This is a genomic window from Pseudomonas sp. RC10, assembly GCF_038397775.1.
Classification (GTDB): Bacteria; Pseudomonadota; Gammaproteobacteria; order Pseudomonadales; family Pseudomonadaceae; genus Aquipseudomonas; species Aquipseudomonas bambusae.
In genome coordinates, this window is sequence record NZ_CP151650.1 from 1,819,856 (window position 1) to 1,874,469 (window position 54,614).

Genomic DNA, 54,614 nt, shown 5'->3' on the forward strand with positions numbered 1-54,614 from the left:
AGTTCAACGCCTTCATCATGCAGAAACTCGAAGCGGCCGGCATTCCGACCCAGTTCGACAAACTGCTGGCCGACAACGAAGTGCTGGTCAAGAAGCTCGACATGATCCCGGTCGAATGCGTCGTGCGTAACTACGCCGCTGGCAGCCTGGTCAAGCGCCTGGGCGTCGAAGAGGGCATCAAGCTCAATCCGTACACCTTCGAACTGTTCCTGAAGGACGACGCCAAGGGCGACCCGTTCATCAACGAATCCCACGTCGTCGCGTTCGGTTGGGGCACCGCTGAACAGCTGGCGCGCATGAAAGAACTGTCCCTCAAGGTCAACGACGTCCTGAGCAAACTGTTCGACGACGCAGGCCTGCTGCTGGTCGACTTCAAACTCGAATTCGGCGTGTTCAGCGACGGCTCCATCGTCCTTGGCGACGAATTCAGCCCCGACGGCTGCCGCCTGTGGGACAAAGACACCAAGAAGAAAATGGACAAGGACCGCTTCCGCCAGGGCCTCGGTGACGTCATCGAAGCCTACGAAGAAGTCGCCCACCGCCTCGGCGTCCCGCTCTAAAGCGGAAACGCCGCAAGCGACTGAAAAAACGCGAAAATTTTGAAAAAAAGGTTCGCGTTTTTTTAACAAGCTGTTATGATGCGCGCCGTTGGAGAGATGCCGGAGTGGCCGAACGGGACGGATTCGAAATCCGTTGTACTGGCGACAGTACCTAGGGTTCAAATCCCTATCTCTCCGCCATTACAAATGAAAGCCCCTGAAGTTATGCTTCAGGGGCTTTTTTGTTTTTCTGGAATGGACTCATGACAGACGACGTACTGATCAGCAAAACAGCGACGATCACTCGCTGCGTTGCCAGAGCGCGAGAAGAATACGACAAGGACCCCTCGACATTTCTTCTCGACCCCTCCCGCCATGATGCAGCGATTCTGAACATCCTGAGGGCATGTGCAGCAGCTTTGGATATAGGTCATCACCTCATCCGTAGAGAGACGCTGGGAGTCCCTCAAAGCGCTCAGGATGTGTTTGAGTTGCTTTGCAGGGGAGGGTGGTTGGAGGCTTCATTGCTGAAAACCATGAAGAACATGGTCGGCTACCGGAATATCGCCGTTCACGAGTCCCAGACGCTCCAGCTGCCCATCGCTGTGGCAATCATCACGCAGCACCTAGACGATTTCGTCCGTTTCAGTTCGTTTGTATTGACGCGAGATGCGGTCTGTGGACCTGAAAGGGACAACACTCAAAAAAAATGCGCCCAACCGGGCGCATTTTTTTATGGCTTACTCATCCCAAGGACGATCGCCGTTCTCATCCTTGACGCGGGTCGGTAAACCCATCACATCAAGGGCTTTCAGAAATGCCTTGGCAGGCAATTCCTCGACGTTGACCATGCGCTTCACGTCCCATTCGCCGCGGGCGACGAGGAGGGCGGCGGCGACGGGTGGGACACCTGCGGTGTAGGAGATGCCCTGGCTGTCGGTTTCGGCGAAGGCGTCTTCGTGGTCGGCGACGTTGTAGATGAACACTTCGCGCGCCTTGCCGTCCTTGGTGCCTTTGACCAGGTCGCCGATGCAGGTCTTGCCGGTGTAACCCGGTGCCAGCGAGGCGGGGTCCGGCAGTACGGCCTTAACCACTTTCAGCGGAACGATTTCGACGCCTTCAGCGGTTTTGACCGGCTGTTCGGACAGCAGGCCAAGGTTTTTCAGGACGGTGAATACATTGATGTAATGGGCGCCGAAGCTCATCCAGAACCGCACGTTGGGCACTTCGAGATTTTTCGAAATCGAGTGCACTTCATCGTGGCCGGTGAGGTAGAGATCTTGAGCGCCGACGACGGGCAGGTCGTCCGTACGTTTGACTTCGAACATGGTGTTGCTGGTCCACTGGCTGTTCTGCCAGCTCCACACCTGTCCGGTGAATTCGCGGAAGTTGATTTCCGGGTCGAAATTGGTGGCAAAGTATTTGCCATGTGAGCCGGCATTGACGTCGAGGATGTCGATCGAATCAATGCGGTCGAAATAGTCTTGCTGCGCCAGGGCCGCGTAGGCGTTGACCACGCCCGGGTCGAAGCCGATGCCGAGGATGGCGGTGATGTTTTTCTGTTGGCACTCTTCGAGGTGTTTCCACTCGTAGTTGCCGTACCAGGGCGGCGTTTCGCACACTTTGCCCGGCTCTTCGTGGATCGCAGTGTCCAGATAAGCCACGCCGGTGTCGATGCAGGCACGCAGGACAGACATGTTGAGGAATGAGGAACCGACGTTGATCACGATCTGCGATTCGGTTTCCAGAATCAGCGATTTGGTCGCTTCGATGTCCAGCGCGTTCAGGGCGTAGGCCTTGATCTCCGCAGGCTGCTTGAGGCTGCCTTTGGCGTTCACGCTGTCGATGATGGCCTGGCACTTGGAGATGTTACGCGACGCGATAGCAATACGACCGAGTTCGTCGTTGTGCTGCGCGCACTTGTGGGCCACCACCTTGGCGACACCTCCCGCACCAATGATAAGAACGTTCTTCTTCAATTTATTTCTCTCTCCTTTCTGTCAGCTCAGGAAAGGCTGGACAGATAATCGTCAAAACCAAACTCACGAACCACTTCAACTGTACCGTCGAGTTGTTTCACTGCGATGGATGGCATTTTCAGGCCGTTGAACCAGTTCTTTTTGACCATGGTGTAACCCGCTGCGTCCACGAAGGACAGCCGATCGCCGATGGTCAGCGGACGATCGAATTGGTATTCGCCAAAGATGTCGCCTGCCAGGCAGGATTTACCGCACACCATGTAGGTGTGGTCGCCTTCGCTCGGGGCCAGCTTGGCGTCGAGGCGATAGATCAGCAGATCGAGCATGTGCGCTTCGATGGAGCTGTCGACCACGGCCAGATTTTTGCCGTTGTAGAGGGTGTCGAGCACGGTCACTTCCAGCGAGGCGCTTTGGGTGATCGCCGCTTCGCCCGGTTCCAGGTACACCTGCACGCCGTATTTCTGCGAGAACGCTTTCAGGCGTGCGCAGAATGCGTCGAGTGGGTAGCCTTCGCCGGTGAAATGAATGCCGCCGCCGAGGCTGACCCATTCCACTTTGTGCAGCAGATGGCCGAAACGTTCTTCGATGGTCGACAGCATCTGGTCAAACAGGCCGAAGTCGCCGTTCTCGCAGTTGTTGTGGAACATGAAGCCGGTGATCTGCTCGATGACTTTTTCGATCTTCTCCGGGTCCCATTCGCCGAGACGGCTGAACGGACGCGCCGGGTCGGCGAGCAGGTAATCGGAGCTGCTGACTTGCGGGTTCACGCGCAGGCCGCGCACCTTCTCGGCGCAGGCAGGGGCGTGGCGCTCTAGCTGGCTGATGGAGTTGAAGATGATCTTGTCGCAGTTGGCGAGCATCTCTTCGATCTCGTCATCTGCCCAGGCGACGCTGTAGGCGTGGGTCTCGCCTTCGAACTTCTGACGGCCCAGCTTCAGCTCATAAAGAGAAGAGGAGGTGGTCCCGTCCATGTACTGCTGCATCAGGTCGAACACCGACCAGGTCGCGAAACACTTGAGTGCCAGCAGGGCTTTCGCACCGGATTGCTCGCGCATGTACGCGATTTTTTCCATGTTGCGCAGCAGCTTTTCTTTGTCGATGAGGTAGTACGGCGTTTTGATCATTTCGTGGCCTCCAGCAATGCCAGCCGAAAAAGGACGGGGATTGTGCCTTCACTCGAAAGGGATCGAAAGGGTGAAACCGTTTTTTTGCCGCTTTATGCGACGTTCGTGACCGAATTCCGGCTCTCTTGAAATATTTTGTGTTCAGTTGAGCAGGCATCAACGGTCTGTCAGCTGTGCCGCACACTGCCGGATAACCATGACAATTGAGGCATGGGTCTCTGTCAAAGCGCAGAAAACTCTTTTAAGATTTGCGCTGAATACGTATGCAATCAGCCCTGCAACAAATCCTGCCGGAGACAAGACTGTGGCAAATGAATACGAAACGTTGGGCATGCCGTCCTTTCGGCTGGACGGCAAAGTTGCTTTGATCACCGGCGCTGGCACAGGCATTGGTGCCGGAACCGCGCTGGCGTTCAGCGCTGCGGGTGCTGAGCTGGTCTTGGTGGCCCGGACCCAGAGCAATCTTGATCAGGTCGCCGAGGTCATCCGCGGTAGGGGTGGGAAGGTCACGACGGTGGTGTGCGACGTCACCGACCGCGCCGCGATTCGCGCGGTGATCAACGCGCTTCCCAAGCTGGACATTCTGGTGAATAACGCCGGGACCAACTTCCCTGAGCCGATGCTGGACGTTACCGACGAGCACCTGGATACGGTGATCGATCTCAACGTCCGTGCCTGCTTCGTCACCGCCCAGGCCGCCGTGCGCAAGATGTTGGAGAACACCGGGCCGGACACCGGCGTAATCATCAATATTTCTTCGCAAATGGGCCATGTCGGTTCGCCCAACCGCACGGTGTATTGCATGACCAAGCATGCGGTGGAAGGGCTGACCAAGGCCATGGCCGTCGAGCTGGCGGACCGTGGCATTCGGGTGAACACGCTGTGCCCGACGTTCGTGGACACGCCGATGGTGCGCAAGATCGTCGACACCCCCGAGAAGGAAGCGTTTCTGGTCTCGAAGATTCCCATGGGGCACATGGCGAAGATGGAAGACGTGATCGGCGCGGCGCTGTACCTCGCCGGGCCGTCGGCACGAATGGTCACCGGCACGTCCCTGAAAGTGGACGGCGGCTGGACAGCGCAATGACCGGTGAGCCACCCCTCATTTGAAAGAGGGGTGGCGATAACCTCAGTCGCGCTCGAACGTCCGCCGCTGGGCGCTGAATGCCATGAGCGCGCGATCACGCCACGCCCGCCGCGTTTCAAGCTGATCGTGTGCCAGAAACTCGCGGCGCTGGGCTTCGATGTTCGCGATCAGCTCAGGGCTCCACTCCCGTTCATGGGTGCGCGAATCGGCGATGCCGCGATAGAGCGGTCCCAGTCGTTGCGCATAATCCGCCACGCCGCCGACGGCGTTCAGGTCAATCGTTTCGAATGGGCCCATGAACGACCACCGCCAGCCGAGGCCGTCGCGCACCGTCTTGTCGATGTCCTCGCAACTCGCAACACCATCCTCCACCAACGCCCAAGCTTCCCGCAGTAGCACCGCTTGAAGGCGATTGAGCACGAAGCCGTCGACCTCCTTGCGCACGTGCACCACGCTCTGGCCCACGGCATCCATCAGCGCGGCCGTGAACGCGACGACCTCAGGCGCGGTTTCCGGGGAGGGCACGATTTCCACCACGGGCACCAGGTACGGCGGGTTGACGGGGTGGGCGATCACGACCCTCGGCGTGATGTTCAAACCCAAGGCAAATGCTGAAGCAGGAATGCCTGACGTCGAGCTGCCGATGATCAGGTCTGGCGCGGCCACGGCCTCCAGTTCGAGCATCAGGGCGCGTTTGACGTCGGTGCGTTCGAGTATCGATTCCTGCACGTAGACCGCGCCTTCAACGGCGTGGGCCAGGCTGTCGCAAACGGTCAGCCGCGCCAGGATCGCGTCGGCCGGTTCGCTCAGCAAACCGTGGGCCGTGAGGTCGCCGATCTGCTGTTCGATCAGCGGCACGGCGGCGTTGGAAATCGCCGGGTTGGCGTCGTAGATCCGTACCGCCAATCCGGCCCGGGCGAAGAGCAGCGCCCAGCCGGAACCGACCAGACCGGCCCCGACGATGGCGACGGGACGGCCTTGGGTCAGGGTTTCAAGTTCATGCTTCATTGTTCACCTTTGACAGCTGTTGGTCGCCCAGGCAGATCTCCGTGACCTGCAGGCCCTGAGGCGTCAGGCGGGACGGGTAGACATCCTTGAGGCGTTCTTCATGGATCGGGATCAAGCGTTTGAAGTCCTGATCGACGACGTTGAGCATCGCGACGGTGGCCATCACCAGATTTTCCTGGCTCCCTGACGCCAGGCCCACCGGCGTAATCGCCAGCTCGCCGCGTACTTCGCCGTTGCCGATTTCAGCGTTTTTGAGGAAGTTGTCGTAGCTGTAGACCAGGTCACCGGCCAGCACGTAAGAATCTTGGGATTCACGGGCCAGGTCGTTACGCACATGCACCCACATCGAGGCGAACGTGTGGCTGTCGTAGGCGACGTATAAGTCAATGCCTGGCAGGAAGTCGGCCATGTCGCCATCCACGCAGCGCAAGCGCCCGTCCTTGGCGAGGGTGACGGCGCGCAGCACGTCAGACGGATCGGTGGCGATCATCATCCAGTGCTGATGGCCTTGCGGGAGTGACATTACCCAGATCCACTTCGCCAGCTCTTTTTCCTGAATGTAGAAGGTCGCATTGGGGAAGGCATCGGTGTTGCCAAGGTGGTCGAAGTGCGCGTGGGTGAGGATCACCGTGTCCACTTCCTCCGGCGTCACGCCGCATTGAGCGAGGACTTCAGTGGGCGAGTGCCAGTTACCGACGCCGAATTTCTTTTCAAGGTAGGCGCCGTAATCCTTACTGTTGTAGCCGACGTCGATCATGATCGTGCGGCCATGGCCTTTGATCAGCACGTAGCAGTAGGGCAGTTTGCGCGTACCTTGGTTGTGCGCACCGAAGATGATGCCACTGACCGGATAAAGCTCGACGGCGCTGTATTCGAGCACCCAGATGGAATAAGCATTGCCTGGCATAAGTCACCTGTTGTTTTTATGGGGTGAACGGAAGAGGTTGCTCAGCGTTACTCAAGGCTTGCAGCGGAATGCAGCAGGCGCAGCCGTCTGCGAAGTCCACGGTTTGAAGGCGGGTTTCCGGGTCGGCGGCGCACCGAAGCATCGAACACGCTGCCTCCAGCGCCTTGACCATGCGTGGGATTTCGTCGCGCAATTGTTCGGGGCTGTTGACGGTTCGGCGCAAGGAGCGGGCGATGTCGTCCACGTGGGCGGCAGCCTTCGACAGATGCCGGTAGTGTTCGGTCGCCATGGCGGGCGGGTGAATTGTTAGCAGGCTGCAACGGCAGTCCTCGATCTGCTCCAGCGGCGTGGACGCCAGGTTGTAATACGCTTCGAAGCAGCTTCGCGCCTGGCCCAGAATCAGCAGCCCGCCCAACTGGCCGATGATGCCGTTGAGCTGGTCGAAGTACGGGCGAATCTGCGCGCAGTAGGCCACCCATTCATCCAGCCGAATGCCGATGCCGATGGCGTCCGAGTTGCTGCGCTCGGCGTCTTTGTAGGCGTGTCGAGCGAGGCCGAAACGGGTCGAGTTGAGCGTCAATGTCATGTGTTCCCTCCCATGGCCCGAGCCCAAAGGCTCAGGCACGCATGCGTTCACTGCGCGTCGAACGCCTTGGTTTTGGTCAGGTGATACAGCCCTTGCGGCGCGTCGCATTTGGCGCAGTTGATGCCCGGCTCATTGGCGGCGGCGCGTGCGGCGTCTTCAGGCAACGGCTGAATGGTCGCGCCCGGCGTAGGAATCCCGTCGGTGGCGGACTGCAAGGAAATCTCCGGCAGCAACGTTTGGTCGAACACTTCGGTCACGAACGAATCCGGCACCTTGCCTTCGGCCAGCGCGTTGCATTCGAGGGTCACTTTGTCGCCCTTGCACACGGTCACTTTGTCGGCCGGCACCCAGGGCAGCGCGTACTCGATGTTGTGGACTTTCATCTCACGTTTGCCTTGCAGCTGTTCCATCATCAGCTTGAACGCGAGGCCGGCTGCCGCAGGTGGCGAACCGGACGACACGCCGCGCAGCCCTTTGGCTTGATAGTCGGGATTGGCCAGGCCAAGGCGGAAGCCGTTGGAGTTTTCACCGGTCATCGGCACCAACTTGTGATTGGCCGCGAGCAGCGCTTTGAGCGCGCCGTTCTCGCCCGCCTGCGCCCAGATGCCTTCGACGTCCGGGTGCGCGGCGAGGGCCTTGGCGGTTTCCTGTTGGGTGGTGCGGTCGTCCCAATAGCCGTAATACTCGGCGACGATCTGAATGCCGGGGTATTTCTTGAACACGCTCATTGCGCCGTCGTAGTGACGCTTGTCCACCGAGTTGCCGGGCACGCCACGGCTCAGGAAAATCTTGCCCTTGCCATGCAGTTCGTTGACCAGTGCCTGAGCGGTGTTTTCGCCGAAACCGGCGGTGATGTAGCTGACGTTGTACGCACACGGCTCGGTGACCGTGGCGTCATACATGTAGAAGAGGGTGCCTTTTTCACAGCCGCGTTTGACCGTTCGGTTCAGCGCGGTGGGGGAGACCGGGAAGCTCACCACGCCATCGGCGCCTGCCGCGATCATGCTCTCGTAGGCCGAGATTTGCGCCTGCACGTCGGTGCCCGAAATGACCTCGCGCAGCTCGACCATTTTGTCGTACGGCGGGGTCTTGGCCAGCGCCTTCACCAGGTTCGCCGCTTCGGATTGCCAGGCGTTGCCGCTGTAGCTGAGGCTCAGGTAAATAATGTAATGATCCTTCACCGCCGCGTTCGCCGTCATCGGCATCGCTCCGAGCATCAACGGAGCGATCACCCCGGCGAGCAGCGCCGTCATTTTGCCGCGCAGCCGGGACACCTTGAATTCACGTGCTCTCTTCATTTTCATCCGCCTTTTGGTTGTTGTTAGCCGTTATGAAATTCGGTGAAGGTCGTTCAGGTCTTGCGTTTGGAGTGCCTCAGCGAGCGCAGCCAGTCCATCGCACCTTCGTGCTGGAGCAGAATGGCCAAGAGGATGATTGCCCCGGAAATGACCGTCCTCCAGCCTTGGGAAAACCCGAGGCTGGAGATGATCATGTCCAGGATGGTGAGCAGCAGGGCACCGGCCAGGGTGCCGACGAAACTGCCGCGACCGCCGCTGATGGACGATCCGCCGATCACCACGGCCGCCACGGAGGGCAATAGATACGGGTCGCCCATGCGCAACGTCGCGCCGTTGGAATACCCCACCAGCAGCATGCCGGTGATGCCTGCGAGCACGGCGCACAACGCGTACGTCATGACCGTAAGGCGCAAGGTGTGCAGCCCGGCGAAACGTGCGGCGGTCGGGTTGGAGCCAAGCGCGTAAAGCCGGGTGCCAAAGCGGGTGCGCGATTGCACGATGAAGGCGATCACGGCGCCGACGACCGTGAACAGCACGATCACCGGAATCCCCGCCACACGACCGCTCATGAGCCAGGTGAAGGCCTTAGGCGATACGCCGTTGGGCGAACCACCCGTGGCGCCGAGGCAGAGGCTGTACACGATGATCCCCATCGCCAGGGTCATGATGAACGCCGGGACCTTGAACACGCCGATGCCCAGCCCGTTGACGACCCCGACCACCGCACAGACGCCCAGCACCGCGCAGGTTTTGAGTACACCGCCGTCAGCACCGACCCACACCGCCGTCAGAATGCCGCCCAAGGTGATGACCGAAGGAATGGACAAATCGAGCCCGCCAATCAGCACCACCAGGCCTTGTCCAAAGGCAACCACCACCAGAAACGAGCAGAGGATCAGGATCGTCTCCAGTTGCTGGTAACCGCCTGCGTTGGGGTTGATCCATTTCGCCGCCAGCAGTGCCAGCACGCACAGCATGAAAACGCCGACGATGTTCAGGGTTTCACGGGAGACCCGCGAGGACTTGCGATAGTCGGTGGCGACGTCGTTCACGGGGGCTGCCTGTCGGGTGTCAGTCGATTCGATTCGTGCGCTGGTCATGTCACGTCCTCCGCAGGTTGAACCATTCGCCGGCGTTCATCAGGCTGACTGCGACGATCATGACGATGCCCTGCAGCAGGCCGATGTAGAACGACTGCACGCCGATGGAGAACAGCAGCTTCTGCAACAACATCAAGCTCGCCGCGCCGATGATGCTGCCGGTGAGCCCGCCCATGCCGCCGCGAAACGACGTGCCGCCCAACGCGATGGCGGCGAAGGTCAGGAGCAACAGCGTGTTGCCTGCATTCGGGTTGCCGGTCGCGGTTTGCGCAGACAGCATGTAGCCGCTCAGGCCATAGAGGGCGCCTGCGATGACGAAGGCCAGGCAGCGCGTGCGTTGCACCTGAATGCCGGACAGCGCGGCGGCATGCTCGTCCTGGCCAACGGCGTACAGTGCGACGCCGAAATTGGTCTTGCGTAACAGGGCCCACAGTGCGACGACGGCCAGCAGCACCAGCCCGGACACCGGAATGCCGCCGACGGTGTCGGTCAACGTTTCGCTCAGCCATTCCGCGACGGAGCCACCGGGTGCGTCGAGAATCACCAGCGCCAGACCGCCGGTCATGATCATCGTCGCCAACGTCACGGCGATGGACTGAAAGCGGCCGTAGGCGACCAGCACACCGTTCACCAAACCGACCAGCGCGCCGATGCCAAGGGCGATTCCGAGGCTGACCAACGCGCCCGTCGCGTCTTCCAGCGGGTAGCTCGCCAGAATCACATTGACCAGCGAGATCACCCCCGCGACCGACAAATCGAACCCTTTCAGCAGCACGATCAGCGTGCCGCCCGCGGCGGCAATCGCAAGCGGCGAAGCGTTGTTCACCAGATCGCTGAACGCGGACACACTCAATGCGCTGCGCTCCACGCTGGCGTAGGCCACGAACAGCACGACATACAGCAGCGCCGCCGTGCCAGCGCCGCTTTTGGAAAAACGTTTGAGGCGGGAAGACAGTGTGCTCATGCCGCTTCTCCTTCGCCGTGTCGGCGGTGCCCTGTCGCGGCGGCGACCAGACGGGTCTCCTCAATGGCCTCGCCTTCGAGTTCGGCCGCGATCCGGCCCTCGTAGATCACCAGACAGCGATCACTCAAGCGCACCAGCTCGGCCAGTTCGGAAGAGTAAAGAAGCACCGCGCCCCCTTTGCGCGCGAAATCTTCGATGGCCAGATAAAGGGCCTGTTTGGTGCCGACATCGACGCCCCTTGTCGGGTCGAACAGCAGCAGCGTGTTGGCCCCGGTCAGCAGCACCCGTCCCAGCAGGGCTTTCTGCTGATTGCCACCGGACAGCTCGTTGATGCGGAAATCCAGATAGCGCTCTTGAAGATCGACCTGACCGGCCACGTGAGTCGCCAGTTGACGTTCGCTTTTGCGCGACACCAGCCCCATCCAGCCGATGCGATCCAGCGCCGATACCGCCATGTTTGAGCGCACGGCCAAGTCGGCGAAGATGCCTTGGGTCTTGCGCTCTTCGGGCAACAGCGCGACCTGAATGCCCGCCGCGAGGGCATCGGACGGGGAGCTGATCGTGGCGGGCTTGCCGTCGACCTTGATCTCTCCTGCGCGCTTGGGAATCAGGCCGTACAAGGCGTGAAAAAGGTCGCATTGACCCTGTCCGTCGAGACCGGCCACGCCGACGATTTGACCGGGGTAAAGCTTGAGATTGAGGTGCTTGACCATCCCGGCATCCAGCCCGGCGACCTCAAGTCTCGGTCTCTGCCGTGAAGCTTCTGACGCGCTCAGGCTGGCGTTCCTGGCCGTGGCGGCCATGCGCTGGCCGACCATCATTTCGAAGATCTTCGCGTCGTCGGTGTGTTGAAGGTCGGTGGTGCCAATGCTGCACCCGCTGCGCAACACCGTGGCCCGGCTGCACAACTGGCGAATTTCGTTGAGGCGGTGGGAGATATACAGGACGGCGGTGCCCTTGGCGGTTTCCTTGCGGATCAGGTCGAACAGCCAGTCGGTGGAGGGCAGCACGGCGGTCGGTTCGTCGAGGATCAGCAGGGAAGGGCGGTGACTCAGGGCTCTGACGATCTCCAGCCGCTGTCGATCGGCCAAAGACAATTCGCTGACCAGCAGGGTCGGGTCCAGCTCGCCAAGCCCGAACGCGGTCAATGTGTCGAGGGCCGCCTGGGTGTTTCGTGACCTGGAGTTCAAACCTGCCCAACCTTTGCGCTGCTTGGGCAAGGCGAGGTTTTCTGCGACGGTCAGGTTGGAGAGCAGGCTGAGTTCCTGAAAGGCCGTGGTCACGCCGTTGGCGCGGGCCTGCAGAATGGAGCGGGGCGCGTAGGGGCGGGCGTCGAACTGCATCGTCCCCTGATTCGGCGTCACGACGCCGGTGAGTATCTTCACCAGCGTGGACTTGCCCGCGCCGTTTTCGCCGAGCAGCGCGTGCACCTCGCCCGGATAGATCTGAAAACTGACGCCGCCGAGGGCGTGGGTCGGTCCGTAAGACTTGCACAGGCCTTCGACCTGCAATATCGGATTCTGAGGGTGTTCGGACGCCTGCATCGCCATCACCTGCTGTTTTTTTTTATTGTTCTATCCGGACAGCGCCCGACCGCTGAAGTCAGCGGGTTCGCGCTGTGGTGGTCTGCGTCGCAATCCGGATTGCAAGGGGTTTGCATACGCATGCATCGGAGTCTAGGAGCAACCTCTCGAAGTGGTCAAGAATATTCGGACGCATTGGCGGCCGATCAGTGTTCAGGGTTCCTGACAAGGGTTTCACTGGGCAACTGCCATCGTGCTGCGCCATCATTTGGTCATCGTTCAAGCGACAAAATGTCGCAATTGCGCCGAGACGAGTAAGATAGGCACCCTGATTTTTCATCTCCCCCCATTTTTCGGACGGAACCTGCGTCGAGCGTCGTGAAAAACCGACCTCCGGGGTTTCCTTTCGAGCCCGTATTGACAGAGCAAATAGAGAAAAGGCGATTACTGATGACCAAGACCTCGCGACCTTTGTATATCTCCTACGCTGGCCCGTCGTTGCTGGAGATGCCACTCCTCAACAAGGGCAGCGCGTTCACGCCGCAAGAGCGTGTGGATTTCAACCTCATCGGCCTGCTGCCGCAAAACGTTGAAACCATCGAAGAACAGTCGACCCGCGCCTACAGCCAATACCAGCAGTGCGCCAGCGATCTCGACAAGCACATTTACCTGCGGTCGATCCAGGACAACAACGAAACCCTGTTCTTCCGCCTGCTGGACTCGCATCTGGAAGAGATGCTGCCAATCATCTACACCCCGACCGTGGGTCAGGCGTGTCAGGAATTCTCCAAGATTTACCGCACTCACCGCGGTCTGTTCATTTCCTACCCGGATCGCGACCGCATCGACGACATCCTGCGCAGCGCGACGAAAGACCGCATCAAGATCATCGTGGTCACCGACAGCGAGCGCATTCTCGGCTTGGGTGACCAGGGCATCGGCGGCATGGGCATCCCGATTGGCAAGCTTTCGCTTTACACCGCGTGTGGCGGCGTCAGCCCGGCGTACACCCTGCCGATCGTGCTGGACGTGGGCACCAACAATCAGGAACTGCTGGACGACCCGATGTACATGGGCTGGCGCAACAAGCGCGTGACCGGCAAAGAATACGAAGACTTCATCGCGCTGTTCATCGAAGCCGTCCAGCGTCGCTGGCCTGACGTGCTGTTGCAGTTCGAAGACTTCGCCCAGACCAACGCCATGCCGTTGCTGGAGAAATACCGCGACGAGCTGTGCTGCTTCAACGACGACATTCAGGGCACCGCCTCGGTGGCCGTAGGTACGCTGCTCGCGGCGTGCAAGGCCAAGAACGAAACCCTGCGCCAACAGCGCGTTGTGTTCCTGGGCGCCGGTTCCGCCGGTTGCGGCATTGCCGAGCACATCATCGCGGCCATGGTCATCGAAGGCCTGAGCGAAGCCGAAGCGCGCAAGCGCGTGATGATGGTTGACCGTTTCGGCCTGCTGACTGACAGCATGGACAACCTGCTGGACTTCCAGAAAAACCTCGCGCAAAAAGCAGGTGATGTGACGGGCTGGTCGAGTGGTTCGGGCTACCCTGAACTGCTGGACGTGGTCACCAACGGCAAACCGACCGTGCTGATTGGCGTGTCGGGCCAGCGCGGTCTGTTCACCGAGCAGATCATCCGCGAAATGCACAAACACTGCGCCAAGCCGCTGGTGATGCCGCTGTCCAACCCGACCTCGAAAGTGGAAGTCACCCCGCAGGAAGTCCTGACCTGGACCAACGGCGACGCACTGGTCGCAACCGGCAGTCCGTTTGCGCCTGTGACTGTAGGCGATCGCACGTTCCACATCGCGCAGTGCAACAACTCCTACATCTTCCCGGGCATCGGCCTGGGCGTCATCGCGGCCAAAGCCACGCGCATCACCGACAAAATGCTCATGGCCGCGTCGAATGCACTGGCTGAATGCTCGCCGATGGTCACCGGCAAAGGCGACGCGGTCCTGCCGCCGTTGAAGGAAATCCAGTCCGTCAGCAAAAAAATCGCCCTGGCCGTGGCCAAACAGGCACAAGCCGAAAACGTCGCGCTGGAAACCACCGAAGAAATGCTGGTGGACGCCATCGAACGTAACTTCTGGATGCCGAACTACCGTAGCTATCGTCGTAGCGCGGTGTAAGCGAGGCATGCCTCGCTGGAGAACGTGACTGTCGACGCCGCCTTGGCGGCTTCTGCACGTGATTAGCGGTGGATCTGAAACCGCCCCACGGCAACGTAGGGCGGTTTTTTGTTCAGACCGCGTTGAGGCGATCAACCATGTCCGGGAATTTATCGACCAGCCTGATCAGCAGCGCCGCCTGGGCGTTAGGCCTGGACTTCTCTTGCTCCCAGTTACGCAGTGTGCTGGCGCTGGTGCGAATGCGTCTGGCGAATACGTTCTGCGACATGTGCAAGCGCTCCCGCAGAGCGATGATTTCCTGAGCCGAAACGTCTGGCGCTGGTTTTTCCAGGAACGTATCGCTACGCAGGGTAATTTTTCCTTGTCGATGCGCGGCCATTTCCTCGACCCCTTGCATCATCTCTGCGAACAGATCGCGTTTTTTGCTCATTGCGTGCCTCGTTTCTTCAGTTCCGAGAGGATGACTTCCTTCAATTGCCGTTCTTGATCGGAAGACAGTTTCTCAAGCTCGTCCTTGTCGTAGATGGAGAACATCCAGAATTGCCCGTCACTGAGCAGCCAGTAATAGATCATTCTCAGCCCACCCCGTTTGCCTTTTCCTCTTCGCGAATCCGGCCAGCGCAGCTTCCGGAATCCTCCGGTTCTCGGCATCAGATCCCCCATGGTAGGGTTTGCCATCAACGCTAGCTGAAGTGTGCGATAAGCCTCTTCGTCCAGATAGTCGGGACGGAGGCAGCTGAAAGCCGACGTTTCAAAAAATACAGCATCCATAGAAATATACGCAAATCGATTATGGTTGTGAGTGAGTGCCGCTACCTTACCCCCAAGCCAACGCTCTCTCATTCAGATTTTTGCCACGATCTGTTGCGCAGATTCTTCCTACAAAAAAGCCGTCAAACCCCACCTTTTGTTCTCATCCTTTTCACAAAAAATTGATGGCCCTCTGCCTAAAGTTTGCGATGTCGAAGAAGCGTTTTCGTTTTTGATCGGCATTCTCTTTTCAGGCACGCAGATCCCTCCATGCTGAACGTAAAAGCAGTTCGTCCCGAGCTCGTGACCGTGCTCGCCAGTGTTTTTTTGCTGGTCGGGTTTAACCTGACGCTGTGGCAGCACCTGTTTACCATTACCGACTTCAACGGTAAGGGGCTATTATTGCGTGGCGCGTTTGCCGTGATGGTTTTTTGTGTCTTTAATATTTTTCTGACGCTGTTTGCGTTCAAGAAGGTATTGAAACCGGTGTTGATCGCTTTATTCATGATCAGCGCGGGTGTCGCGTATTACATGGGCGAATACGGGGTCATGATCGATTCGGGGATGTTTCGCAACTTCGCGGAAACCAACATCACCGAAGTTCAAGGGCTGCTGTCGTTAAAACTGTTTATTTATCTGTTTGCACTGGGTGTCGTGCCGTCCGTGGTGCTGTGGAAGGTGCCGGTCAACTACCGTCGCTGGCCGCGCGAAGTGTTGAGCAAAGTGGTCGTGAGTGCCGTCTGCTCGTGCGCGATCGGTGGCGTGGCGCTGATGAACTATCAAGGGCTGGCGTCGCTGTTTCGCAACCATCACGAACTGCGCCTGATGGTGGTGCCAAGCAATTACATCGGTGCGTCGGTGGGTTACCTGAGCGAGCAGATCAAATCCGCGCAGAAGCCGTTCGTCAGCATCGGCCAGGACGCGCAACTGGCCAGCGACTGGCAGCAACACCCGCGTAAGTCGCTCACCGTACTGGTGGTCGGCGAGAGTGCCCGGGCCGAGAATTTCGGCATTCTGGGCTACAGCCGCGACACCACGCCGCAATTGAAGAAAGAGCCCGGTCTGCTGACCTTTACCGATGTTCACTCCTGTGGCACCGAAACCGCCGTATCGGTGCCGTGCATGTTCTCCAACATGGGGCGCAAGGATTACGACGCGAGCACGGCGAAGAACGAGGAGGGCATGCTCGACGTGCTCAAGCGCGCCGGTCTCGACGTGATCTGGCGTGATAACCAGTCGGGCTGCAAAGGCACCTGCGATCGTGTGACCCTGCAAGATGTCAGTAACCTCAAGGACCCGTCGTTGTGCGCCAATAATGAGTGCCGCGACGAGATTCTGCTGCAGGGCTTGCAGCATTTTATCGACACGCTGGACAAGGACACCGTGTTGGTCCTGCACCAAATGGGCAGCCATGGCCCTGAGTACTTCAAGCGTTATCCAAAAGAGTTCGAGAAATTCACACCGGTGTGTGAAAGCAATGCCCTGAATAATTGCTCTCGGGAAAGTATCGTCAACGGGTACGACAATACCTTGCTGTACACCGACCATGTATTGGCGACGCTCATCGATATTCTGCGCAGCAACCAGAATAAAGTGGACACCGCGATGCTGTATCTGTCCGATCACGGCGAGTCGCTGGGGGAATACAACTTGTTCCTGCATGGCACGCCTTACATGTTGGCGCCGGATCAGCAAAAACACGTACCGATGATTGCCTGGTTCTCCGACAACTATCAGCAGTCGTTTGCGGTGAACACGCATTGTTTGCAAAAAGAACGCAATGCACCGTTGAGCCAGGACAATCTGTTCCATTCGATGCTGGGCCTGCTGAAAGTGCACACCCAAGTCTATAACCCGGCGCTGGACATGTTTGCCGGCTGCCGGGGGATTTATACGGACGGGGTACTGGCGAATGAGTGAACACACCACCGACCAGCACCCGGTGCAGCAATACGTGCAGCGCCATGAGCAGGGCTTGGCCAGACGCTTGAGCCTTTGGCGCGACGCCCAATTGGCCCGTCAGGCGCTCCGTGACGCGGGCGAGCCAGGGCTGGTGCTCGACGTGCCCTCTGGGTCCGGGCGTTTCTGGCCAGTTCTGGCCGAGCATTCGAATCGGGTGATTCTGGCGGCGGACCCTTCCACCGACATGCTTGAAATCGCTGAAGCGCAGTCGAGTGCCGAGGTGCGCAAGCGGATTCGCACGTTCCAGAGTTCGGCGTTTTCAATCGGGCTGTCCGAGAACGCGGTCGATTGCATCTTTTGCATGCGGCTGTTCCATCACGTGGCGGACCGGGAAAAACGCCAGGCCATCCTTGAGGAGTTCTATCGCGTCACCCGCGACACGGCCATTGTTGCGCTGTGGGTGGACGGCAACATCAAGGCGTGGCGACGCAAGCGTCAAGAATGCCAAAGGCTCGCTTCGGGCGATTCGATTGCCGCGCGCAATCGCTTCGTGGTGTGCCGCGCCGACATTGAGTCAGAGTTTGCCGAGGCCGGTTTCCGGATCATCGGTCACCACGACTTTCTTCCCGGCTACGCCATGTGGCGGGTATACGTATTGAGCAAAAACGGCTGAGCGATCCGATGGACGGTCGCGGTTCACCCACCCGTCGCCAAACATGGAAGATGAAGTTGTTCGAGACTTGTAGGACGGATGCCCGGTAAACGCTCATAGCGATATATACTGCGCGCCATTCTTCAAGGGAGAGCCGTGTGGCCATCGATATTCACTGGATTCGCGACGACGACAGCCTCGCCCGACACTGCGCAGAGTGGCAGACGCTGCCATTCGTTGCCCTCGACACCGAATTCATGCGGGTCGATACCTTCTATCCCATCGCCGCGCTCCTGCAGATCGGCGACGGGTCGCGCGCCTACCTGATCGACCCGTTGCTGATCAACGCATGGAAACCGCTGGCCGCTCTGCTGGAAAACCCTGACGTCATTAAAGTTGTTCATGCCTGCAGCGAGGACCTTGAAGTCCTGCTACGCCTGACCGGCAGCCTGCCCGCGCCGCTGTTCGACACCCAGCTCGCCGCCGCCTATCTGAACCTCGGGTTCTCGATGGGCTACTCGCGCTTGGTGCAGGAAGTCCTGAACATCGAGCTGCCCAAAGGCGAAACCCGCTCGGACTGGCTGCAACGTCCGCTTTCGGACACGCAAATCAGCTACGCCGCCGAAGACGCTGTGCACCTGGCCGAGGTCTACAGCCTGCTGCGCCCGCGCTTGTCCGATGAAAAATACGCCTGGGTGCTGGAGGACGGCGCCGAACTGGTCGCCAACCTGCGGCGGGAAACCGATCCCTACGAGGTCTATCGAGACGCCAAGCTGGCGTGGAAACTGTCCCGTGCCCAGTTGAACGTGCTGCGCGAACTCTGCGCCTGGCGCGAGCAGCAGGCCCGCTTGCGCAATCAGCCGCGCAATCGGGTGCTGCGTGAGCATTCGTTGTGGCCGCTGGCAAAGACCCAGCCCGATAACCTCGGGGCGTTGGCGAAAATTGAAGACATGCACCCCAAGACCGTGCGTCAGGATGGCGAGTTTCTGCTCGACCTGATCAAAAAAGCCGGCAGTGTCACCCCCGATCTGTGGCCGCCAGCCTTGCCTGAGCCGTTGCCGATTGAAGCGTCGAACGTACTGAAGAGCCTGCGCGCCATTGGTCAGCAGCAAGCCGAGCACCTCGACATGGCGCCGGAGCTGATGCTGCGCAAGAAGACGCTCGAAGCCCTGCTCAAGACCGGTTTCCCAGAAGGTCCCTATAAACTGCCCGATTCGTTGCGTGGCTGGCGCCGCGAATTGATGGGCCAGATGCTGCTCGACAGCCTGGCCAACGCCGGAGAACAGCCTTGAAACGTATTTGCTCCATTTATCGCAGCCCACGCAGAAATGAAATGTACCTCTATGTGCTCAAGAGCGATGCGCTTGAGCGCGTGCCGGTCGAACTGCTGAGCGCATTCGGCAAGCCGCATCACGCGTTCGATCTGATTCTCTCCCCGGAGCGCGCGCTGGCCCGTGAAGACATTCACGCAGTGCTGGCGAACCTGGAAAAGCAGGGCTATCACCTGCAAATGCCGCCGGCCGAAGATGAGTACATCGAGCACCTGCCTGAAGAGTTGCTGCGCCGCAACGACCCGGTCTGACCGAATTTCGACCCTGCAAGTCATCGCAGGGGTTTACCGGACCGCCAAGTGTTCCTGGCCTGTTTTTTTTGATCGAGCGTCAAGGGCCAGACGCCATGCGGTTGCATGTCTGTTTTTGTGAGTTTTGAATCCATGCGCGTTCTGATCGCCGAACACGATTACCCCGTTTACACCGAACTCCTCCGCAACGCTGCCCCAGACCTCGAAGTGCTGAGCAGCGGCGATTCCGCCGAGCTTTCAAAAATGGCGGCTGATACGCCGATCTGGCTCGGCCAGCCTGACTTGCTCGCCAACCTGCTGCGTCAGGGGCACAAGCCGCAGTGGCTGCAATCGACTTGGGCCGGGGTCACCCCCTTGCTCGCGCCTGGACTCAACCGCGACTATCGATTGACCCGTGCCGTGGGCATCTTCGGTCAAGTGATGGCCGAATTCGTCCTGACTTACATGCTGGTGCATGAGCGCGAAGTGCTGGCGCGGCTGGTCAGCCAGGTCGAGCGCAAGTGGGACGACCGAATGGGCCATAGCCTGGCGGGGCGCAAGGCGCTGATCGTTGGCACCGGCGACATTGGCGTCAGCGTCGCGCAGTTCCTGCTGCCGTTTGGCGTGCAGGTGTCGGGCGTTGCATCGACTGCCCGTGTACAGGCGCCGTTCGTGGAAGTTGGCTCGATGGACGATTTGCCACGTCTGGTGGGCGAAGCGGATTTCGTGATCAACCTGCTGCCGAACACGGCGCAGACCCACGATATCTACGACGCGAAGCTGTTCGCCCAATTCAAGCCGTCGTCGTTGTTCATCAACGTCGGACGCGGTGTGGCGGTGGTGGATGCCGATCTGGTCAATGCCTTGAAGGAAGGTCACCTGGCGGGCGCGGTGATCGACGTGTGCCGTCAGGAGCCACTGCCGCAACGTCACCCGTTCTGGACCGCGTGGGGCCTGCTGCTGACCGGCCACAGCTCCGCGCCGACCTCGCCACCGGCCATGACCCAATTGTTCGTCGAGAACCTGAAAGCGTTCAACGCGGGTGAGCCGCTGCGCGGATTGGTGGATTTCGCGAAGGGGTATTGAGGCGGGAGGCTGATCTGACGGTCGGCGCCCTAATGTTCGCGGCCTGACGTGGACCTACCTGTAGGAGCGAATTTATTCGCGAGAGATGGATCAGGCGACAGAAATGCGTCGGCTGTAACGCCTATTCGCGAATGAATTCGCTCCTACAGGAGAGCCGCGGCGCCAGGATATTTGTGGCCTGACGCCGATCCAACTGTGGGAGCGAATTTATTCGCGAACGATGGATCAGGCGATACAAATGCGTCGGCTGTAAGGGCCTTACAAACTGAAATCCCCTTCAGCCGCCAATTCCCCCACCGGACGGCGCGGGCTTGGGGTTTCGCGGGCTTGCAGGTACTCGGGCAGGGTCGATTTATCGCCCAGTTTGCCAATCGCCACCGCTGCGTGAATGGCGTAGCCCTCTGGAATCTTCAGCTCTTTGCGGGTTTTCTCCTGATCGAAGCCAGCCATGCCGTGGGTGTGCCAGCCGCTCAGGCTCGCTTGCAGCGCCAAATGACCCCACGCCGAACCGGTGTCGAAGGTGTGCCACAGCGCAGGCGTCTCTTCAGTGGCGCCTGGTGCGGTGAAGGTGGTCTTGGAAATCACGATCACCAGCGCCGACGCGTGCTGCGCCCAGCCTTGGTTGAATTCCACCAGAAGACTCAGAAAACGCTCCCAGTTCGGGGTGTCGCGACGTGCATACAGAAAGCGCCACGGCTGCGAGTTGTACGCCGACGGCGCCCAGCGTGCGGCCTCGAAGAAACTCAGCAGGGTTTCCTGCGGAATGCTCTCGCCGGTAAAGGCGCGAGGCGACCAACGATCAGTGAATTGCGGGTGAATGGCGTAGTCGGCAATGCGGGAGTTGTCGCTCATGGAAATTCCGGTCCTGAAAAAAGTGAAGTGACCGCCCGCCAGCGAACGTGGCGAACGGGATCAATCAGATGGGCCGTGGACGGCAGGCATCGTCGAAACAGGATGAGTCTGATGCGTGTGTCGCGAAGGATTGGAGCCCGTATTCGCGAGGGCATAAAGCTACTGCGACTGCCTGACGCTGACAAGCCCGCGTGTACCGACAGTCGCCAGCGCTTGGCCCGCGTGCCATGTGCCACTAGACTGGCGGCCTTTTCATCACCCGATACCGATTCCTTCGAAATCATGGCCGCCAAAGTCGAACCGTTCTGGATGCGCAAAACCCTCGATCAACTTGACCCGGTCGAGTGGGAATCCCTGTGCGACGGCTGCGGCCTGTGCTGCCTGCAAAAACTCGAAGACGAGGACGACGGCAGCGTTTACTACACGCGCGTCGCCTGCCAGTTGCTCGACCTGAACACCTGCCAGTGCACCGATTATCCGAATCGTCGCGCCCTGGTGCCGGATTGCATTCAACTCACGCCCGGTCAGGCCGATGAATTCAAATGGTTGCCGCCCACCTGCGGCTACCGGTTGGTCAGCGAAGGCAAGGACCTTCCGCTCTGGCACCACTTGGTGTGCGGGGATCGGGAGCAAGTGCACAAACAACGCATTTCCCAGTCAGGCCGGATGCTCAGCGAAAAGAGCGTCGCCGAGGACGACTGGGAGGATTACCTGATCTTCCGCGCTGGCTGAGCTGTTGTGAGCTAACCCCGATCCAAAAGCCTGTCGCAACAGGAGTGGTCTACTCGTGCGTTATCAACTGCCGCTGTGTGCTGTGATGCTTGCGTTTGGCCTGGCGACGTCTGTTCCGGCCAGCGCCGCGAAGAACGTCGATCTCGATTATCACGTCACCTTGCTGCCGCAGAGTGATCAGGCTGAAGTGCGCCTGACGCTGGAGCAGGGCAGCGTCGTGCGCAGTCTGGACATGAACCTTGGCCAGAAGGGCTACTTCAGTGACTTCACCGCCGATGGCCAATGGATTGCAGGGCCGGAAGGGCGCGGGGTGTGGAAGCCTGCATCGGGGAAGGCCACGCTGACCTGGCGTGTGAAAATCAATCGTCACACCGCCGACGCAATGCCCGAAAAACCGCGCTACGACAGCCGCGTGACCTTTGACTGGGCGTTGTTTCGCGGCGAAGACCTGGTGCCCCGCGCCCGTCTTGATCAGCAGGAAGGCGTGCATTTGCATGCGCGCTTGACCGTCGATCTGCCCACCGGCTGGAAAAACGTCGAAAGCTCATGGCCGCGCATTGGCAAGAACCGCTTCCGCATCGACAACGTGTCACGCCTGTTCGACCGGCCAACGGGCTGGATGCTGGCAGGCAATCTGGTGAATCGCCGTGCCCACCTCGGTGACACCGACGTCACCGTCAGCGCGCCGAAAGGGCAGGGCATGCGGCGGATGGAAACCCTGACGCTGCTGACGTTCGTCTGGCCGAAGGTGCAGGCCGTCTTCCCGCGAACTCCGGGCAAGCTGCTGGTGGTCGGCGCGGGGGACGGCATGGCGCGCAATGCCAGCGCCGGTCACGACTCGATCTACCTGAACAGCACCCGGCCGCTGATCAGCGAGAGCGGCGCCAGCCCTTTGCTGCGCGAGCTGGTGCAGGTGTTTGCGCGCATTCGCACCAAGGATCGCAGCGACTGGATCAAGGCGGGCATCGCCGAGTATTACTCGGTCGAGCTGCTGCGTCGGGCCGGGGGCATGAGCGAGGACCGGTATCAGGACTGGCAATCGATCATGACGCGGGTCGGGCGCAAGGTAACGACCTTGCGCGGCGAGCGGGTCGATGCGGCCATGACGGCCCGTGCGGCATTGCTGATGGGGACCTTGGATCAGGAAATCCGGCGCAAGACCGACGACCAGAAATCGCTGGATGACATTGCACAGGGGTTGATGCGAATGGGCGCGGTGAGCACTGAGGACTTCGTGCAGATCAGCGCGGGGGTCATGGGGGAGTCGTCGAAGGTGCTGGCGAGCAATCTGCTGCAATGAGGAAAGGCTTTCCCATTTCCCCATAGCGGCTTGGTTGCGGGTTTGAGCGATCTCAAGGCCGCCTCAATCATCTGCCAAACGCGACTCGAACTGTAGGAGTGAGCTTGCTCGCGATCAGGCCGGATCAGAAAAGAATCCAGCGCGTGACGGACCGCTATCGCGAGCAAGCTCACTCCTACAGGGGACACGCGAATCAGTGAGAGTTTGTTTGGATCAAACGCCCTTCGGCCCTTTCACCGAATCGATGCTTTTGACCACCGCTTCTTCCGCCGCCACTTCTGCCTTGGTTTTCAGCTTGCTCAGTTCGGCGCCAGCCTCTTGAATGCGTGCGCGGGCCACGTCCATCTCGCTGCGGCTTTTTTCCAGCAGCGATTTGGCCGAGCAATGCCCTGTGATGCCGCGTGCGAGAACTGCGCCGCCGATGGCCAACTGCACCAACCCGAAGATGCCGCCACGGCGCAGACCTTTGCCCATCATCAACACGCCACCGGCCAGCGAGCCGATGCGCTCCCACCCCTGTACGTTTTGCTCTGGAAGGTCGTGAAGCTGACGATCGACACGTTTAAGGATCGGGGTATCGCTCATGATGCGTTCTCCATGAAAGGTAAGGTCCCTAAAGCTGACTCTCGGGCGGGCAAACTGTTCAATGCGTTTGACGCGGGACGTTGATCAGGTGCGGTCGGTTTCGCGCCCGAATTGCGGGCCGGAGCGGGTGTTGTTGCCCTTGGCCATGCGGTCGTAAAGCACCACGTTGACGGTCGCCGCCAAGTTCATGCAACCGGTGGTGGGGATATAGACGACGTCTTCGCACCAGTCACGAATCTCCTTGTCGAGGGAACCGTCTTCCGGGCCGAAGATGTAAATCGCACGGTCCGGGTGGGTGTATTCAGGCAACGAACGGGCGCCTTCCACCAGCTCGACGGCGACAGGCACGCAGCCGAGGGGGATGATTTTTCTCAGGTCATCGATGCCGATCAGCGGGATGTCCTGATGAATTTTCTTGGTGTCCGTCACGAAATCCCGCGCCCGCTCGTAGCGCTTGCCCGTGTAAAACACCGAGGCCACGCCGTAACAGCCTGCCGCACGCATCACCGATCCGACGTTTTCCGGGGATTTAGGGTTGAACAAGCCGATGCAGGCATAGCGTTTGTTGGCCACGGGGGAGGGTGCTCGTAAAAAAGAGGGCAGTTTCGAGGTTCGAGCTGCAAGCTGCAAGAAAAAGCAGTGAGCGGTGAACTCACGTGCACCGCTCTTGCTTGCAGCTCGTGGCTTACGCGTCGTCGCCGTTTTTCATCAGGCCAGCCAACGCGGCAAACGGGTTGTGCGTCGCCTTGGCTGTTTTCGGGCTGCTGGTTGAGCTGTCCGAGAAATACTGCTGGTCGGTGTAACGCGAGTGTTCGTTGTCGTGGCAATACAGGCACAGCAGCTCCCAGTTGGAGCCGTCCTGCGGGTTGTTGTCGTGGTTGTGGTCGCGGTGATGCACGGTCAATTCGCTGAGACGCTTGCCGGCAAACTCACGGGCGCAGCGGCCGCAGACGTGCGGGTACATGCGCAGGGCTTTATCGCGATACCCCATCTCGCGGTCGCGTTGAGCATCGGCGAGGATGCGGTCGAGTTTGGACGTGTTGGTCGGGGTTCCCGAGCTCATGGTGTCACCTGTTTCGTGTGCTGTGGGCAATGGGGCGATTCTAACGCTTTGCGCGCGCGTCAGCCTTTGAGTTTTTCCGCGATCCAGATCGTATGCCGCGTCCCTTTATTGCCGTGGGCGTAGACCTTGACCTCTTCGGCCTTGAACCCGGCCTTGCGCAGTTTGTCGCTGAACGCGGCGTCGGCGCTGGCCGACCACACGGCCAGCACGCCCTTGGGACGTAGCGCGGTGGCGCAAGCGGCCAGGCCACCCGCTGAATACAGCCAGCTGTTCGCCTTTTGCGTCAGACCTTCAGGGCCGTTGTCGACGTCGAGCATGATCGCGTCGAAACCCTGAGGCTCGCTTTTCAGCACCTGCGCGACGTCCTGGACGACCACCTTGGCGCGCGGGTCCTGCAAAGGATTGCCCGATTTCTCACCCAACGGGCCGCGATTCCACTCGACCACACCGGGCACCAGCTCGGCCACCACCACTTCGCCATTCTTGCCCAAGTGCTTGAGCGCCGAGGCGAGGGTGAAGCCCATGCCCAGACCGCCGATCAGCACCCGTGGCTGCAAGCGCGAGGCAACTTTCTTGCAGGGGATTTCCGCCAGCGCATCTTCGGAGCCGTGCATGCGCGTGTTCATCAACTGGCCGCCGTCGCCGCCCTGAATCTTGATCACGAAATCTTCGCCGTACTCGAACAGGCACAGGGCGCCGCCGTTGTCGGGGATCGGGGTGGTGTCGAGCAGAACGAAACGTTTCATGAAAAACCCGGAGAAAGGCGTGGTAGGGGCGCGGCGTGCAATTTGTCAGCGCACGAAGCGCTGAGCAGGCGTAGTCTGAGCGTCCCGACAGAAGATTGGCAGTGGAGGCCAACGATGAAGCGGTACATTCTAGCGGCGATTGCCGTGGCTGCGCTCGGTACATCTCATGCATTTGCCGAGAGCTTGCAACCTGTCCTCACTGCGCCGGAACCCATTGCCGCCACGTCCGGGTCGCCAGGCACGGCCACGCCGACCCCGTATCCACAAGTGTCGCCGCCCAGCGTTCCCCGCGCAGGCGGGCAAGGCAATCCGCCGTTATTGCCAAAAATCCCCCAGCCGGGGCCGCCCAAAGACGATGAACCGCTGCCAGGGTTACCGCCGCCCGCGAAGCCGAATCCGTGATCCAGGGCTGTCCCCGATGTTGAAAGGGTAGGAGCCGGCTTGCTGGCGAATGCGTCAGCCCAGGCACCGATGAGTTGTCTGACACAACGCTGTTGAAAGGGTAGGAGCCGGCTTGCTGGCGAAAGCGTCAGCCCAGGCACCGATGAGTTGTCTGACACAACGCTTTCGCCAGCAAGCCGGCTCCCACAGGATTGTGCAAGCTTGAATGCCTTGGGTTGACGTGAGATCTGACTACTCCTGCTGCGCCAACACTTGACCATCCATCATCCGCAGCCGCTTGGACATGGCGATGGCGATGGCGCGGATGATTTTGGCGGCGACTTTGGGCGCTTCATTGAGCATCTTGTCCAGCGAGTCCTTGCCCAGGTTCAGCAAGTAGCAGGAAGACGCCGCCACGCAACTGGCCGAGCGGCGTTCGCCATCCAGCACGGCCATTTCACCGAATGCCCGACCGCTGCGCAGAATCGCCGTTTCGACCGGTACGCCTTCGCCGTTGCGCTTTTGCACCGACACCGTGCCCGAATGGATGATGCACATGAAGGTGCCCGCGTCGCCTTCGTTGAAGATCGCTTCGCCTTTCTCGATGCTGCTGATGCTGAAGTAACCTGCCGCCGCGGAAAAGTCCGCAGGGGTGAGCGCGAGGAACAGACCGCAGTCCATCAGCATCTCGCGGATCTCGTTGTTCAGTGATGAGGATGTCGGCATGGCATGTTCTTGTTGAGTGTGTGAAAAATGACCGGCAAAAACGGCGCCGGGCGTTTCAACGTCCGGGAGCCTTGATATGACAAAAGGCCTGCAAAGAGTTCCTCAGGCCAGTTGCAATACCTTGAAGATAAACCCGTATTCGAGCGCTACGTCACGCAATCCCTGATACCGCCCGCTCATCCCGCCATGCCCCGCGCCCAATTCGGTCTTGAGCAGCAGCAGGTGGTCGTCGGTCTTGGTGTCGCGCAATTTTGCCACCCACTTGGCCGCTTCCCAATACTGCACGCGGCTGTCGTTGTACCCGGCGATCACCAGCATCGCCGGGTAGGCCTGCGCGCTGACGTTCTCGTAAGGCGCGTAGGCCTTGATCCGAGCGTAGACGTCGGGCTCTTGCGGGTTGCCCCACTCGTCGTATTCGGTCACGGTCAATGGCAGATCGGGGTCGAGCATCGTGTTGAGCACGTCGACGAACGGCACTTCGGCAATCGCGGCCTTGAACAGCTCAGGCCGCTGATTGACCACCGCGCCGATCAACAGACCCCCGGCGCTGCCGCCGCTGATCACCAGTTTTTCGGCCGACGTCAGGTTTTCCGCAATCAGATGTTCGGCGCAGGCGATAAAATCGCTGAAGGTGTTCTGCTTGTGCTCCTGTTTGCCGGTGCGATACCAGACCTCGCCCAATTCGCCGCCACCGCGCACGTGGGCGATGGCGAATGCGACGCCACGGTCCAGCAGGCTTAGACGGGCATGGGAAAACCACGGGTCGAGGCTTTCGCCGTAAGCGCCGTAGCCGTACAAGTACAGCGGCACCGGCTGACCGGCCAGTTCGCGTTTGACGACAAGGCTGATCGGCACCTGTGTGCCGTCGGCGGCGGTCGCCCACAAGCGCTGGCTGACGTAGGCATCGGCGTCGAACACCCCCAGAACCGGCGTTTCCTTGAGTACGACCTGGTCCCCGGTGGCCAGCGTCAATTGACGCACCTGGGGCGGACGGTTCAGCGATTGATAGCGCAGACGAATCTTGTCGCTCTCGAATTCAAGGGTGTCCTGCACATAGAGGTTGTAGGCCGCGTCCGGCAATTGCACGCGATAGGGCGGCAAACCCTGTGGGTGAACTTCGACGATGGGCAGGCCGCCTTCGCGCAGGCTCAAGGTCAAACCACGGGCGTTGAGGCTGAAACCGTCGAGCATCACGCTTTCGCTGTGGGGGATCAACGTCTGCCAATCCTTGCGCTCCGGCACGCCGCTCGCCTGCTCAGGCGCGTGGAAGAGGGCGAAGTTGATGCCGTCCTGGTTGCTGCGAATCAGCCAGCTCCAGGCGCCGTCGACCAAACCGTGGTCCACCGAGTACTCGTGGCCTTCGCTGCGGGGCGCGATGCACACGAACGGCTGATCCGGCGTGCTGGCGTCGAGCACCCAGCTTTCGCCGGTGGTCTTGCTGTCCAGACCCAGCACCAGTTGGCGCTCGGAGCTGGTGCGGTAACAGTGCAGGAAGAAACGCCCGTCTGGCTCGCTGAACACCAGCTCCGCCGAGTCGTTGCCCAGCTTATGGCGATAGAGCTTGTGCGGGCGGTGGGTGTCGTCGAGTTCGCCGAAGAACAGGGTCTGGCTGTCGTTGGCCCACGTCATGCTGCCGTCGCAGTCTTCGAAGGGCAGGGCGGTGACGTCGCCGCTACTCAGTTCCTTGACGTAGAGCTGGTAGACCTCTTCGCCGCTGGTGTCGAGGCTGTAAGCCAGTCGTCGGTGGTCCGGGCTGATGCTGAACGCGCCGAGGGAAAAGAAGCCGCCATTGGCCAGCACGTTCGGGTCCAGCAGCAACTCTTCGGCGTTTTCATCGACGGTCTGCGAATCGTCCGCCGGGCGCGGGCAGCGGTAGTGGCGGGCGTACTCGTCGCCCTCGGTGGTGCGGGTGTAGTACAGGTAAGGTCCCCACGGGGAGGGCAGCGACAGGTCGGTTTCGAGGATGCGGCCCTTGATCTCTTGAAACAGGGTCTCGCGCAGGGCCTGTTGATCGGCCAGTTGCTGTTCCTGATAGCTGTTTTCGGCCTTGAGGTAATCGAGGACCTCATCGGTGTCGCGATTCTGCAGCCAGGCATACGGGTCGGCGCCGTCGGCCTTGCGGGCAACGGGGGCGCGGAGAACAGCGTTGGAAGATGGCATGCGGGGCTCTCTCAAAAGTGAAACTGACCACTGCGACGGACGCCTGTGAAGAGGCGGCGGACCGATAACTGCAGCCGGGTAAGCCAGGCTGGCGAAAAGTCGTTATCATAAGCGCCTCTTTACCTGCCTTACCACGGACGTCATGACCGACAACGACTATCTGATTGCCTGGGGCCTTTACGCGTTCGCCGCGTTGGGCTGTCTGTTGGTGTGGTTCAAGCTGACCGGCTGGATGTGGCGCTACCTGCGCGAACCGCTGCGCGTGATCGGCGCGGTCCTGCTGTTCTGTCCGACCATCATCGACCCGGCGAAGGAGATCTACGCTCCGGCGCTGGCCATCAGCTTCCTGGACCTGGGGCTCAAAGTCGGCAACAACGTCTGGCGCGCCGCGCTCGATCTTTCCACCTATGGCGCGATCGCCTTGGGCCTTTACGTCATTTTCGCGCTGATCCGTTTGCCGTTCCTGCGCAAGAAAAAAGCCCGTCAGGCCCATGCCGAAGCGGCTGCCGCACAGGCCGCTGCCGAGCAGAAGGCGCAGGAAACAGACGACGAGCCGTTCGCTTCGCCGGCCCCGTCGCGTTTTGCCAGCCCGGCAGCACCTGCCAACGGCGGTACTGTTGGCCGTCATCGGGTCGAGCCAAAGTTGTAACTGGTCAGCCAGCCACTGACCCCATCGAGACCTGAGCATGTGTGAACTTCTGGGCATGAGTGCCAACGTACCGACCGACATCGTGTTCAGCTTTACCGGGCTGATGCAGCGCGGCGGTCGCACCGGTCCCCACCGCGACGGTTGGGGCATCGGCTTTTATGAAGGGCGCGGCCTGCGTCTGTTTCAGGACCCGGCCGCCAGCAGCGAGTCGGAAGTCGCGCAGTTGGTGCAGCGCTACCCGATCAAGAGCGAAGTGGTGATTGGCCACATTCGTCAGGCCAACGTCGGCAAGGTCTGCCTGTCCAACACCCATCCTTTCGTGCGCGAGCTGTGGGGCCGGAACTGGTGTTTCGCTCACAACGGCCAACTGGCGGACTTTCACCCGAGCGCGACGTTCTACCGCCCGGTGGGCGACACCGACAGCGAAGCCGCGTTCTGCGACCTGTTGAACCGGGTGCGCGAGGCGTTTCCCGAGCCGGTCGAGATCGAACAGCTGCTGCCGACGCTGGTCCAAGCCTGCAACGAATACCGAAGCAAGGGCGTGTTCAATGGCTTGCTCAGTGATGGCGACTGGCTGTTTTGTTTCTGTTCCACCAAGCTGGTGCACATCACACGGCGCGCGCCGTTCGGTCCGGCACGGCTCAAGGATGTCGACGTGATCGTCGATTTCCAGGCCGAAACCACGCCTAACGACGTGGTGACGGTGATTGCCACCGAGCCGTTGACCGAGAATGAAACCTGGAATCGCTACGAGCCCGGCCACTGGAGCCTGTGGCGTCGCGGCGAATGCGTGGCCGAAGGCCAATCCTGACTGAGAGGGACCTATGCTGCGAAGCTATCTGCGACTGGTGTTGTTCACGGCAGGCCTGTTGATCGGCGTGCAGATTCCCGGCTTCATCAGCGACTACAGCAAGCGCGTCGAAGCGCACCTGATGGAAGCGCAGCAGAACATGCGCGGCTACAACGACACCGCTTCGCGCTTCTTCAATGGCGACGTGCAGGCGCTGATCCAGCATTACCGCAGCAGCGACGACCCGGTGTTCAAAACCGATGCCAACAACATCAGCAACCTGCTGGGTCGCACTCAAATACTCGACCGCGAGTGGATGGCGTTGCAGGGTCCGTGGTACATGCGCGCCTGGCATGTCCTGACCGCCGCCGATCCGGACATTCGCAACGAAACGTGGAATGGCTACACATGGCAGGTATTGCTCTCGCCGGAAGTCATCGGCTGGGGTCTGATCTGCGCGCTGCTGTTCTCGCTGGTGATCGAAAGCTTCGTACTGTTCATCGACTGGGTATTCGTGGGACGGCATCATGTGCGCAAGGTGAATCGGGACTGGCAGTGACGAGCGCGACCGCTCTTCTGTAGGAGTGAGCTTGCTCGCGATGCGGAGTGTCAGTCACCGTTGCGCCGGCTGACCCTCCGCATCGCGAGCAAGCTCACTCCTACAGGTTCGACGCCATTCCGGACACTGGACCGTTCACTTTTTCTTATCCCCTCCCTCCGCTTTTATTAGTTGGACGCCTCATCCACTCCCGCCCAAGAATGCGCCGACACATGACAGGCGTGTTTCAGCGCTGCAAAGCGATGCTTCCCACGCGTAGACTCAAGCCTCGTCCCCAACCTTCAGCCGCACAGGAGATCATCCCTTGGGCCGCCTGTTATTGAATTGTGATATCGGTGAAAGCTACGGCGCCTGGACCATGGGTCTGGACGCCGAGGTCATGCCGTACATCGACTGCGCCAACATCGCCTGCGGCTTTCATGCGGGTGACCCCAGCGTCATGCGCAAGACCGTGGCCTTGGCCTTGACCCACAACGTCACTATCGGCGCGCACCCGGCGTATCCGGATCTGGTGGGTTTCGGGCGTCGCTCGATGGCCTGTTCGTCGCAAGAGATTCAAGACCTCCTGCATTACCAGATCGGCGCGCTGGACGGCGTGTCCCGCGCTCAAGGCGGCCGGGTGAGCTACGTCAAGCCCCATGGCGCGATGTACAACGACATGATGGCCAACCCGGCGCAGCTGCGTGCGGTCATCGAAGGCATCGCCCGTTACAACGCCGAACTGCCGCTGATGCTGCTGTCGATGCGCGACAACAGCGGGGCGCAGGCCATTGCCGATGAGTTCGGCGTCAGCCTCTGGTTCGAAGCCTTCGCCGACCGCGCCTATGACAGCGCGGGGCGTCTGGTGTCGCGCAACCTGCCGGGGGCCGTACACCACGACCCCGAACGCATCATCGGCCAGGCCATGACGTTGTCCCGTGGCGAAGCGCTGATCGCCAGCGACGGCAGCGAATTGCTGCTCAAGGTCGACACCCTCTGCGTGCACGGCGACAACGCCAGCTCCATCGCGGCCGTGCAACGTATCCGTGAAGCCCTGGGGCAGACGTCCGCCTCATGAACCTGCGCATTGAAGTCGTTGCGATCGATTGCCTGATGGTGCGCCTGTTCGACGCCATCGACGAAGCCAATATGCCGTGGATGCTCGCCGCCAGCCTGCGTCTGCGCGAAGGGTTCGGTGTGCATTTGATCGATCTGGTGCCGTCGTACACCACGCTGATGGTGCATTACGACCTGGTGGCGCTCAGCCCTCAGCAAGCTCGCGAGGTGATCGCCCGAGCGCTGGAGGACCTGTCGCCGGACTCCGCCAAAGCAGGCCGACAGCATGTGCTGCCGGTTTGGTATGACCTCCGCGTCGGCCCGGAACTGACGCTGCTGTCCCAACGCAGCGGCCTGCCGGTGGACGAAGTGATTCGACGTCACAGTGAGCGTGAGTACCAGGTGTTCGCGCTGGGCTTCGCGCCGGGATTCGCCTTTATGGGGCTGGTCGAAGAAATCCTCGCCGCCCCGCGCATCAAAACCCCGCGCAAACGCGTCGCGGCAGGCAGCGTGGGCATTGCCGAGCGCCAGACAGCGGCTTATCCCCTTGAGTCCCCCGGCGGCTGGAACATCCTGGGTCGCACCCCCGCGAAATTGTTCGACCGCGACATCGACGGCTACAGCTTGATGCAACCCGGCGACACCGTGCGTTTCGCGCCCATCGATCACGCCGAATTCATTCGCTTGGGCGGAGACGACACCCCACTGGAGGCCTTGGCATGAGCCTGTTGACGGTCAAAAACAGTACGCCGCTGTGCCTGCTGCAAGACGCCGGGCGTTTTGGCGTGCGTCATCTCGGCGTGACCCAGGGTGGCGCGCTGGACTGGGTGTCCATGGCGTGCGCCAACAAGCTGCTGAACAATCCCTTGAATGCCGCCGTGATCGAAATCACCTTGGGTGGCCTGACGCTGGTCGCCGAAACCGACTGCTGCCTGGCACTGGCCGGTGCCGATCTGGGCGCCATGCTCGATGACCGCTCTGTCGCGCCGTGGCGCAGCTTTTTCGTCCGCAAGGGCCAGCAACTGCGCTTCACGCAACCGGTTACCGGCGCTCGCGCCTACCTCGCCGCCCCGGGCGGTTTTGATGCCCTTGACGTGTTGGGCAGTCGCGCAACGGTGGGAAGGGAAGGGCTTGGCGGTCTGGACGGCACGGGCAAAGCGTTGCACGAAGGTGATTCGTTGCGTTACTCCGGCGCGGCATTCGAGCTGCACACGCTGCCCGATCACCTCATCCCCGACTTCACTGATAAGCGCCCGCTGGACGTCGTCCTCGGCGCACAAATCGGCCAGTTCAGCGGCCTGAGCCTGTTCGACGCCTTCAACAGCGACTGGACCCTCGACAGCCGCGCCGACCGTATGGGCCAACGCCTGCTCGGCCCAGAACTGGTTTATCAAGGCAAACCGATGATCTCCGAAGGCATCCCCCTCGGCGCCATCCAGATCCCGCCGGACGGCCAGCCTATCGTCCTGCTCAATGATCGCCAGACCATCGGCGGCTATCCGCGACTCGGCGCGCTGACTCCGCTATCGCTGGCGCGGCTGGCGCAGAAACTGCCGGGGAGTGGGGTGCGGATGAAGGCGGTGGTGCAGGACGTGGCGTGGCGGGAGCAAGTGGGATTTTTGCGGCAGTTTGGCTGATACCGGCTTCAGTTGGCGCATGCGAAACCCTGTGGGAGCGAATTCATTCGCGAAAGAAGGTGCAGACAACAGACAGGTGTCGGATGTACTGGCCAATCGTCGGAATGCCGCCCAGATGAATTCGCTCCCACAGACTGCGATGCCTGCCAGTAGCATTACTTCGCCAAATACCGCATCCCTTCCTCCAACCCCCGTAACGTCAGCGGGTACATCTGATCTTCGATCAAATCCCGCACGATGTTGGTTGAGGTGGTATAGCCCCAGGCGTCTTTGGGGTAGGGGTTGATCCAGATGATTTTCTTGAACTTGGCCATGAAGCGGTGCATCCAAACGTAGCCCGCTTCTTCGTTCCAGTGTTCGACGCTGCCTCCGGGCTGGGTGATTTCGTACGGGGCCATGGCGGCGTCACCGATGAAAATCACTTTGTAGTCGGCGCCGTATTTGTGCAGCAAATCCTGAGTTGAAGTGCGCTCGGAGGTGCGTCGCAGGTTGTTCTTCCACACCGATTCATAAATGAAGTTGTGGAAGTAGAAGTACTCCATGTGTTTGAACTCGGTCTTGCAGGCCGAGAACAGTTCTTCGCAGATCTTCACGTGTGCATCCATCGAGCCGCCAATGTCGAACAGCAGCAACAGCTTGATGGTGTTGCGGCGCTCCGGACGCATCTGGATGTTCAGCAGCCCCGCGTCGCGTGCGGTGTGGTCGATGGTGCCGTCGATATCCAGCTCGTCCGCAGCGCCCTGGCGCGCGAATTTGCGCAAGCGGCGCAGGGCGATCTTGATGTTGCGCGTGCCCAATTCGACCTGATCGTCGAGGTTCTTGTACTCGCGCTGAGCCCAGACCTTGGCGGCCTTGCCCTGACGTTTGCCCGCATCGCCGACGCGAATGCCTTCCGGGTTATAGCCGCCTGAGCCGAACGGGCTGGTGCCGCCGGTGCCGATCCATTTGTTGCCACCGGCGTGGCGTTCTTTCTGTTCTTCCAGACGCTTCTTGAATGCTTCGATGAGTTTGTCGAGGCCGCCCAGCGACTGAATCTGCGCGCGCTCTTCATCGGTCAGCGAACGTTCGAATTCCTTGCGTAACCAGTCCTCGGGGATCAGCGCCTGCAAGTGATCGTCGAGCTTTTCCAGTCCGTTGAAATAGGCGCCGAACGCCCGGTCGAACTTGTCGTAATGGCGCTCGTCCTTGACCAGAATCGCCCGGGACAAGTAGTAGAACTCGTCCATGTCGGCAAACGTCACCCGCTGCTTCAGGGCGTTGATCAGGTCCAGCAGCTCACGCACCGAGACCGGCACCTTGGCGGCGCGCATTTCGTTGAACAGGTTGAGCAGCATGATGAAGGCCCTCAGCGGTTACCGCGACGGCTCATGAACGCCAGACGCTCAAGCAACTGAACGTCCTGCTCGTTCTTGACCAACGCCCCGGCCAGCGGCGGAATGGCCTTGGTCGGATCGCGTTCGCGCAGCACGGCTTCACCGATGTTGTCCGCCATCAGCAGTTTCAGCCAGTCCACCAGCTCGGAGGTCGAGGGTTTTTTCTTCAGACCAGGCACTTTGCGCACGTCGAAGAACACGTCCAGCGCCTCGCTGACCAAGTCTTTCTTGATGTCCGGATAATGCACATCGACGATCTGTTGCAGCGTGGTGCGGTCAGGGAAGGCGATGTAGTGGAAGAAGCAGCGACGCAGGAAGGCGTCCGGCAGCTCTTTTTCGTTGTTCGAGGTAATGATAATGATCGGGCGTTTCTTGGCCTTGATCGTCTCGTCGATCTCGTAAACATAGAACTCCATCTTGTCGAGTTCTTGCAGCAGGTCGTTAGGGAATTCGATGTCGGCCTTGTCGATCTCGTCGATCAGCAGGATCACCCGCTCCTCGGCCTCGAAGGCTTCCCAGAGCTTGCCTTTCTTCAGGTAATTGCGCACGTCGTGGACTTTATCGACGCCCAACTGCGAGTCGCGCAAACGGCTGACCGCGTCGTACTCATACAGACCTTGATGGGCCTTGGTGGTCGATTTGATGTGCCAGGTGATCAGCTTCGCACCGAAGGATTCGGCCAGTTGCTCAGCGAGCATGGTCTTGCCGGTGCCTGGCTCGCCCTTAACCAGCAGCGGACGCTCCAGGGTGATCGCCGCATTCACGGCAAGCTTCAGGTCGTCGGTGGCGACATAGGCGCGGGTGCCTTCGAACTTCATCGGAAAATCCTCGAACAAGGCGCGGCCACTGATGCCCGGACGCCGAAAAGAATGCAGCGACTATAACGCGCCCCCCGCCCGACTGTGAACGCAGACGCTTTATTCAGTCTCTGAATGGCGGGTCGGGGTTTGACTGGCGGAAAATTGTAACGCTGATTTTTTGAGTGCATGTTTGGCGCTACCATCGCCGCTTCTCAAATAGTTCAGCCGACACATTTTCATAAACACCCCTCAGGACGCTTTAAATGACCCGCATGGATCGCCCGCGACTCAAGTCTGTTCAGCCGCTTAGTGGTTATCGGCTGGCTCTGACCTTCATCGATGACCGACAGGTTGTTCGGAACATGAGCAATGATGTTGAGAGATTGCCAGCTTTGGCACGCTTGAAAGACCAACAAGCGTTTGCCTCGGCGGAAGTTGCAGATGATGGGTGGGCCGTGGAGTGGCCCACCGTTGATATCCAGATAGGCGCTGATACGTTCTGGACCGAATGATTTCGCAGCCTTACTGCGCCTCACTCTTCCCACTGTCATACCGCGTGTTGAACGCCTGCACGAATGCGTTTTGCAGAATCTGCAGGAAGGCCTGAAACGCGCTGACGTCCTGTTTGTGCACGCTGCCACTGAGTTCGACGCGGGTGGCGAACTGGTTCTTGCGCTGGTTCTTGAGCACGGTTTCGCTGGCGCCGACCATAGCTTCCCAGACCGAGCGGAAGAAGCCTTTGTTCTTGTTTTCGACGTCTTGCTGCCAGTTGAAGATGTCGACGTCCCGCAACAGGGGCTTGACGTAGCCGCTGAGCTGACCTTTGTTAGCCTGGGCTTCGATGACGATGTCGCCGTTGCCCGCGTTGAAGTCGAACTTGCCGTAGGCGGAGGCGAAATCGTTCATGCTTTTGAGCTGCAAATTCGTGGCGCGAAGTTTGAAGTCGAAGTCTTCGAAGTTGCTGAGCGGGTCGAACGTGGCACTGGATTCCAGCGGTGCTTCGCCTTGCAACAGGGCCTTGCCTTCGAAACGGGCGTCGCGTTTGCCGGCGGTGTCCACCACGTTGGTGATGTTGTAGACGCTGGCGTTGACCTTGTCGGCTTCGATCTTCACTTTGGGCGTGGAGGTGAAGTTGCTGAAGGTGATCTTGCCATCGGTCACGCGGACTTCGTTGAGCGTGATCGGCAGCAGCTTGTTCAACTGCGCACGCCAGTCGGTGCCCGCACCGGTCTGGGACTGTTGCTTGTTGGTGCCGCCGTCGACGAAGTTCAGCTCGGGGCTCAAAAACGCAACCTCGGCGACCACGGCATGGTCGTACCAGAGGGCGTGCCAACTGACCGACAGGTCGATCACGGGCACTTTAAGCAGCGGAACCGGGACCTTGCCATCGACTTTGACGATGTTCAGGCCATTGATCGTGTAAGCCCCGCGCCACAGGGCCAGATCGACGTCCGTGACTTGGCCGCGATAGTCGCCCATGTCCGCCAGTTTTTCATTGAGGTAGTTGCGCACCACGTACGGCAACGCGATGTGTACAACGATCAACAGCACAACGAGCCCCACGACTGTCCACAGCGGCCAGCTATAGCGACGTTTCATGGCTGATGTCTCCGGTGTTCAGGAAGGGTGACTGCTTGATGTGTTGACTGTCGCCGATGTCATCCGTTCGCACTGGACGCAATATGCGCCCAAGGCATAGGCTTTGGGCTTTTCCGCCACCTGCACAAGGACCCGGTCATGAGCCGTATTTACGCAGACAACGCCCATTCCATCGGCAACACCCCACTGGTGCAGATCAATCGCATCGCGCCGCGCGGGGTCACGATTCTGGCCAAGATCGAAGGGCGTAATCCGGGCTATTCGGTCAAATGCCGCATCGGCGCGAACATGGTCTGGGACGCCGAGAGCAAGGGCAAACTCAAGCCGGGGATGACCATTGTTGAGCCCACGTCCGGCAACACCGGGATCGGTCTGGCCTTCGTGGCTGCGGCCCGTGGCTACAAATTGGTCCTGACCATGCCAGCTTCCATGAGCATCGAACGTCGCAAGGTCCTCAAGGCCCTGGGGGCAGAGCTGGTGCTGACCGAACCCGCGAAGGGCATGAAAGGTGCCATCGCCAAGGCTGAAGAACTGGTGGCCAGCGACCCTTCGAAGTTCTTCATGCCGGCGCAATTCGAGAACCCGGCCAACCCGGCGATTCACGAGAAAACCACCGGCCCGGAAATCTGGAACGACACTGACGGCGCCATCGACGTGCTGGTCGCGGGCGTGGGCACGGGCGGCACCATCACCGGCGTGTCGCGCTACATCAAGAACACTCAGGGCAAGCCGATCCTGTCGGTCGCGGTCGAACCGATGGTGTCGCCGATCATCACTCAGGCACTCGCCGGGCAGGAAATCACGCCCAGCCCCCACAAGATTCAGGGCATCGGCGCCGGTTTCATCCCGAAAAACCTCGATCTGTCGATCCTCGACAAAGTCGAGCTGGTCAGCGATGAAGAGGCCAAGGCCATGGCCCTGCGGCTGATGCAGGAGGAGGGGATTCTCTGTGGCATTTCCTGCGGCGCGGCGATGCAGGCGGCGGTGCGTCTGGCCGAGAAGCCGGAAATGCAGGGCAAGACGATTGTCGTGATCCTGCCGGATTCGGGGGAGCGTTACCTGTCGAGCATGCTGTTCAGCGACCTGTTCACGGATCAGGAACTGACCCAGTAATCGCCTTGGCGTGCGCTTCGGCTTTTTACCCGGGCGACGAAGGCTTATGATGGGCGCCATCCAGACCCGCCGGAGACGTGATGCAGGTCATCTGGCGGTGTTTTGCAGTGATTAGAATGCCTGGCCGTTCGCAGCACTGCTTCTGCCCGAAGGGCGTAGGAGCCAGCTTGCTCGCGATCTGTCGCGCAGCGGCAGCGAAATCAGACGACCCGATTGGTTCAGGCATACCGAGTCGCCAGGTTTTGCGACTGTTACGCAGCCGATCGCGAGCAAGCTGGCTCCTACGGGCTTCGCCCAGAATCAAAAGCTGATCAACGCCAGGCAATTCCCTGTTCCAAGGAGAGCTTCATGACCTTTTCTTTCGCTGCCAAGGCGGCGATTCTGCTGCTGTTCATTGGCAGCACGCTTTACGTGCATTTGCGCGGCAAGGCGCGTTTGCCGGTGTTGCGTCAGTTCGTGAACCACTCCGCACTGTTCGCGCCGTACAACGCCTTGATGTACCTGTTCTCCAGTGTGCCGTCCAAGCCTTACCTGGACCGCAGCAAATTTCCTGAGCTGGACGTGCTGCGCGACAACTGGGAAACCATTCGCGATGAAGCCATGCATTTGTTCGACGAGGGCTACATTCGTGCGGCCGCCAAGGACAACGACGCCGGTTTCGGCTCGTTTTTCAAGAAAGGCTGGAAGCGTTTTTACCTGAAGTGGTACGACAAACCGCTGCCGTCCGCCGAAGCGTTGTGCCCGAAAACCGTCGAGCTGGTCAGCCGCATCCCCAATGTCAAAGGCGCGATGTTCGCCTTGTTGCCCGGTGGCAGCCACCTGAACCCGCACCGCGACCCGTTCGCCGGCTCGTTGCGTTATCACTTGGGTCTGTCCACACCGAACTCCGACGATTGCCGGATTTTCGTCGATGGCAAGGTCTACGCCTGGCGCGACGGTGAAGACGTGATGTTCGACGAAACTTACGTGCACTGGGTCAAGAACGAAACCGACTTCACCCGCGTGATCCTGTTCTGCGACATCGAACGTCCGTTGAGCAACCGCTTCATGACCTCGGTCAATCGCAGCGTCAGCGCCTTCCTCGGGCGCGCTACGGCACCTCAGAACACCGACGACGAGCGCGTGGGCGGCATCAACCAGGCTTACGCCTTCAGCAAGCGTTTCAGCAATGGCATCAGCGCCAAGGTCAAGCAGTTCAAGCGCGCCAATCCCAAGGCCTATCGCATCCTGCGTCCGGTGCTGGCGGTGGTCGTCCTGACCCTGTTGGGCTACTGGCTCTTCGGCTGATAACTAAACGTTGCATCCTGCACCGGGCGCTGGTTATATTCAGCCCCGGTGTGTTGAAACAGATCGAGACACCGCACCCCTCATTCCGTAGAAGATCAGCGCCATGCCTGCTTCCCACTCGCAAGTCGTGTTCGATACCGCAGCGTTTGCTGTGGGTGAGCCGCGTGGGTGCCAGCAAGCCTTCTACATCACGCGTTACCCCCCACCTTCTCCTGTGACCGGCCCGGTCGCGAGCACTGTCTCGCCCCCTGCCGTGGTTGCGCTGGGCTGATCGACTGCCTCCACGCCGTCGCATCACGCCTGCCACCCCAACAAAACATCAGTGAATCCGGTTTTTTTGCCGGGTCCGATTTTGTCTGAATCACAGGTGACACCATGTTTGCCAACAAAGCTCTGGCCTCGATCGCCACTACCACGCTGTTCGTCCTGCTCTGGAGCAGCGGCGCTATCGTGACCAAATGGGGGCTGACCCACGCGACCCCCTTCGCATTTCTGCTGTTCCGTTTTCTGGTGGCGCTGTTCGCGCTGGCCATTCTGATCCCGAGTCTGGGCTACAAACTGCCAGCGACCCGCCAGTCGATGCGTTACGCACTCGCCACCGGTGTGGTGCTGCTGGGTGGGTATCAGATCTGCTACCTGCTGGCGCTGGACATGAAAGTGGCGCCCGGCGTCATGGCGACGATCATGGGCGTGCAGCCAATCCTCACGGCGGTCTTGCTGGAACGCAGCCGCTCCTTCTCGCGGATGTTTGGCCTGAGTCTGGGCCTCGCCGGGCTGGTCCTGGTGGTGTTTCAAGGCATTGGTGACGGCGGTTCACTGGCCGGGATGGCGTTCGGCGTGCTCGGCATGCTGAGCATGACGGTCGGCTCGATCATGCAGAAGCGTGTCACCGACAATCCGCTTGGCACGCTACCCGTGCAGTACTTCGCCGGGATGGTGGTGTGCGCGGTGTTCGTGCCGTTCCAGCCGTTTCACTTCGAGCACGCCATCGGGTTCTACGTCCCAGTGATCTACATGGGGCTGCTGGTGTCGGTGCTCGGCTCGTGGCTGCTGTACCGGCTGATCGCCCAGGGAAATCTGGTCAACGTCACCAGCCTGTTTTACCTGGTGCCTGCCGTGACGGCGATCATGGACTACCTCATCTTCGGTAATCGACTGGCGCTGCTGAGCCTGCTCGGGATGGTGTTGATCGTGGTGGGGTTGGTGTTCGTGTTTCGTAAGGCCAAATGAAGCGCCACGCTAACGAGCGTTGACGCTCACTTTAATGAAGCCAGCGTGCTGGCGAATGCGGGCGGGTCAGGCGACGTCGTCGTTGACCTTCCGCATTCGCCTGACCGACGCAGCTACAGGGTTTGCGGCGCCAATGGAAGCTCCTCCACGCCCACAAACCCGCCGGTCTGATGCGCCCACAACCGCGCATACAGCCCTTTGCGCGCCAGCAGTTCGGCATGAGACCCGTCTTCCACGATCTGCCCATTTTCCAGCACGATGAGCCGGTCCATCTTCGCGATAGTCGAAAGACGGTGGGCGATGGCGATGACAGTCTTGCCTTCCATCAGCGTTTCCAGGCTTTCCTGAATGGCGGCTTCGACTTCCGAATCCAGCGCGGAGGTCGCTTCGTCCATGATCAAAATCGGCGCATCCTTGAGCAGCACTCGGGTGATCGCGATGCGCTGACGTTGACCGCCCGACAGCTTCACGCCGCGTTCCCCCACATGGGCGTCCAGCCCGGTGCGTCCTTCCGCGTCCGACAGCTGCGGGATGAACCCGTCGGCGCGAGCCTTGCGCATGGCTTCCCACAGTTCGGCGTCGGTGGCATTGGGCTTGCCGTACTGCAAGTTGTCACGAATTGAGCGGTGCAGCAGCGACGTATCCTGCGTGATCATGCCGACGTGCGAGCGCAGGCTTTCCTGCGTCACATGGGCAATGTCCTGATCGTCGATCGTGATGCGCCCGCCTTGCACGTCGTACAGCCGCAGCAGCAGGTTCACCAGCGTCGATTTGCCTGCGCCGGACGGGCCGATCAAACCGATTTTTTCTCCCGGTTTGATGTCCAGGTTCAGCTCCTTGATCACCCCTTTGCCAGGCCCGTACTGGAAATTCAGGTGCTCGAATTTCACCTCGCCACGGCTGATCTGCAGCGTCGGCGCCGCCGCGCGGTCCGAGACGCCCACCGGCTGGGAAATGCTCTGCAGACCGTCCTGCACCATGCCGATGTTTTCGAAGATGCCGTTGACTACCCACATGATCCAGCCGGACATGTTGACGATCCGAATCACCAGGCCGGTCGCCAAGGCAATCGCACCCACCGAGATCAGCGATTGCGTCCACAGCCACAGGGCCAAGCCGGTGGTCCAGACGATCAGGATGCCGTTCAGGGTCGTGATCACCGTGTCCATTTCGGTGATTACGCGACCGGCGAGCTGAGTCTTTTCGGTCTGCTCGCTGATCGCTTCACGTGCGTACTGATGCTCGGAGTTGGTGTGGGCAAACAGCTTGAGCGTAGTGATGTTGGTGTAGCCGTCGACGATGCGACCCATCAGTTTCGAACGGGCTTCAGAGGACACCACCGAGCGCGCCTTCACGCGCGGCACGAACCACCAGAGCGAGAGCGTGAAGGCGATGATCCAGCAGATCAGCGGGATCATCAGGTGCCAGTCGGCTTCGGCGAACAGAACCAGCGCACCGATCGAATAAATCAGCACGTGCCACATGGCGTCAACGGCCTGCACGGCGGAGTCCCGCAACGCGTTACCGGTCTGCACGATGCGCTGGGCGATGCGGCCGGCGAAGTCGCTCTGGAAGAAATTCACGCTTTGTTTGAGGACATAGCTGTGGTTCTGCCAGTTGATCAGGCTGGTCATCCCAGGGCCGATGGTCTGGTGCACCAGCAGATCGTGCAAAAGCACGAACACCGGTCGCAGCACGAGGGCGACGATCACCATCCAGATCAGCTCATACGCGTGGTCACTGAAGAAATTCGGGTTAGGCGCCCCTTGTGCCAGGTCGATGATGCGGCTCAGGTAGTTGAACAGCGACACTTCGATCAGCGCACCAATCAAACCCACCACCAGCAGTGCGACAAAACTGGGCCAGACTTGCTTGAGGTAATAAACGTAAAACGACACAACCTGGTTGGGCGGAGCGACGGTCGGGGCGTCGCGGAAGATATCAATCAGTTTTTCGAAACGACGATAGAGCATTGGCTATGACGCCCACGCTTGAGCGGGCTCTCCATTCTGATGGACGGGGGTGCGTCCCGGAATCTGACCACAGTGCGACGCAATTGCTCACATTTTTCCTGTGATGGGCGTTCCAGAAACGAAAAAGCCGGGCAAGTGCCCGGCTTTCGTACACCGTGTGAAGCTTAGTTCACGCGCTTGGCAGACTTGATCAGAATCGGGTCCAGCGGCACGTTTTGCATGCCGCCCTTGCTGCCGGTCTGCACGTTGACGATCTGGTCGACGACGTCCATGCCCTTGACGACCTTGCCGAACACCGCATAGCCGTAATCGCGGGCGCCGTGGTCGAGCATGGCGTTGTCGACGACGTTGATGAAGAACTGGCTGGTGGCCGAGTTCACGTCAGAGGTGCGCGCCATGGCCAGGGTGCCACGGACGTTATGCAGGCCGTTGTCGGCTTCGTTCTTGATCGGGTCATTGGTTGGCTTCTGCACCATCTGCGCGGTGAAACCACCGCCCTGGACCATGAAGCCCGGGATCACGCGGTGAAAAATGGTGTTGGAGTAGAAGTTGCTGTCCACGTACTTGAGGAAGTTCGCGGTACTGATCGGCGCCTTGTCCTGGTTCAGCTCGATTTCAACCTGACCGAAACTGGTGTCCAGCACAACGTGCGGCGCGGGCGCGGCCATCAGGTTGGAAGCGAACAGTACGGCGGCGGCAGAGAGGGCGATTTTTTTCAGCATGGGGAGTAGACGTCCTGAAAAGTGATTTTTCGACTGCAAAAAACAGGACGTAAGGGAAACACGTTTGGAGGGATTTGGACAGAGCCCCGGGAGGGGCTCTGAACGTTACGGAAACGAGTGAGCACGGACGGCTTTAATCTCCAATCGATAAATCCAAATTGAAAGGAAAAAAGTCGTTATCGTAATAACTAACCAACTTTAGAACGTTTAAGCTGATATCTGCACTTGCCGTCCCTGAATGCAGGACCACGAACAAGCTCAGCGCAACAAATGGCAGTATTTTCTTGATGTTTTTCATGACAGTCACTCCTGTGACGATGCATCCACGTCTTTCAAGAACTCCAGAAGAGCCCGATTGAATTCCTCTGGTCGATCCAGCGGGGTTGCATGTCGGGAATCCTCGATGACCACCAACTTCGCCTCATGAATAAGCCTAACGTACACCTCTTTAAGCGCCACCGGCGTGTAATCATATTTCGCAGTAACGACCAGCGTCGGGCATTGAATTCGCGATAACTTTTCCTGCACGCCCCAGCCCACAATCGCACTGAAACTCGCGAGATAGGCGTGTTTTTCATTCTGCGCCCAACGTTTGGCGATCTTGTGCCGCAGGTCCGCCTGTTCGGGTTTGGGGAACAAATTCTTGCCCAGCGCCTTGCCGATGGCCTCCATGCTGAACACCCGCGCCAGCAGCCAGCGTTTGGCGAATTGCCGGACATCGCTGAGGCTTTTGATTTTCACTTCGGGGGCGCTGTTGACGATGGTCAGGCTCTTCAATAACTGAGGGTGATCGACCGCCAGTTGAAAGCCGATCATCCCGCCCATGGACAACCCCACCAAATGCACCGGTCCTGGCTGCAGATGGTCGAGGAGGGCTTTGATGTCCGCGCTGAATCCGGGAATGCTGTAGCGCTCGCGGGGTTTGCCGGAGCGTCCGTGACCGCGCACATCGACTGCGATCACCCGGTGCTGCCCAACCAGCGCGGGGATTTGATATTCCCAATCCTGCGCACTCGACCCGAGGCCGTGGACCAACAGGACCGGGCTGCCCTGCCCGAATTCTTGGTAGTGCAGGGAACAGCCATTGCGTTCGAAGTAGGGCATGGGTGACCTCCTTGTTGTCGGAATTGAGCACAGCCGCCTGTGGGAGCGAATTTGTTCGCGAGGCGTCGGTCCGGGCGATACCTATCTGTGCGCCGACCATTTTTCGCGAATAAATTCGCTCCTACAGGGGGATCGGTGTGTGCTTGTGCGGCTACACCGTCGGCTGCTGTGCCACAAATGGCGCGTCCAGCGGCGCTGTGTCGAATTTCTGGATCAACTCGATGAGTATCTGCGTCGCAGGCCCCAGCGGCTTGTCCTTGCTCGCATACAAATAGAAGGTCGGGTTGCGGCTGCCGCCCTTGTCCAGCGGCAGCACTTTCAATACACCTTCCTTGATTTCCCGTTCGATCATATGGCGGGGCAACCAGGCGAAACCCAGACCGCTGCTGACGAACTTGGCGGCGGTTGCCAGGCTGCCCACGGTCCAGCGCTGTTCGGCCCCGAGCCAGCCAACATCACGAGGTTGATTACGGCCCGAATCGCGAATCACCACCTGCAGCTGGCTTTCCAGATCCTGAAAGGTCAACTCGCGCTGCATCTGGTGCAGTGCATGCTCGGGGTGCGCCACCGAGACGAATTCCACGGCGCTCATCTCTGTGCCCAAATAGCCCGGAATGTTGAAGCCGCTGATCGCCAGGTCCGCCACGCCTTCAAGCAAGACCTCTTCGACACCGGACAACACCTCTTCGCGCAGTCGCACGCGGCAACCACGGCTTTGCGGCATGAAGGCCGTCAACGCACGCACCAGCCGTGCGTTCGGGTACGCCGCATCGACCACCAGCCGCACCTCGGCTTCCCAGCCTTGCTCCATGTGGTGAGCGAGGTCTTCCAGTTGGCTGGCATTTTTCACCAATTGCCGAGACCGGCGCAGCAACACCTCGCCCGCATCGGTCAGCACGGCCTTACGCCCGTCGATGCGCAGCAACGGTACGCCCAACTGATCCTGCATACGGGCCACGGTGTAGCTCACCGAAGATTGCGAGCGGTGCAGGGCGTCAGCCGCCTGGGCAAAACCACCCTGGTCGACCACGGCCTGCAATGTGCGCCATTGATCAAGGGTCACGCGGGGCGCTTTCATCTTTCGTTCCTTTTGTCCTACGCTGGCACTCCCGAACCGGAGACTGCCGCATGAAAAAAATCTGTTGTGTGCTGCTGACCATGTTGCCGCTGAGCGCCTTTGCCTACCCCATCGATGTGGAAAAACACATCAATGGCGTGGAAATCGACTACAACAGCCACGACACTGCGTACGACATCGGCAGCATCACCGTGAACAACTACGGCGACGTTCCCGCCAAATGCAGCGCGGTATTCAGCAATGGCCCTGAGGCGCCTCGCACGCGCCGGGTGCAGATTGCGCCGAAGAGCAGCGCCAACGTCTCCGTCAAATTCAGCCGCGAGATCGTCAAGCTGCGGATCAAGCTGAGTTGCGACCCGCAATGAGCCGCAATGCATCTGACCGAAGAGCCTAGTGTTCTTCGGTGTAAGAAACAATTTATTAGATGTTTAGTAGCACTTTCTTGGAGGCTTTGATCGATCCGGTCCGGAAGTGACGTGACAAGGGTCTAAAGGGTTCGCGAAGGGCGAGGGTTGTTCCGACTGGCGGCTCAAGGTTTCAGGCACATGATTTGACTGCGTTTAATCGCCTGTTAATGCCCAGGCGAGATCCTGCTCGCGTTCATCGACTCTCCCTTGGCATTCACGGCTCCTGAATGCATCACCCGATAGACCCGCTCATAGCGTCGGGTCATCGGGTTTTTTATGGCCCATTGATTGTCGCTCTGCACTCACCCAGTGGCCTTTCTGGCGGGTACTGACAGGTACGTCCCCCTCGATTTCGCGTTCAAAGACAACCGCCTGACGCTGAAATAGCCGGGCTAGACATCCCAGTCGCTAACATCATTGGAGGTGATGTTGAGTATGTTCAGACGTGGTTTTTCAATAGTGCGCTGACCGAATAGATTGGCTCCAACGAAACGAATTAACCCCCTTACTTACGGTTCTCTGGAGATTGAAATCATGAAAAAATCCATCGCTTTCGGTTTTGCACTGTCGATCCTGGCAGCCGGTTCTGCCTTTGCCGCGCCAGAAAAAACCTACCAACGCGCCATTGTCGATGCCGCCAGTGTTTCGACCCTGGACAGCAAAGTGGCCAGCAAAGATGCCGTCAAGCCCTTTGACAGCAAGGCCTCCAGCACCGTGATCGTTGCTGAGAACCGCAAAGAATTCGGGTCGGGCTATCAGCGCTACTGAGTCAACAGTGCATGCTTAGTCCTACCTGAGCGCACTTAATAAAAACCCGGCCGATGCCGGGTTTTTATTAAGTGTTTTCGACATATAGAAGCAGCTTATTGCGCCGATAGGGCTTTTTCTATCATCAGCGAACTTGATATTCAGCATGTATCGCAATGTTTTTTAATATCTCTTCGAAGGACTTAGATTGAATGCAGCACAGCGATTCAACTAACTACTTGGAGAGACCCATCATGAAAAAATCCATCGCCCTCGGCTTCGCTATTTCGGTTCTGGTCGCGACGTCCGCTTTCGCCAGCCCTCAATCGACCCAGGCCGGTCAGACCATCGTGCTGGAACCTACCTACATCCACGCCACCGCTATCGACGCCAACGCCGCGGACAAAACCAGCATCAAGCCGTTCGCCGCTCCTTCGTCCAGCACTGTGATTGTCGCTGACAACCGCAAAGAGTTCGGTTCGAGCTATCAGCGGTACTGAGTGATACAGGCTGCACCACAATCAAAAGCCCGGCAGATGCCGGGTTTTTTGTTTATTCACGTGTTGAGGGTTTGCAGGCTAAGTCCGTAACCATGACCCTTATTTACGATTAGAGCCCCACGGATCAATAACCTCCAGGCCCGCAGCCTCGTAGGGCGCAGTGTCTCTGGAGGCAATTGCAAAGCCCCGAGCATTGGCGATGGCGGCTATATAGCCATCCGGTGTCGGAAATCCGCGACCACTGCGGCGAGCGAGGACCGCCAGTCTGGCGTAATGGCGAGCGGCGTCGGCATCGAAGGGCAGCACGCGCTTTTCGAACAATGCCAAAAGCTCCTCAACGGCCAGCGATAACATGTCCCTGCGTCGCCCTTCGGGGAGTGCCGCAATCCCGAACAGCATCTCCGCCACGGTGACACTGGAGATGAACAGGGTTTCAGCATGCTGTGCATTGAGCCAATCAAGCACCGCCGGGTTGGGTTGCGGTCTTAATGTCTCGCTCAATACGTTGGTATCCAGAACGATCATTCAAACCCCATTGGCTCGGCAGGTTTTTGATCGTGGGCCTGGCTCATCGATTCCACATCCTCATCACTCAGATGGAACCGACGGCCTATGTTCATCAGCGCGTCCCCCATCAGCAGACGGGATTCGGGACTGACGGCCTGCGCCAGAATGGCTCGGACTTCGGCCTCTGTGCTACGGCCGTGCTCTGCGGCGCGCATCCGCAGCGCACGATGCACTTCTTCCGGCACATTGCGAACAGTTAATACCGCCATCATGTGATCTCCATTGCCCTCAATGACTGCACTATTGATCATATGCTGTCATTTTTCAATGCAGGGGTGATAGAGGGTGTTTCTGGCCCGGGTGGCACAGGCGCCCGCCCCATCAACCCCATTCGCATATCCAACCCACTCGGCTGCTGATACACACCCAACCCGAACTCCGGCAACACGGCCAACAGGTAATCGAAAATATCCCCCTGTATCCGCTCGTAATCCGCCCAACTCGTCGTGCGGGTGAAACAGTAGATTTCGAGTGGGACGCCCTGAGCCGTGGTTTCCATCTGGCGGACCATGCACGTCATGTCGGTGTGAATGTCCGGGTGGCTTTTCAGGTAGGCGAGGGCGTAAGCGCGAAAGGTGCCGAGGTTAGTGATGCGACGACGGTTTGCGGACAGTTCGGCGACGTTGCCTTGCGCTTCGTTCCAGGCCTTGAGTTCGGCTTTTTTGCGGCCCATGTAATCGGTCAGCAGGCGAACCTGAGTGAGTTTCTGTTCCTCCGATTCGGCGACAAAGCGTACGCCGCTGGCGTCGATGAACAGGCTGCGTTTAATCCGTCGGCCACCCGCCTGCTGCATCCCGCGCCAGTTCTTGAACGACTCGGACATCAGACGCTAGGTTGGAATGGAGACGATGGTTTTATCGAAATTTTGCACCTTGACCGTGTGCAGCGTGATGTCCACCACATCGCCGTCGGCGCCGACCTGAGGCATTTCGATCCAGTCGCCGACCCGCAGCATGTCGTTGCTGGTCAGTTGCACGCTGGCGACGAACGACAGCAGCGTGTCCTTGTACACCAACAAGATCACCGCCGACATGGCGCCCAGACCCGATAGCAGCAACAGCGGCGAGCGGTCGATCAGCGTCGCGACGATGATGATCGCGGCAAACACATAGAGGATCATTTTCGCCAGTTGCACATAGCCCTTGATCGAGCGCGTGCGGGCATGTTCGGTGCGGGCATAGATGTCGAGCATGGCGTTGAGCAGTGCGCCGACAGTAAGCATCAGGAACAGAATGGTGAAGGCCAGTGCCACGTTGCCCAGCACATGGGCAGCGGCGGGGCTGAGGTCGGGCACCAGATTCAGGCCGAATTGAATGACCAGCGAGGGTGTCATCTGCGCCAGGCGATGGAAGACTTTGTTGTGCAGGAAGTCATTGAGCCAGAACAGCGCGGGCTGACGGCCGAGGGCTTTCATCGCGTACAGAATGATGAAACGCACCAGTCGGCCCAAGGCGAGGGCGGCGACCAGCAACATCAGCAAACCCAGCGCCGTGCGCAACATGGGCTGGTGTTCGAGCAGCTCCCAGACTTCCTGGACGCGCAGCCAGAGTGAAGAGGTGTCCATGGGCGCTATATCTCCTGAATGAAAAACGGGGCGGGATTAGAGCATTGTCAGGATGCTCAAGGGGCAGAAGGGCAAATCCCGTAACAAAATAGGCCCTTTGAGGTAAAGAAACTCGGCGAAGTCGGCTTAAACCGGTAACCTATGCGACTGTTTTTTGTATTCCGCCGAGGTAACACCCGTGTTCTCCCAATTCGCCCTGCACGAACGCCTGCTCAAAGCCGTGGCCGAACTCAATTTCGTCGAGCCTACGCCTGTGCAAACAGCGGCCATTCCGCTGGCGCTGGAAGGACGCGATCTGCGAGTGACGGCGCAAACCGGCAGCGGCAAGACGGCCGCGTTCGTATTACCGATGCTCAATCGCCTGATCGGCCCGGCCAAGGTTCGTGTCGATATCCGCGCGCTGATCCTGCTGCCGACCCGTGAGCTGGCACAGCAGACCCTCAAGGAAGTCGAGCGGTTCTCGCAGTTCACGTTCATCAAGGCCGGTCTGATCACCGGTGGCGAAGACTTCAAGGTGCAGGCCGCGATGCTGCGCAAGGTGCCGGATATTCTGATCGGCACGCCGGGTCGTCTGCTGGAGCAGTTGAACGCTGGCAATCTGGACCTCAAGCACGTTGAACTGCTGGTCCTCGACGAAGCCGACCGCATGCTCGACATGGGTTTTGCCGAAGACGTCGAGCGCCTGGCCAACGAATGCGCCAACCGTCAGCAAACCATGCTGTTCTCTGCCACCACCGGCGGTTCGGGCCTGCGCGAGATGATCGGCAAGGTGCTGAATAACCCTGAGCACCTGCAGGTCAACAGTGTCAGCGAACTGGCTCCGGGCACCCGTCAGCAGATCATCACGGCCGACCACAACGTGCACAAAGAACAGGTGCTGAACTGGCTGCTGGCCAACGAGACGTACCAGAAGGCGATCATCTTCACCAACACCCGTGCGATGGCTGACCGCATTTACGGTCGTCTGGTGGCGCTGGAATACAAGACCTTCGTGCTGCACGGCGACAAGGACCAGAAAGACCGTAAGCTGGCGATTGACCGCCTGAAGCAGGGCGGCGTCAAGATTCTGGTCGCCACCGACGTGGCGGCCCGTGGTCTGGACGTTGATGGCCTGGACATGGTCATCAACTTCGACATGCCACGCACCGGTGACGATTACGTTCACCGCATTGGTCGTACGGGCCGCGCAGGCGCTGAAGGGCTGGCAATCTCGCTGATCACTCACGGCGACTGGAACCTGATGTCCAGCATCGAGCGCTATCTGAAGCAGAAATTCGAGCGCCGCACCATCAAGGAAGTGAAGGGCACTTACACCGGTCCGAAGAAGGTCAAGGCGTCGGGCAAGGCCGTGGGCGTGAAGAAGAAAAAGACTGACGCCAAGGGTGACAAGAAGAAAACCGCCGCCAAGGGCCCGACCAAGCGCAAGACGGTGAACCGTCCGAAAGCCGAGTCGCTGGTAAGCCAGGACGGTTTGGCGCCGCTGAAAAAACGCGTGACCCGTCCGCCGGTTTCCGAGTAAACGTCAGCACCCATGACGTGACGGTGGGAGCGAACTCATTCGCGAAAAAAGGGCGCAACCGATAGAGAAAATATCGGTTGTACCCCTACTTCGCGAATGCATTCACTCCGACAGTGAGCTGTAGGAGCGGGTCGTTCCGCGTCAAAATTGGCACCCTCTACACGGATCATCCCTCTGCCTTCTTCGCCGCCTCATCCATCTCCTTCAACCGCTGATCTATCAACTGGCATTTGTCCGGCACGTCCTTCGACGACGTCTCCAGTTGCATGTCTTTGATCTCTTGATTCAACTCCTTCGCCTTCGCAGGGTTCTGCTGCGTTAGCTTGTGTACTTCCTGCGCCAGTTGTTCACGCTTGGCTTCAGCCTCTTCCGGTGTGCACGCCCAGACCGATGTGCCCGCGAGCAGCGTCAGCGCGGCGGTGATGCTCATCAGGGTTTTCATGATTGCCTCGGTATCTCTTGCCTGCGTAAGGAGTGGAGGGGGCGCTGGAGGCAAAAGTTCAGCGCGAAGCCGCTGGGCGCGTGGGCTGAACGGCTGCGAATGAGGTCGGTCACACCTTCTGAGCACCACCGCCCGACGACCGGATGTCGCGGGCTTTCATCCCTGCTCCTGGAGGTTGGAAGATGTCTGACAAATATGACTGGGACCTGATCGAGCGACTGTTGCATGAAGTCCAAAACAGCGCTGATAAACCGTTTGCCCCGCGCAAATACGCCGAAGAGCATGCCGCGGCCAGGGCGGCTGCCGGTGATAATACCGGGGATCTGGACGCGCTGAAAAAGCGCGCTGCCGATCTGGAGTCGTTGCTGTTCAAGAACGGGTTCATTGAATCGCGGCCAGAGGAAGAGGGCGGCAACGGCGAGAATTTTGTGTTGACGCAACGAGGTTCACGGCTCTTGGCGATGATCGAGAGCGGAATCCCGGGCGACGCCCCTCCGCGTCAGGTGCTGGACGAGCAGGCCGATGCCCTTGATCCGGCGACCTTTGACAAGGTGTCGTTGAAGGCGCAGGTCGCGCCGGGCGCTATTTGACGTCCTGTCTGGCATGCCGGGGCGGCGCACTCAACATCGCCGCCGTCGGCAAGCCAGACTGCTACAGAGGAAGAATCACGATGCTTTTTTCACCCCTTTCAAACAGCTCAGGTTGGTAAAGTCCTGCCGTACATCCGCGATTTTTGCCAGCAGCTTCTGTCGCTGATCAGGCGAGCTTTGCGCCATCAAATCCGTGATCAACGAAATGGCCGCCTGCTCGGTGTGGTCGTACGCCGCCCGGTATTCCGGCGTCCAGAACGTCTCGCGATCTTGCAGCAACCGAGCGATTCTCTGATCGAAATCCGGCGCCTGTCGCTGTTTGACGGCCGTCACCAGCAGCGATTGCCAGTGGGCGCGGTTGTCGATCCAGACCCGGTTCTGCTCGCCCAGTGACGTCGACCATTGCATCACGCGATCCTTTTGCGCCGGGCTAAGTTTGCCGACCCACGGGTTCAGGCGTTTCTCCATGCGCTGCGCCCGGTCTTTGATCTGTTGGTCCAAGGGCTGATCGACGTACTCCGCTTCATGCTTGCTCAAGTCTTTGGCGAACGCGGCCCCCATCTCACTGACCTGCTGATCGTCCAACTGGCGCAGCAACTCGACCGCTGACGGCGTGATTTCATGGGAGATGGTCGCGATGGCCTGACGGGCCTCGGCGGTGCGCGCCTTGAGCTGGGTTTCGTTGACCTGGTTGGTTTCGACCATGTTCTGCAGGCGGTCGAGCCATGTGAGGTAGTCAGGAATTTGCGTGGTGCAATGCCAGGTCAGGTGTTCCTTGAGGCGCTCGTCGAGCCAGTCTTTCTGATTCGAGTGCATGGCCAGATAGTCGCTGAGTGACCACGGAATGATCAGGTCCAGATGTCGGTACGTCAGACCGATCTGGCTACACCCTGCGACGAGCAGCAGGCTGAGCCACAGCGAAATACAGGTCTTCAACACAATGCGCATGTCCGCTCCTTGCCGGTTCGTCTCCTTTTTATAGAGCGAGTCAGGACAAGGCGGTTCAGCCGATTAGAAGAACGAGCGGACGATCTTGAGGGTCACTGCGCTTTCGCACTGGGTGTTATGCCCGCTGTAGGCAGTGCAGTCGGCGCCATTGAGGCTGGAGCCGCTGTACATCAGGTTCATGTCCATCCCCAGCCATGGGCGGGAAATGTTGAACGACCAGTCGTTGTAGGCGCTTACCACACCGCCGCCGTCGATGACGGTGGGCGCGTCGAGCTGATGATTGCCGTACTGCATGCGCAGGTCCAGACCCAGTGGCATGAAGCCGCCCAATGCGCCGAGATCGAGGAACAGCGTGCTGTCCTGACGCCCGGAATCGGTGCTGACGGCGGTGCCGATGCGGCTGTCAAAAATGCGAAAACCGGCGTACAGCTCGTGGCTGTCGATCTGACTGGTATTGGGATAGCTGTAGCGGATCACGCCCAGCTCGTAGCCCAGGGTTTTGTCGAAGGGTTTCTTGAAGCCCAGGTAGGAATCGACTTCAAGGGTGGTGTTCGGCGCCAGGCCCGCGCTGGGCGACCACTGGCCGAAGTAGAAACCGCTTTCGTGGGTGAGGTCCAGGCCACCGTGGAACTTCGAGTCTCCCGCGCTTGGCGTCACCAGCCCCTGAGCCATGGAGCGGCTGGGCGTGGTGCCGAGTTTGAGACTGAAGTCTCCGAGGTCACGTTCCAGAACCTGAGCCCGAGCGGGGGGATGGATCAATAGCGCACCTGTCAGCAGCGCGCCGGTCCAGCGGGTAAAACAGCGAGCATAAGGCATGCTTCACTCCTGTTCGGATTCAGAGGAGTGGATCGAAGGTACTTATCTGAATGATGGGCGCAACGCAGGAGCGCCGATAAGAACCGCGAGCTAGAGCCTCGCAAGCATACCGGCGAATGCGCGCATGAATCGACCGCTGGTCGATTCATGGCAGAAAATTTGAACTTCGCGATCAGTTGTTCTGTGAAATCAATTTGTTGACCACGATCAGCGCTTGAGGAAATGACGGGTAACCGCTCTTGGCGACGTCCAGTTCGTCGTACTTCGCCCGGTAGCTACGGGCCTTGTCCTGATCTACAGAACCGGACAGTTGCGCGAGCAGCGCGATGGCCAGCGGGTATTTCTTGTCGGCGGAGCTCTGCAGCAAATCATGCACCTGCGAGCCTTCAGGGTTCAGCCGCAGTTGCAGCACCGCCTGATAAAACTCGGCTTCCCCGGTCTTGTCTTGTTTGGCTGCCCGGCTCAGCAATGCGCTCGCCAGTTCGTAACTGTCCTGACGACGCTCGTTGATGATCCACTTGGCCTGCAACATGTCGTTCTGATAGAGCAGGTAGTCGGATCGGCAACCGCTGCCAACCGTCGTGACATCGCAGCCCTTTGTTGCACAGCCACCCAATCCAAGACAGAGCAAGGCGCTGAAAAACATCCATTTCTTCATATCGGATTTCCGCTGAGACGTCGGGTCATTCAGGGCATCGTCCGGCCTGTCACCTACAGCCGCCAGTCGAAGACGAGTGGCCTGTGTCGAGACAGTAAAGCAGAGCTTTGTAGAAGCGGGCTTAATGATTCGGGGAGCGATGGACCTGGCGCCTTGT

Annotated in this window: 58 protein-coding genes, 1 tRNA gene and 3 pseudogenes (1 of these 62 cut by a window edge); 29 read left to right on the forward strand and 33 right to left on the reverse strand. The window is 59.7% G+C overall.

The window, feature by feature from the left end:
• The 3 genes and pseudogenes from purC to AAEO81_RS08390 all read left to right on the forward strand — a co-directional run.
• Positions 1-560, forward strand: partial view of a phosphoribosylaminoimidazolesuccinocarboxamide synthase gene (purC, locus tag AAEO81_RS08380; RefSeq protein WP_166596357.1) — the 3' portion only. 154 nt of this gene lie to the left of the window's left edge; the window shows 560 of its 714 coding nt (coding positions 155-714); its start codon lies beyond the left edge, outside the window; the stop codon is at positions 558-560.
• 90 nt (positions 561-650) lie between these two features.
• Positions 651-740 (forward strand) — tRNA-Ser (locus AAEO81_RS08385).
• Positions 741-802: 62 nt separating this feature from the next.
• Positions 803-1,210, forward strand: a pseudogene (locus AAEO81_RS08390) (DUF86 domain-containing protein); the annotation flags it as partial.
• 69 nt (positions 1,211-1,279) lie between these two features.
• On the opposite strand, the gene AAEO81_RS08395 reads toward AAEO81_RS08390, so the two are convergent.
• The gene (locus tag AAEO81_RS08395) at positions 1,280-2,518 is read right to left on the reverse strand and encodes a saccharopine dehydrogenase family protein (protein WP_341962846.1); all 1,239 of its coding nucleotides are present in this window, start codon (positions 2,516-2,518) and stop codon (positions 1,280-1,282) included.
• Positions 2,519-2,544: 26 nt separating this feature from the next.
• Positions 2,545-3,642, reverse strand: a complete 1,098-nt coding sequence (locus AAEO81_RS08400; RefSeq protein ID WP_166596362.1) for a carboxynorspermidine decarboxylase — start codon at positions 3,640-3,642, stop codon at positions 2,545-2,547.
• 304 nt (positions 3,643-3,946) lie between these two features.
• Between AAEO81_RS08400 and AAEO81_RS08405 the strand changes: the two genes are divergently transcribed.
• Positions 3,947-4,729: an SDR family oxidoreductase gene (locus AAEO81_RS08405; protein ID WP_341962848.1), complete on the forward strand. Its 783-nt coding sequence runs from the start codon at positions 3,947-3,949 to the stop codon at positions 4,727-4,729.
• A gap of 42 nt (positions 4,730-4,771) precedes the next feature.
• Here the strand turns inward: AAEO81_RS08405 and AAEO81_RS08410 are convergent, their stop codons facing one another.
• Genes AAEO81_RS08410 through AAEO81_RS08440 form a run of 7 tightly spaced genes read right to left on the reverse strand, consistent with a single transcriptional unit; the run spans position 4,772 to position 12,136 of the window.
• Positions 4,772-5,737, reverse strand: a complete 966-nt coding sequence (locus AAEO81_RS08410; protein WP_341962849.1) for a 3-hydroxyacyl-CoA dehydrogenase — start codon at positions 5,735-5,737, stop codon at positions 4,772-4,774.
• Positions 5,727-6,644, reverse strand: coding sequence for an N-acyl homoserine lactonase family protein (locus AAEO81_RS08415; RefSeq protein ID WP_341962850.1), 918 nt, complete (start codon positions 6,642-6,644; stop codon positions 5,727-5,729). Before AAEO81_RS08415 ends, AAEO81_RS08410 begins: the two co-directional genes overlap by 11 nt.
• 16 nt (positions 6,645-6,660) lie before the next feature.
• Positions 6,661-7,230 carry a hypothetical protein gene (locus AAEO81_RS08420; RefSeq protein WP_341962851.1) on the reverse strand — a complete coding sequence of 190 codons (570 nt, stop codon included), beginning with the start codon at positions 7,228-7,230 and terminating at the stop codon, positions 6,661-6,663.
• A gap of 47 nt (positions 7,231-7,277) precedes the next feature.
• Complete coding sequence (locus AAEO81_RS08425) at positions 7,278-8,528, reverse strand: sugar ABC transporter substrate-binding protein (RefSeq protein WP_341962853.1); 1,251 nt, start codon at positions 8,526-8,528, stop codon at positions 7,278-7,280.
• Positions 8,529-8,581: 53 nt separating this feature from the next.
• Positions 8,582-9,628, reverse strand: coding sequence for an ABC transporter permease (locus AAEO81_RS08430; protein WP_341962855.1), 1,047 nt, complete (start codon positions 9,626-9,628; stop codon positions 8,582-8,584).
• Between the two features lies 1 nt (position 9,629).
• Complete coding sequence (locus AAEO81_RS08435) at positions 9,630-10,592, reverse strand: ABC transporter permease (protein WP_341962857.1); 963 nt, start codon at positions 10,590-10,592, stop codon at positions 9,630-9,632.
• Positions 10,589-12,136: a sugar ABC transporter ATP-binding protein gene (locus AAEO81_RS08440; RefSeq protein WP_341962859.1), complete on the reverse strand. Its 1,548-nt coding sequence runs from the start codon at positions 12,134-12,136 to the stop codon at positions 10,589-10,591. The genes AAEO81_RS08435 and AAEO81_RS08440 overlap by 4 nt, the downstream gene beginning before the upstream one ends.
• 429 nt (positions 12,137-12,565) lie before the next feature.
• Between AAEO81_RS08440 and AAEO81_RS08445 the strand changes: the two genes are divergently transcribed.
• Positions 12,566-14,254 (forward strand): NAD-dependent malic enzyme, encoded by a 1,689-nt coding sequence (locus AAEO81_RS08445; protein WP_341962861.1) that lies wholly within the window; start codon positions 12,566-12,568, stop codon positions 14,252-14,254.
• 112 nt (positions 14,255-14,366) lie between these two features.
• Here AAEO81_RS08445 and AAEO81_RS08450 read toward each other — a convergent pair whose 3' ends face one another.
• Complete coding sequence (locus tag AAEO81_RS08450) at positions 14,367-14,684, reverse strand: helix-turn-helix domain-containing protein (protein ID WP_166597541.1); 318 nt, start codon at positions 14,682-14,684, stop codon at positions 14,367-14,369.
• Positions 14,681-15,025 (reverse strand): toxin, encoded by a 345-nt coding sequence (locus tag AAEO81_RS08455; protein ID WP_341962862.1) that lies wholly within the window; start codon positions 15,023-15,025, stop codon positions 14,681-14,683. Before AAEO81_RS08455 ends, AAEO81_RS08450 begins: the two co-directional genes overlap by 4 nt.
• A 249-nt stretch (positions 15,026-15,274) precedes the next feature.
• Here AAEO81_RS08455 and AAEO81_RS08460 point away from each other — a divergent pair, with 249 nt between their 5' ends.
• From AAEO81_RS08460 to AAEO81_RS08480, 5 genes are all read left to right on the forward strand, one after another.
• A complete protein-coding gene (locus AAEO81_RS08460; protein ID WP_341962863.1) occupies positions 15,275-16,924 on the forward strand; it encodes a phosphoethanolamine--lipid A transferase in 1,650 nt (549 codons plus the stop codon).
• Positions 16,917-17,579: a class I SAM-dependent methyltransferase gene (locus AAEO81_RS08465; protein WP_341962864.1), complete on the forward strand. Its 663-nt coding sequence runs from the start codon at positions 16,917-16,919 to the stop codon at positions 17,577-17,579. Before AAEO81_RS08460 ends, AAEO81_RS08465 begins: the two co-directional genes overlap by 8 nt.
• 137 nt (positions 17,580-17,716) lie before the next feature.
• The gene (gene rnd / locus AAEO81_RS08470) at positions 17,717-18,850 is read left to right on the forward strand and encodes a ribonuclease D (protein WP_341962866.1); all 1,134 of its coding nucleotides are present in this window, start codon (positions 17,717-17,719) and stop codon (positions 18,848-18,850) included.
• Positions 18,847-19,140: a YcgL domain-containing protein gene (locus AAEO81_RS08475; RefSeq protein ID WP_341962868.1), complete on the forward strand. Its 294-nt coding sequence runs from the start codon at positions 18,847-18,849 to the stop codon at positions 19,138-19,140. The genes rnd and AAEO81_RS08475 overlap by 4 nt, the downstream gene beginning before the upstream one ends.
• Before the next feature lie 132 nt (positions 19,141-19,272).
• Complete coding sequence (locus AAEO81_RS08480; RefSeq protein ID WP_341964499.1) at positions 19,273-20,205, forward strand: D-2-hydroxyacid dehydrogenase; 933 nt, start codon at positions 19,273-19,275, stop codon at positions 20,203-20,205.
• A 258-nt stretch (positions 20,206-20,463) separates the two neighbouring features.
• On the opposite strand, the gene AAEO81_RS08485 is transcribed toward AAEO81_RS08480, so the two are convergent.
• Entirely contained in the window at positions 20,464-21,057 is a 594-nt protein-coding gene (locus AAEO81_RS08485) for a nitroreductase family protein (RefSeq protein ID WP_341962869.1), read from the reverse strand.
• A 282-nt stretch (positions 21,058-21,339) separates the two neighbouring features.
• Here AAEO81_RS08485 and AAEO81_RS08490 point away from each other — a divergent pair, with 282 nt between their 5' ends.
• Both AAEO81_RS08490 and AAEO81_RS08495 read left to right on the forward strand, forming a co-directional pair.
• Positions 21,340-21,789: a YcgN family cysteine cluster protein gene (locus AAEO81_RS08490; protein WP_166597549.1), complete on the forward strand. Its 450-nt coding sequence runs from the start codon at positions 21,340-21,342 to the stop codon at positions 21,787-21,789.
• A gap of 85 nt (positions 21,790-21,874) precedes the next feature.
• Positions 21,875-23,089: a hypothetical protein gene (locus AAEO81_RS08495; protein WP_341964500.1), complete on the forward strand. Its 1,215-nt coding sequence runs from the start codon at positions 21,875-21,877 to the stop codon at positions 23,087-23,089.
• 213 nt (positions 23,090-23,302) lie between these two features.
• Here the strand turns inward: AAEO81_RS08495 and AAEO81_RS08500 are convergent, their stop codons facing one another.
• From AAEO81_RS08500 to AAEO81_RS08515, 4 genes are all read right to left on the reverse strand, one after another.
• Positions 23,303-23,674, reverse strand: coding sequence for a DUF2892 domain-containing protein (locus AAEO81_RS08500; protein WP_341962873.1), 372 nt, complete (start codon positions 23,672-23,674; stop codon positions 23,303-23,305).
• 84 nt (positions 23,675-23,758) lie between these two features.
• Positions 23,759-24,247, reverse strand: coding sequence for an RNA methyltransferase (locus tag AAEO81_RS08505; protein ID WP_166597551.1), 489 nt, complete (start codon positions 24,245-24,247; stop codon positions 23,759-23,761).
• A gap of 112 nt (positions 24,248-24,359) precedes the next feature.
• Positions 24,360-24,737 (reverse strand): YajD family HNH nuclease, encoded by a 378-nt coding sequence (locus AAEO81_RS08510; RefSeq protein WP_341962875.1) that lies wholly within the window; start codon positions 24,735-24,737, stop codon positions 24,360-24,362.
• Between the two features lie 59 nt (positions 24,738-24,796).
• Positions 24,797-25,483: an MnmC family methyltransferase gene (locus AAEO81_RS08515; protein ID WP_341962876.1), complete on the reverse strand. Its 687-nt coding sequence runs from the start codon at positions 25,481-25,483 to the stop codon at positions 24,797-24,799.
• Positions 25,484-25,597: 114 nt separating this feature from the next.
• Here AAEO81_RS08515 and AAEO81_RS08520 point away from each other — a divergent pair, with 114 nt between their 5' ends.
• A complete protein-coding gene (locus AAEO81_RS08520) occupies positions 25,598-25,885 on the forward strand; it encodes a hypothetical protein (protein WP_341962878.1) in 288 nt (95 codons plus the stop codon).
• Positions 25,886-26,116: 231 nt separating this feature from the next.
• On the opposite strand, the gene AAEO81_RS08525 is transcribed toward AAEO81_RS08520, so the two are convergent.
• Together AAEO81_RS08525 and AAEO81_RS08530 are read right to left on the reverse strand one after the other, a co-directional pair.
• Positions 26,117-26,590: a cyclic nucleotide-binding domain-containing protein gene (locus AAEO81_RS08525; protein WP_166597555.1), complete on the reverse strand. Its 474-nt coding sequence runs from the start codon at positions 26,588-26,590 to the stop codon at positions 26,117-26,119.
• A 102-nt stretch (positions 26,591-26,692) separates the two neighbouring features.
• The gene (locus AAEO81_RS08530) at positions 26,693-28,750 is read right to left on the reverse strand and encodes a S9 family peptidase (RefSeq protein ID WP_341962881.1); all 2,058 of its coding nucleotides are present in this window, start codon (positions 28,748-28,750) and stop codon (positions 26,693-26,695) included.
• Positions 28,751-28,892: 142 nt separating this feature from the next.
• On the opposite strand from AAEO81_RS08530, the gene AAEO81_RS08535 reads away from it, so the two are divergent.
• From AAEO81_RS08535 to AAEO81_RS08560, 6 genes are all read left to right on the forward strand, one after another.
• Positions 28,893-29,399: an MFS transporter gene (locus tag AAEO81_RS08535; RefSeq protein WP_341962883.1), complete on the forward strand. Its 507-nt coding sequence runs from the start codon at positions 28,893-28,895 to the stop codon at positions 29,397-29,399.
• 37 nt (positions 29,400-29,436) lie between these two features.
• Complete coding sequence (locus AAEO81_RS08540; protein ID WP_341962884.1) at positions 29,437-30,210, forward strand: class II glutamine amidotransferase; 774 nt, start codon at positions 29,437-29,439, stop codon at positions 30,208-30,210.
• A 13-nt stretch (positions 30,211-30,223) separates the two neighbouring features.
• On the forward strand, positions 30,224-30,748 hold the full coding sequence (locus AAEO81_RS08545) for a DUF2937 family protein (RefSeq protein ID WP_341962886.1): 525 nt from the start codon (positions 30,224-30,226) through the stop codon (positions 30,746-30,748).
• A 304-nt stretch (positions 30,749-31,052) separates the two neighbouring features.
• On the forward strand, positions 31,053-31,805 hold the full coding sequence (locus AAEO81_RS08550; protein WP_341962888.1) for a 5-oxoprolinase subunit PxpA: 753 nt from the start codon (positions 31,053-31,055) through the stop codon (positions 31,803-31,805).
• Entirely contained in the window at positions 31,802-32,506 is a 705-nt protein-coding gene (locus AAEO81_RS08555; RefSeq protein WP_341962889.1) for an allophanate hydrolase subunit 1, read from the forward strand. Before AAEO81_RS08550 ends, AAEO81_RS08555 begins: the two co-directional genes overlap by 4 nt.
• A complete protein-coding gene (locus tag AAEO81_RS08560) occupies positions 32,503-33,420 on the forward strand; it encodes a biotin-dependent carboxyltransferase family protein (RefSeq protein WP_341962891.1) in 918 nt (305 codons plus the stop codon). Before AAEO81_RS08555 ends, AAEO81_RS08560 begins: the two co-directional genes overlap by 4 nt.
• 155 nt (positions 33,421-33,575) lie before the next feature.
• Here AAEO81_RS08560 and AAEO81_RS08565 read toward each other — a convergent pair whose 3' ends face one another.
• Positions 33,576-34,754: a VWA domain-containing protein gene (locus AAEO81_RS08565; RefSeq protein WP_341962892.1), complete on the reverse strand. Its 1,179-nt coding sequence runs from the start codon at positions 34,752-34,754 to the stop codon at positions 33,576-33,578.
• A gap of 11 nt (positions 34,755-34,765) precedes the next feature.
• Entirely contained in the window at positions 34,766-35,611 is an 846-nt protein-coding gene (locus tag AAEO81_RS08570) for a MoxR family ATPase (RefSeq protein ID WP_166597566.1), read from the reverse strand.
• A 245-nt stretch (positions 35,612-35,856) separates the two neighbouring features.
• Here AAEO81_RS08570 and AAEO81_RS08575 point away from each other — a divergent pair.
• A pseudogene (locus tag AAEO81_RS08575) lies at positions 35,857-36,102 on the forward strand (DUF2442 domain-containing protein); the annotation flags it as partial.
• Positions 36,103-36,115: 13 nt separating this feature from the next.
• Here AAEO81_RS08575 and AAEO81_RS08580 read toward each other — a convergent pair.
• Positions 36,116-37,192: a DUF748 domain-containing protein gene (locus AAEO81_RS08580; protein ID WP_341962894.1), complete on the reverse strand. Its 1,077-nt coding sequence runs from the start codon at positions 37,190-37,192 to the stop codon at positions 36,116-36,118.
• Between the two features lie 138 nt (positions 37,193-37,330).
• Here AAEO81_RS08580 and cysK point away from each other — a divergent pair, with 138 nt between their 5' ends.
• The 4 genes from cysK (at position 37,331) to AAEO81_RS08600 (ending at position 40,822) form a co-directional block, all read left to right on the forward strand.
• A complete protein-coding gene (gene cysK / locus AAEO81_RS08585) occupies positions 37,331-38,305 on the forward strand; it encodes a cysteine synthase A (protein WP_341962896.1) in 975 nt (324 codons plus the stop codon).
• 348 nt (positions 38,306-38,653) lie between these two features.
• On the forward strand, positions 38,654-39,592 hold the full coding sequence (locus tag AAEO81_RS08590; RefSeq protein ID WP_341962898.1) for an aspartyl/asparaginyl beta-hydroxylase domain-containing protein: 939 nt from the start codon (positions 38,654-38,656) through the stop codon (positions 39,590-39,592).
• 103 nt (positions 39,593-39,695) lie between these two features.
• Positions 39,696-39,863, forward strand: coding sequence for a hypothetical protein (locus AAEO81_RS08595; RefSeq protein ID WP_341962900.1), 168 nt, complete (start codon positions 39,696-39,698; stop codon positions 39,861-39,863).
• A 104-nt stretch (positions 39,864-39,967) separates the two neighbouring features.
• The gene (locus AAEO81_RS08600; RefSeq protein WP_341962902.1) at positions 39,968-40,822 is read left to right on the forward strand and encodes a DMT family transporter; all 855 of its coding nucleotides are present in this window, start codon (positions 39,968-39,970) and stop codon (positions 40,820-40,822) included.
• 113 nt (positions 40,823-40,935) lie between these two features.
• Here AAEO81_RS08600 and AAEO81_RS08605 read toward each other — a convergent pair whose 3' ends face one another.
• The 5 genes from AAEO81_RS08605 to AAEO81_RS08625 form a co-directional block, all read right to left on the reverse strand.
• Complete coding sequence (locus AAEO81_RS08605; RefSeq protein WP_341962903.1) at positions 40,936-42,795, reverse strand: ABC transporter ATP-binding protein; 1,860 nt, start codon at positions 42,793-42,795, stop codon at positions 40,936-40,938.
• Positions 42,796-42,959: 164 nt separating this feature from the next.
• Positions 42,960-43,517, reverse strand: coding sequence for a peptidylprolyl isomerase (locus tag AAEO81_RS08610; protein ID WP_166597574.1), 558 nt, complete (start codon positions 43,515-43,517; stop codon positions 42,960-42,962).
• Positions 43,518-43,650: 133 nt separating this feature from the next.
• Positions 43,651-43,815: a hypothetical protein gene (locus tag AAEO81_RS08615; protein ID WP_341962904.1), complete on the reverse strand. Its 165-nt coding sequence runs from the start codon at positions 43,813-43,815 to the stop codon at positions 43,651-43,653.
• Between the two features lie 5 nt (positions 43,816-43,820).
• Entirely contained in the window at positions 43,821-44,621 is an 801-nt protein-coding gene (locus AAEO81_RS08620) for an alpha/beta hydrolase (RefSeq protein ID WP_341962905.1), read from the reverse strand.
• Between the two features lie 151 nt (positions 44,622-44,772).
• Complete coding sequence (locus AAEO81_RS08625) at positions 44,773-45,699, reverse strand: LysR family transcriptional regulator (RefSeq protein ID WP_341962906.1); 927 nt, start codon at positions 45,697-45,699, stop codon at positions 44,773-44,775.
• Positions 45,700-45,749: 50 nt separating this feature from the next.
• Here AAEO81_RS08625 and AAEO81_RS08630 point away from each other — a divergent pair, with 50 nt between their 5' ends.
• From AAEO81_RS08630 to AAEO81_RS08640, 3 genes are all read left to right on the forward strand, one after another.
• Complete coding sequence (locus tag AAEO81_RS08630; RefSeq protein WP_341962908.1) at positions 45,750-46,064, forward strand: 3-phosphoglycerate kinase; 315 nt, start codon at positions 45,750-45,752, stop codon at positions 46,062-46,064.
• Between the two features lie 576 nt (positions 46,065-46,640).
• Positions 46,641-46,874 (forward strand): hypothetical protein, encoded by a 234-nt coding sequence (locus AAEO81_RS08635; protein WP_341962909.1) that lies wholly within the window; start codon positions 46,641-46,643, stop codon positions 46,872-46,874.
• A 233-nt stretch (positions 46,875-47,107) separates the two neighbouring features.
• Complete coding sequence (locus AAEO81_RS08640; protein WP_341962910.1) at positions 47,108-47,353, forward strand: hypothetical protein; 246 nt, start codon at positions 47,108-47,110, stop codon at positions 47,351-47,353.
• 99 nt (positions 47,354-47,452) lie between these two features.
• On the opposite strand, the gene AAEO81_RS08645 is transcribed toward AAEO81_RS08640, so the two are convergent.
• The 3 genes and pseudogenes from AAEO81_RS08645 to AAEO81_RS08655 all read right to left on the reverse strand — a co-directional run bounded on the left by AAEO81_RS08645 (position 47,453) and on the right by AAEO81_RS08655 (position 49,484).
• Entirely contained in the window at positions 47,453-47,878 is a 426-nt protein-coding gene (locus AAEO81_RS08645; RefSeq protein ID WP_341962911.1) for a type II toxin-antitoxin system VapC family toxin, read from the reverse strand.
• Positions 47,875-48,132 (reverse strand): Arc family DNA-binding protein, encoded by a 258-nt coding sequence (locus AAEO81_RS08650; RefSeq protein ID WP_341962912.1) that lies wholly within the window; start codon positions 48,130-48,132, stop codon positions 47,875-47,877. Before AAEO81_RS08650 ends, AAEO81_RS08645 begins: the two co-directional genes overlap by 4 nt.
• 35 nt (positions 48,133-48,167) lie before the next feature.
• Positions 48,168-49,484 (reverse strand): annotated as a pseudogene (locus AAEO81_RS08655) (mechanosensitive ion channel family protein).
• Positions 49,485-49,662: 178 nt separating this feature from the next.
• Between AAEO81_RS08655 and AAEO81_RS08660 the strand changes: the two are divergent.
• Positions 49,663-51,003 (forward strand): DEAD/DEAH box helicase, encoded by a 1,341-nt coding sequence (locus AAEO81_RS08660; RefSeq protein WP_341962913.1) that lies wholly within the window; start codon positions 49,663-49,665, stop codon positions 51,001-51,003.
• A 166-nt stretch (positions 51,004-51,169) separates the two neighbouring features.
• Here AAEO81_RS08660 and AAEO81_RS08665 read toward each other — a convergent pair whose 3' ends face one another.
• Positions 51,170-51,445, reverse strand: coding sequence for a hypothetical protein (locus tag AAEO81_RS08665; protein WP_341962915.1), 276 nt, complete (start codon positions 51,443-51,445; stop codon positions 51,170-51,172).
• A 182-nt stretch (positions 51,446-51,627) separates the two neighbouring features.
• Here AAEO81_RS08665 and AAEO81_RS08670 point away from each other — a divergent pair, with 182 nt between their 5' ends.
• Positions 51,628-52,035, forward strand: coding sequence for a transcriptional regulator (locus AAEO81_RS08670; RefSeq protein WP_166597584.1), 408 nt, complete (start codon positions 51,628-51,630; stop codon positions 52,033-52,035).
• A gap of 75 nt (positions 52,036-52,110) precedes the next feature.
• Here the strand turns inward: AAEO81_RS08670 and AAEO81_RS08675 are convergent, their stop codons facing one another.
• From AAEO81_RS08675 to AAEO81_RS08685, 3 genes are all read right to left on the reverse strand, one after another.
• Positions 52,111-52,983, reverse strand: coding sequence for a DUF6279 family lipoprotein (locus AAEO81_RS08675; RefSeq protein WP_341962917.1), 873 nt, complete (start codon positions 52,981-52,983; stop codon positions 52,111-52,113).
• Between the two features lie 63 nt (positions 52,984-53,046).
• On the reverse strand, positions 53,047-53,799 hold the full coding sequence (locus AAEO81_RS08680; protein WP_341962918.1) for a TorF family putative porin: 753 nt from the start codon (positions 53,797-53,799) through the stop codon (positions 53,047-53,049).
• 172 nt (positions 53,800-53,971) lie between these two features.
• Positions 53,972-54,457 carry a hypothetical protein gene (locus tag AAEO81_RS08685; RefSeq protein ID WP_341962920.1) on the reverse strand — a complete coding sequence of 162 codons (486 nt, stop codon included), beginning with the start codon at positions 54,455-54,457 and terminating at the stop codon, positions 53,972-53,974.
• Positions 54,458-54,614: the final 157 nt, after the last annotated feature.

Coding starts and splice junctions, on each gene's coding strand:
- AAEO81_RS08400 (WP_166596362.1), bottom strand. CDS start 3,642: ATGATCAAAACGCCGTACTACCTCATCGACAAAGAAAAGCTGCTGCGC.
- AAEO81_RS08410 (WP_341962849.1), bottom strand. CDS start 5,737: ATGAAGCATGAACTTGAAACCCTGACCCAAGGCCGTCCCGTCGCCATC.
- AAEO81_RS08415 (WP_341962850.1), bottom strand. CDS start 6,644: ATGCCAGGCAATGCTTATTCCATCTGGGTGCTCGAATACAGCGCCGTC.
- AAEO81_RS08420 (WP_341962851.1), bottom strand. CDS start 7,230: ATGACATTGACGCTCAACTCGACCCGTTTCGGCCTCGCTCGACACGCC.
- AAEO81_RS08425 (WP_341962853.1), bottom strand. CDS start 8,528: ATGAAGAGAGCACGTGAATTCAAGGTGTCCCGGCTGCGCGGCAAAATG.
- AAEO81_RS08430 (WP_341962855.1), bottom strand. CDS start 9,628: ATGACCAGCGCACGAATCGAATCGACTGACACCCGACAGGCAGCCCCC.
- AAEO81_RS08435 (WP_341962857.1), bottom strand. CDS start 10,592: ATGAGCACACTGTCTTCCCGCCTCAAACGTTTTTCCAAAAGCGGCGCT.
- AAEO81_RS08440 (WP_341962859.1), bottom strand. CDS start 12,136: ATGCAGGCGTCCGAACACCCTCAGAATCCGATATTGCAGGTCGAAGGC.
- AAEO81_RS08445 (WP_341962861.1), top strand. CDS start 12,566: ATGACCAAGACCTCGCGACCTTTGTATATCTCCTACGCTGGCCCGTCG.
- AAEO81_RS08450 (WP_166597541.1), bottom strand. CDS start 14,684: ATGAGCAAAAAACGCGATCTGTTCGCAGAGATGATGCAAGGGGTCGAG.
- AAEO81_RS08455 (WP_341962862.1), bottom strand. CDS start 15,025: ATGGATGCTGTATTTTTTGAAACGTCGGCTTTCAGCTGCCTCCGTCCC.
- AAEO81_RS08460 (WP_341962863.1), top strand. CDS start 15,275: ATGCTGAACGTAAAAGCAGTTCGTCCCGAGCTCGTGACCGTGCTCGCC.
- AAEO81_RS08465 (WP_341962864.1), top strand. CDS start 16,917: ATGAGTGAACACACCACCGACCAGCACCCGGTGCAGCAATACGTGCAG.
- AAEO81_RS08480 (WP_341964499.1), top strand. CDS start 19,273: ATGCGCGTTCTGATCGCCGAACACGATTACCCCGTTTACACCGAACTC.
- AAEO81_RS08485 (WP_341962869.1), bottom strand. CDS start 21,057: ATGAGCGACAACTCCCGCATTGCCGACTACGCCATTCACCCGCAATTC.
- AAEO81_RS08490 (WP_166597549.1), top strand. CDS start 21,340: ATGGCCGCCAAAGTCGAACCGTTCTGGATGCGCAAAACCCTCGATCAA.
- AAEO81_RS08495 (WP_341964500.1), top strand. CDS start 21,875: ATGCTTGCGTTTGGCCTGGCGACGTCTGTTCCGGCCAGCGCCGCGAAG.
- AAEO81_RS08500 (WP_341962873.1), bottom strand. CDS start 23,674: ATGAGCGATACCCCGATCCTTAAACGTGTCGATCGTCAGCTTCACGAC.
- AAEO81_RS08510 (WP_341962875.1), bottom strand. CDS start 24,737: ATGAGCTCGGGAACCCCGACCAACACGTCCAAACTCGACCGCATCCTC.
- AAEO81_RS08515 (WP_341962876.1), bottom strand. CDS start 25,483: ATGAAACGTTTCGTTCTGCTCGACACCACCCCGATCCCCGACAACGGC.
- AAEO81_RS08520 (WP_341962878.1), top strand. CDS start 25,598: ATGAAGCGGTACATTCTAGCGGCGATTGCCGTGGCTGCGCTCGGTACA.
- AAEO81_RS08525 (WP_166597555.1), bottom strand. CDS start 26,590: ATGCCGACATCCTCATCACTGAACAACGAGATCCGCGAGATGCTGATG.
- AAEO81_RS08530 (WP_341962881.1), bottom strand. CDS start 28,750: ATGCCATCTTCCAACGCTGTTCTCCGCGCCCCCGTTGCCCGCAAGGCC.
- AAEO81_RS08535 (WP_341962883.1), top strand. CDS start 28,893: ATGACCGACAACGACTATCTGATTGCCTGGGGCCTTTACGCGTTCGCC.
- AAEO81_RS08540 (WP_341962884.1), top strand. CDS start 29,437: ATGTGTGAACTTCTGGGCATGAGTGCCAACGTACCGACCGACATCGTG.
- AAEO81_RS08545 (WP_341962886.1), top strand. CDS start 30,224: ATGCTGCGAAGCTATCTGCGACTGGTGTTGTTCACGGCAGGCCTGTTG.
- AAEO81_RS08555 (WP_341962889.1), top strand. CDS start 31,802: ATGAACCTGCGCATTGAAGTCGTTGCGATCGATTGCCTGATGGTGCGC.
- AAEO81_RS08560 (WP_341962891.1), top strand. CDS start 32,503: ATGAGCCTGTTGACGGTCAAAAACAGTACGCCGCTGTGCCTGCTGCAA.
- AAEO81_RS08565 (WP_341962892.1), bottom strand. CDS start 34,754: ATGCTGCTCAACCTGTTCAACGAAATGCGCGCCGCCAAGGTGCCGGTC.
- AAEO81_RS08570 (WP_166597566.1), bottom strand. CDS start 35,611: ATGAAGTTCGAAGGCACCCGCGCCTATGTCGCCACCGACGACCTGAAG.
- AAEO81_RS08580 (WP_341962894.1), bottom strand. CDS start 37,192: ATGAAACGTCGCTATAGCTGGCCGCTGTGGACAGTCGTGGGGCTCGTT.
- cysK (WP_341962896.1), top strand. CDS start 37,331: ATGAGCCGTATTTACGCAGACAACGCCCATTCCATCGGCAACACCCCA.
- AAEO81_RS08590 (WP_341962898.1), top strand. CDS start 38,654: ATGACCTTTTCTTTCGCTGCCAAGGCGGCGATTCTGCTGCTGTTCATT.
- AAEO81_RS08595 (WP_341962900.1), top strand. CDS start 39,696: ATGCCTGCTTCCCACTCGCAAGTCGTGTTCGATACCGCAGCGTTTGCT.
- AAEO81_RS08600 (WP_341962902.1), top strand. CDS start 39,968: ATGTTTGCCAACAAAGCTCTGGCCTCGATCGCCACTACCACGCTGTTC.
- AAEO81_RS08605 (WP_341962903.1), bottom strand. CDS start 42,795: ATGCTCTATCGTCGTTTCGAAAAACTGATTGATATCTTCCGCGACGCC.
- AAEO81_RS08610 (WP_166597574.1), bottom strand. CDS start 43,517: ATGCTGAAAAAAATCGCCCTCTCTGCCGCCGCCGTACTGTTCGCTTCC.
- AAEO81_RS08615 (WP_341962904.1), bottom strand. CDS start 43,815: ATGAAAAACATCAAGAAAATACTGCCATTTGTTGCGCTGAGCTTGTTC.
- AAEO81_RS08620 (WP_341962905.1), bottom strand. CDS start 44,621: ATGCCCTACTTCGAACGCAATGGCTGTTCCCTGCACTACCAAGAATTC.
- AAEO81_RS08625 (WP_341962906.1), bottom strand. CDS start 45,699: ATGAAAGCGCCCCGCGTGACCCTTGATCAATGGCGCACATTGCAGGCC.
- AAEO81_RS08630 (WP_341962908.1), top strand. CDS start 45,750: ATGAAAAAAATCTGTTGTGTGCTGCTGACCATGTTGCCGCTGAGCGCC.
- AAEO81_RS08635 (WP_341962909.1), top strand. CDS start 46,641: ATGAAAAAATCCATCGCTTTCGGTTTTGCACTGTCGATCCTGGCAGCC.
- AAEO81_RS08640 (WP_341962910.1), top strand. CDS start 47,108: ATGAAAAAATCCATCGCCCTCGGCTTCGCTATTTCGGTTCTGGTCGCG.
- AAEO81_RS08645 (WP_341962911.1), bottom strand. CDS start 47,878: ATGATCGTTCTGGATACCAACGTATTGAGCGAGACATTAAGACCGCAA.
- AAEO81_RS08650 (WP_341962912.1), bottom strand. CDS start 48,132: ATGATGGCGGTATTAACTGTTCGCAATGTGCCGGAAGAAGTGCATCGT.
- AAEO81_RS08665 (WP_341962915.1), bottom strand. CDS start 51,445: ATGAAAACCCTGATGAGCATCACCGCCGCGCTGACGCTGCTCGCGGGC.
- AAEO81_RS08670 (WP_166597584.1), top strand. CDS start 51,628: ATGTCTGACAAATATGACTGGGACCTGATCGAGCGACTGTTGCATGAA.
- AAEO81_RS08675 (WP_341962917.1), bottom strand. CDS start 52,983: ATGCGCATTGTGTTGAAGACCTGTATTTCGCTGTGGCTCAGCCTGCTG.
- AAEO81_RS08680 (WP_341962918.1), bottom strand. CDS start 53,799: ATGCCTTATGCTCGCTGTTTTACCCGCTGGACCGGCGCGCTGCTGACA.
- AAEO81_RS08685 (WP_341962920.1), bottom strand. CDS start 54,457: ATGAAGAAATGGATGTTTTTCAGCGCCTTGCTCTGTCTTGGATTGGGT.